Source organism: Nocardia rosealba (assembly GCF_020216065.1).
In the GTDB taxonomy this organism is placed as follows: Bacteria; Actinomycetota; Actinomycetes; order Mycobacteriales; family Mycobacteriaceae; genus Nocardia; species Nocardia rosealba.
In genome coordinates, this window is sequence record NZ_JAIWNA010000001.1 from 1,028,905 (window position 1) to 1,085,397 (window position 56,493).

Here is a 56,493-nt window from a genome sequence, read left to right on the forward strand (position 1 = left end):
CTGGGTGTTCCTCGCCTTCTACGTGGTCTGCGCCGCGGTCACCTGGACGGTGTTCCTGCGCCGCCCCCGCGCCGCCGTCGACTCCGATGTCGTGGCCGAGGCCGAATCCCTGGTCCTCGAGGCCGAATCCAGCACTTCGTCGGCTCGCTGACAACCGACCACAATCCAGGAGGTCACTCTCATGAACAGCACTCGCAAGACAGTGGTCGTGGTCGGCCACGGCATGGTCGGACACCGCTTCGTCGAGGCCCTTCGCTCGCGCGACGACGCCGGACAGTGGCGCGTGGTCGTGCTCTCCGAGGAGAAGCTGCCCGCCTACGACCGCGTCGGCCTGTCCTACTACGTCGGCAACTGGAACCCCGACGACCTGGCGCTGCCGGGCAACATGTACTCCGGCGACGAGCTGGTGGAGCTGCGGCTCGGCCAGCGCGGCGAGTCCATCGACCGCGCGGCCAAGACCGTCACCACCTCCACCGGTGAGGTCATCGCCTACGACGCGCTGGTGATGGCCACCGGTTCCTACGCCTTCGTGCCGCCGGTGCCCGGCCACGACCTGCCCGAGTGCTTCGTCTACCGCACCATCGAGGACCTGGACGGCATCCGCTCCGCGGCTGAGAAGGCCGGTCCCGGCGCGCACGGTGTGGTGATCGGCGGTGGTCTGCTCGGCCTGGAGGCGGCCAACGCGCTGCGCCTGATGGGCATGACCCCGCACGTCATCGAGTACAACGACCGCCTGATGCCCGCCCAGGTCGACGCCGGTGGTGGCGCGATCCTGGAGAAGCTGGTCTCCGACATCGGCCTGAACGTGCACACGGGCGTCGGCACCGCCAAGATCGAGTCGATCGAGGAGGAGACCGGCGGGGTCAAGCTGCACCTGTCCGACGAGTCGGAGATCCACGCCTCGCTCGTGGTGTTCTCCGCCGGTATCCGCCCGCACGACTCCGTCGCCAAGGCGGCCGGGCTCGAAATCGGCCCGCGCGGAGGCATTCTCACCGATCTCGGCCTTCGGTCCTCGGACCCCGACATCTACGCCATCGGTGAATGCGCCGCCGTCGAAGGTGTCTGCTACGGCCTGGTCGCCCCCGGTTACACCACCGCCGAGATCGTCGCCGACCGCCTGCTCGGCGGTGCGGGCGAGTTCCCCGGTGCCGACATGTCGACCAAGCTGAAGCTGATGGGCGTCGACGTGGCCTCCTTCGGTGACGCGCACGCCACCACCGAGGGCGCGCTGTCGGTGGTGCTGCACGACGCCGCCAAGGGCACCTACGCCAAGCTCGTCGTCTCCGACAACGCCGAGATCCTGCTCGGCGGCATCCTCGTCGGCGACGCCTCGGCCTACGCCGCGCTTCGCCCGCTGGTCGGGCGTCCGCTGCCCGCCGACCCGGCCTCGCTGATCTCCCCGGCCGGCGCCGAACTGGGCGCCGACGCGCTGCCCGACGACGCGCAGATCTGCTCCTGCAACAACGTGAGCAAGGGCGCCATCTGCGGCGCCATCGCCGAGGGCGCCTGCGATATCCCGGCCGTGAAGGGCTGCACCAACGCGGGTACCTCCTGCGGTGGCTGTGTGCCGATGATCAAGAAGCTGCTGGAGCAGTCCGGTGTCGCGCTGTCGAAGGCGCTGTGCGAGCACTTCGAGCAGTCGCGTGCCGAACTGTTCGACATCGTGAACGTCACCGGTATCCGTACCTTCTCGGAGCTGATCGCCAAGCACGGCAAGGGTTCGGGCTGCGATATCTGCAAGCCGACCGTCGCCTCGATCCTCGCCTCCACCTCGAGCGACCACATCCTCGAGGGCGAGCAGGCCGCGCTGCAGGACACCAACGACCATTTCCTGGCCAACCTGCAGAAGAACGGCACCTACTCGGTGGTGCCGCGTATGCCCGGTGGTGAGGTGACCGCCGAGCAGCTGATCGTGATCGGCGAGGTCGCCAAGGAATTCGACCTGTACGTGAAGGTCACCGGTGGTCAGCGCATCGACCTGTTCGGCGCGCGCGTCGAACAGCTGCCGCTGATCTGGAAGCGCCTGGTCGACGCGGGTATGGAATCCGGGCACGCCTACGGCAAGTCGCTGCGCACCGTGAAGAGCTGCGTCGGTTCCACCTGGTGCCGCTACGGCCAGCAGGACTCGGTCGGCATGGCCGTGCTGCTCGAGAAGCGGTACCGCGGCCTGCGTTCGCCGCACAAGCTGAAGCTGGCCGTGTCGGGCTGCGCGCGTGAATGCGCCGAAGCCCGTGGCAAGGACGTCGGCGTGATCGCCACCGAGAACGGCTGGAACCTCTACGTCGGCGGCAACGGTGGTCTCACCCCCAAGCACGCCGTGCTGCTCGCCGGCGACCTCGACGACGAGACGCTGATCCGCTACATCGACCGCTACCTGATGTTCTACATCCGCACCGCCGACCGCCTGCAGCGCACCGCGCCCTGGCAGGAGGCCCTCGAAGGTGGCATGGACTACCTGAAGGCCGTCGTGTGCGACGACAGCCTCGGCATCGCCGCCGACCTCGAGGCCGCCATGGCCAAGCACGTCGACGGATACAAGGACGAGTGGGCCGCAGTGCTCGAGGACGAGAACAAGCTGTCGCGCTTCGTCTCCTTCGTCAATGCCCCTGACGAAGCCGATCCCACGATCGCCTTCGACGAGAGTGGCGAACGCAAGGTGCCAGTGCTTCTCGGTCTGCCCGGCATGCCTGCCGGTGTTGGCTCCGACACAGCAGCAGCCGGGAAATAAGCGCTTAACCCTGTGGAAACAGGGCGCCTGTACCAATAGGTAAGGCGTTCGGAGGAGGAACCGATGACCGTTATCGACACACCCACCATCACCACCGAGACCACGACCTGGACCCAGGCGTGCCGACTCGATTTCCTTATTCCGGGACGCGGCGTTGCGGTCCTGCTCGACGGCGGCAAGCAGGCCGCCCTGTTCCTGCTACCCGACGGCACGCTGGCCGCCGTGGGCAATGTCGATCCGTTCGGCCGGGCCGCGGTCATGTCGCGCGGCATCGTCGGCGACCGGGGCGGGGTACCCGTGGTCGCCTCGCCCCTGCTCAAGCAGGCCTTCTCGCTGATCGACGGCCGCTGCCTCGACGACGAGACCCAGTCGCTGCCGGTATATGCCGTGCGGCTCGACGCCGGCATCGTCTCGGTGTCGAACGAACCGGTGACTTCATGAACTCTGTGCCCGAAGCGGGACCCTGTCTCGCCGGTTTCACCATCGGTATCACCGCTGCTCGTCGCGCCGAGGAATTCGGCACCCTGCTCACCCGCCGTGGCGCCACCGTGGTGAGCGCGCCCGCCATCCGCATCATCCCGCTCGCCGACGACACCGAACTCGAGCGGGTCACCGAACAGCTCATCGCCGACCCGCCCGCCATCACCGTGGCCACCACCGGCATCGGTTTCCGTGGCTGGATGGAGGCCGCCGAGGGCTGGGGGTTGGCCGAGACGCTGCGTGACACCCTCGCCGCCACCCGCATGCTCGCCCGTGGGCCCAAGGCCAAGGGCGCCATCCGGGCCGCGGAACTGCGCGAGGAGTGGTCGCCCGCGTCCGAGTCGTCGGCCGAGGTGCTCGACCACCTGCTCGCCGAGGGCGTGGAGGGCGTGCGAATCGCCGTGCAGTTGCACGGCGCGACCACCGAGTGGGAACCGGTACCCGACTTCTGCGAGGTGCTGCGCTGCGCGGGCGCCGATGTGGTCCCGGTGCCGGTGTACCGGTGGGAACCGCCCGCCGATCGCGGGCCGATGGATTCGATGATCGACTCGATCATCTCCGGCAGCCTCGACTGTGTCACCTTCACCAGCGCCCCCGCCGTGGCCTCACTTCTCATGCGCGCCAAGGAAACCGGACTGCTCGAGTCGGTGCTGCACGCCCTGCGCGGGCGCGTGCTCGCCGCCTGTGTCGGCCCGATCACCGCCGCACCGCTGGAAGAACTCGGCGTGCCGACGACCATGCCCGGCCGGGCACGGCTCGGTGCGCTCGCCCGCCACGTGGCCGAGGAACTGCCGCGCCGGGCCAGCCGGATCTACGCGGCCGGGCACCTGATCAGCGTGCGCGGTGGCTGCGTTGTCGTCGACGGTGAGGTGCGTCAGCTCGCGCCCGCGCCGATGGCGTTGATGCGGTCGCTGGCGCGTCAGCCCGGGCGGGTGGTCTCGCGCGAGGATCTGCTGTCGGCGCTGCCCGGCGGTGGCGACGACACCCATGCGGTGGAAACCGCGATCGCCCGCCTGCGCGCGGGACTCGGCACACCGAAAGCCATTCAGACCGTGGTGAAGCGCGGTTATCGACTCGCTCTCGACGCGGCCGACTGCTCCGACGCGCCGTCGCGTCCGCCGGTGCAGTCGCCGCACGCCGCGGGCATCGGCACGCCCGCACGGTCGGCGCGGACCCAGACGATCGGGGTGTGGTGAGCGCGGCGCGGCCGGGTGAGCCGGCCCTCGTGCTCGTCGCGCACGGCACGCGCAGTGCGCGCGGGGTGGAGATGATCGCGGCCCTCGCCGACGCGGTCGGCACCGAACTCGGCTGCGGCATGGACACCACCGGCCCGAACCCGTTGCTGCGCACCGCTTTCGTCGATGTGCTCGGCCCGTCGCCGTCGGAGGTGCTGCGTGATCTCGACGGCCCGGCCGTGGTGGTCCCGGCGTTCCTGGCCTCGGGATACCACGTGTACCAAGACGTTCCGCGTGAGGTCGCCGAGAGCGGCCATACCGCCGTGGCGGTGACTCCGGCCATGGGTCCTGATCCCGCACTGACCAGGATCATGGCGATGCGCCTGCGCGCGGCTGGTTGGCAGCCCGGTGACGCGGTGGTCTTCGCAGCCGCCGGTTCGTCGGATTCCCGTGCGCGCCAGGATGTTCGGCGCGCGGCCGGGATGCTCGCCGAGCAGCTCGCCGCACCGGTTCGGATCGCCTATGTGGCCACCGGCGCCCCGCGCGTCCCGGAAGTTGTTGCTGCCCTGCGCGAATCGGGCTCGCAGCGAGTGTTCATCGCGTCGTACCTGCTGGCCCACGGTCTATTCCATCAGCGCCTGCACGACGCTGGCGCCGATGGCGTCGCCGAACCGATCGGCGTCCACCCTGCGGTAGTCCGTCTCATCGCCGACCGCTACCGCACCGCCGCTCACGAACTCGCCCGCGCGAACGTCCACTAGGAGTTGTGCTTTCGGGCACGCCGCGAAAACACGCGCGATCGTCCGTTACTGTGCTGTGCCCGCCATCGTCCGCCTGCGGTTCCGCACCTGCAGTTGTCCGCTAGGCGTTCCGTACCTGCGGTCGTCCGCTAGGCGTTCCGCACCGGCGGTCGTCCGCTAGGCGTTCCGTACCCGCGGTCGTCCGTTACCGTGCCGCTGTCTGGACCGCAGCTGGTGGCATGGTGCGAACCTCGGCTGCGGCCCGGGCCAGTGCGGCGATGGCCGGTGAGCGGTCGTCGGCAGGCCAGGCGAGCACGGTGGTGATCTCCGGGGCGTCGACGACGGGCACCGCGACATGGTCGGGCCACTGCCAGGCGCGGCTCGAGGCCGGGATGACGAGCAGCGTCTTGCCGAGCGCCACGAGCTGCGCGAGTTGTGATTGGGTGCGCACTTCGGGCCCGGGACCGTCGGGGTAGGAGCCGTCGAGCCGGGGCCATCGCGCGATGGGGAGACCGGGCACGTCGACCACGTCCGCGAGGGTGAGCTGTGGACGCGCGGCGAGCGGATGTCCCGCCGGGAGGAGGGCGACCTGGCCCTCGGTGCAGATGTCTTCGGTGTCGAACCCGGCGAGGTCATCGACCGGTCGGTGCATCAAAGCCACGTCCGCGCGCCCGTTGCGCAGGAATCGTGCCTGCTCACCGACCTCGCACAGGAGAACTTCTACCGGTGCCGTATCGGTGCGGGCCGCCGCCGCGGCGAGAAGCCGTTGCAGCAGCTCGTGCGACGCACCGGCTTTCGTCACCAGCACCAGGGGTCGCTGCCGATCCGCCGCCCGCCGGGTCCGTCGGGCAGCAGCCGCGACGGCGTCCAGGGCCAGGCGGGCTTCGTGCAGCAGCACATCGCCCGCGCCGGTCAGCGCCACGCCCCGCCGGTCCCGGTCGAGAAGCTGGACGCCGAGCCGACGTTCCAGCTGCCGGATCGCCCGCGAGAGCGGCGGCTGCGCGATCCCGAGCCGCTGGGCAGCACGCCCGAAGTGCAACTCCTCGGCCACCGCCACGAAGTACCGCAGCTCACGGGTCTCCAGGTCGTCCACGCGCCCACTGTATCCACCCGGTGATACCCGCCGGGTATCTCGAGGTACCCGATCAATATTGGACGCAACGGATATCGCGCGCCGAGCATGGAGTGCGTGAACAACACCAGGACAGCGCTGGTCACCGGCGCGAACAAGGGCATCGGCTTCGCCATCGCCGAAGGTCTCGGGTCTCTCGGCTTCGCGGTCGCGGTGGGAGCGCGCGACGAGACCCGACGTGGGGAGGCCGTGGCGCGGTTGCGTGCCGAGGGCATAGACGCGTTCGGCGTCGCCCTCGATGTCACCTCCGACGAGAGTGTCACCGCCGCGGCCGCGAGCATCGAGGAACGAGCCGGGCGACTCGACGTGCTCGTCAACAACGCCGGGATCGCGGGCCGGTTCGAGGACGGCGCACAGGACCCCACAACCCTCGACCTGGGTGTCCTGCGCACGGTCCTGGAAACGAACGTGTTCGGGGTGATTCGGGTGACCAACGCGATGCTCCCGCTGCTCAGTCGTGCCGCCGCGCCCCGGATCGTCAACATGTCGAGCAATATGGGCTCGCTGACCCTGCGGACCGGGCCGGTGATGGCCGCCTACGCACCGTCCAAGTCGATGCTCAACAGCGTCACGGCCCAGTACGCTCGCCGGTTCGCCGACACGAACATCATCGTGAACCTGGCCTGCCCCGGCTACGTCGCCACCGACTTCACCGGATTCGCCGGGGAACGCACGCCCGAGCAGGGCGCCGCGATCGCCCTGCGCCTCGCCACCCTCCCCGACGACGGCCCCCGAGGCGGCTTCTTCGACGACCAGGGAACCGTCGCCTGGTAGCTGTGCGCAGGTGCGACGGGGCACCGCTTCGGAGGCGGCAGTGGGGTGCCGGTCGCGATAGGGTGGTGTGGTTTCCATCGAAGGGGGTACCCGGTCATGTCCGGTTCGGACGACAAGCAGTACGCGCAGGAGCCGAACGAACTGACGTCGTACCCCGCCGACGAAGTAGCCGTCCCGCAGCCGCCTGCCCCAGCAACCGCGGCGTTCGCGCCGGGTCAGCACCCGTATGCGCCGGGTCAGCCGCAGACACCTACGCCCTCTTCAGCTCAGCCTGTGCCCGGGCAGCCGATCGGCGGGCAATTCGCGCCTGGCGCTGCTCCGGGGCAGTCCTATGTTCCCGGCCGGCAGCCGGGCGGCCAGACCTATCCGCCCGGGCAGGCGATCGGCGCGCAGTTCCCGCCCGGCGCCGCTACGGGGCAGCCCTATGTGGCTGGGCAGCAGCCGGTCGGGCCGGGGTATTCGCCTGCGCCGTATCCCGCGTATGTGCCCGAACCGGCGGAGACCGAGCCGCGGGTGGTTCCGGAGAACATCCGGATGGCGTTCATCGTGATGCTGGTCGGGGCGGCGGTGTCGTTTCTCGGTGGGGCGTATTCGCTCACCGATATCGACACCGTTCGCACGACCCTTCTCGACTCCTCCGATGGCATGTTCCGCGGCTCGAGTCTCGATGTCCTCGTGTACGCGACGGTCGGTGCGACGGTGGTCGGGGCGCTGATCACCGTGGGGCTGTGGATCTGGATGGCGTTCGCGTGCCGGGCCGGGAAGAACTGGGCGCGGATCACCTCGACGGTGTTCTTCGGGTTGAACGTGCTCTCGACGCTCTACGCGGTACTCGGGGTGGTGGCGGACCTGGGGGTCACCGCGGGTGCGCTGGCATTCAATCTCGCGGGTTTCGCCGTCGGGCTCGGAGCCGTTGTGCTGCTCTGGAACCCGAAGTCGGCGCCCTTCTTCGCACCTGCCCGCCCGGCCTACCCGCAGTACCCGCTCGCGGGACCCCGCTGACCAGCGGCGCTGTTAGGCTCGAACAGTGGCGCGCACCAAGGAATTCGACCCCGATGTGGTACTGGGCCGCGCACTCGATCTGTTCTGGGAGCGCGGGTACGAGTCGACCTCGATGGCCGATCTCACCGAGCATCTCGGCATAGCAAGGGGTTCCATCTACGCCACCTTCGGCAACAAACACGACCTGTTCATGCGGGCACTGCAGCGGCACCTGGAGGTCGTCGACGAACGGGTCACCGCGCAGCTGTCCGTGCCCGGCCCGGCGCTGCCCGCCGTGCGGGCGCTGATCGACGAGTTCGTGCGCGAGTCGTGCGCCGAGGACCGTTTCCTCGGCTGCCTGGTCACCACATCGGCGGTGGAGTTGGCCGCCCGTGATCAGGAGGTCGCCAGGGCGGTCGAATCCAGTTGGGCGCGTACCGAAACCGCGCTGACCGGCGCCCTCACCCGCGCCCGCGCCCAGGCCGAACTCGCTCCCGACAGCGACCCCCGCGCCCTCGCCCGGTTCTTGCTCGTCTTCCTCCAGGGTGTCTGGGTGCTCGAACGCACCCCGAACGCCGCCGCCCGCCTGCGCGACGCCAACCGCATCGTCACCACGCTCCTCAGCTGACGCCGCCTGCGTTCGTGCGACACGGAAGTAGGTTCGTCGACGATTCACCGAACCGTGGCGAAGTTGGCGCGATAGACACTCGGCGGCACACCGAGCTGACGGATCATGTGCTGGCGCAACGACTCCGCCGTCCCCATCCCGCTGTGCCGGGCGACCAGTTCGATCGGCAAAGTCGTGGATTCGAGCAGTTCGCGCGCGCGATGAATGCGCTGATGCAGCAACCACTTCTGTGGACTGAGCCCGGTTTCCTCGTGGAACCGCCGGGTCAGCGTGCGCACACTGGTCCGGGCATGCGCGGCGAGATCGCGCAGCGACAGGGGAGTGTCGAGGCGCTGCATGGCCCAGGCGCGGGTGGCCGAGAGCGAGAGATCCTCGTCGGGCGGTAGTGCGGTGTCGACGAACTGGGCCTGCCCACCCGGCCGCACCGGCGTCACCACGGCGGCCCGGGCGGCCGCGTTGGCGACGGTGGCGCCGTAGTCGGTGCGGATCAGGTGCAGGCACAGGTCGATCCCGGCCGCGGCCCCCGCCGCCGTGGTGACCGGCCCGTCCTCGATGAACAGCGCATCGGCCCGCACCGAGACCAGCGGATATGCCGTGGCCAGTTCCTCGGCCAGCCCCCAATGCGTTGTGGCGGTGCGCCCGTCGAGCAACCCCGCCTGCGCGAGAACGAAGGCGCCGCTGCAGATCGAGGTGACGTGCACGCCACGTGCGACGGCGGCTCGCAGCGCGGCGAGGGTGACCGGGTCGGCGCCGGTGCGACTGCCGGTGCTCGGCACGATCACGGTGTCGGCCTCGTCGAGCACCGCCAGCCCGTGCCGGACGACCACGTCGAATCCGCCTGGCGTGGAGGGCAATACACCTGGTTCCGCCGTACACACCACCACCCGATACCCGGGTTCGCCGTCGACGAGCACCGAACCCATCAGGGTCTCGGGCATGGACAGGTCGAACGCCTTCACCGGCGCGACGGCGACCACCGCGATCGTCTTCATGGCCTGATCCTTGGGATAGCTGGCATTCCGGCCACTAGTGTAGCCCGGCCCAGCCCGGCATCGTTGGACGAAACATCCTGCTGGGAAAGGAAATACCGTGTCCTTGAATGTGATCGTCGGTCGTGGCGGCGTCGCGACAGCCACCGCACTGCTGCTCGCCGAAGCGGGGGAGCGGGTGCGCATGGTGAGCCGAGGCGGGCTCGGCCCCACCCACCCGAACGTGGAGCTGATCGCGCTCGACGCCACCGACACCGCCGCCCTGACCGACCTCGCCCGTGGTGCCCGCACCGTCTTCAACTGCGCCATGCCCGCCTATCACACCTGGCCGGAAACCCTTCCGCCCCTGTTCGATTCGATCAGGGCGGCGACCGAAGCGGCCGGCGCCGACCTGGTGCTGCTCGGCAACCACTACGCCTACGGACCCGTGGAGGGCGTGGTGGACGAAACCGCCCCGCTCGCGGCCACCGGTGCCAAGGGTCGTGTTCGCGCCCAGGTGTGGACCCACGCGCTCGACGCTCATCGGGCGGGCCGGGCCCGCGTCACCGAGGTGCGCGCGGGTCAGTTCGTCGGTGTCGGCGCCGTCTCCCTGTTCTCCCTGCTCGTGCAGCCCGCGGTCCTGGCGGGCGAACCCGCGAGCGTGCCGCAGGGCCTCGATCTCGCACACGCGTTCACCGTCATCGACGACGCCGCACGGGCACTGGTCACCGTGGCCGGTGACGATCGTGCGTGGGGTCGCGCCTGGCACGCCCCGGTCGTCACGACGACCATCCGTACCCTCGCGACCCGTCTCGCGGAGCTCGCGGACGCACCGGCCCCCGTGCTCACCGAGATGACCGACGACGAGATCCTCGAACTCGGCCGCGACGACCCGTTCTGGCCCGAACTGCTGGAGACCGCGCACATGTTGCGCCGCGACTTCCTGGTCGACGACACAGCTGTGCGCACCACCTTCGGCCTCACCGCCACCGGCATCGACGACGTCCTCGCCGGCATCGTCCGCGCCGCCCGGGTACCGGCCGAAACGCCGTAGCCCACCCATATCGGACGACACGGACACAATCGCGGTCAATGCAGGGTATCTATGGATCGATGCGGCACACTCGTGCGCATGCGTCGGCTGTTGTGCTGTCTGCTCGTCTTGCTCGGCTGCGGTGTGGCCTACTCACCTGCGGCATCGGCGAATTCATCGATCCTCGAGGTCCGGCCGCTCGGCGGCAGGCAATTCGAGGTCGTCGTCCATTCGGCGGCGATGAACCGGCCGATCACCCTGTGGATGTCGCATCCCGGTCCGGGCGCGCCCGCGCTGTATCTGCTCAATGCCGTCGACGGCGGGGAGAGCGGCGGGCCGTGGATGCGGCGCACCGATGTGGTCGACTTCTTCGCCGACAAGCCGGTGAATGTGATCGTCCCGATCGGCGGCCGGGCCAGCATGTACACCGACTGGCAACGTGACGACCCGGTTCTCGGCCGCAACAAGTGGACCACCTTCCTCACCAGCGAGCTGCCCCCGCTGCTCGACGACCGCTTCGGCATGACCGGCGCCAACGGTGTCGCGGGACTGTCGATGTCGGCCACGTCGGCGCTGAACCTGGCCATCGCCGCGCCGGGCCGCTACCGCGCAGTCGGCGCCTTCAGCGGGTGCACGCAGACCGCGAATCCGCTGGCCCAGACCCTCGTCCGCTCCCAGCTCGCCACCTTCGGCGCCAATGCCGACAACATGTGGGGCGGACCGGGTGACCCGGCGTGGGTGGCCAACGATCCGGTGCTGCACGCGGATCGGTTGCGTGGCACCTCGGTGTACCTGTCCTCGGGCAACGGTGCCCCCGGCCCGCACGAGGCGCTCAACGATCCGAGCATCGCGGGCAATGTCGGTGTGCTGCTCGACCGGGTCCTGGTCGGCGGCACCATGGAAGCCGTCGTCGGCAGCTGCTCGGGACCGCTGGTCGGTCGCCTCGGTCAGCTCGGTATCCCCGCCGATGTCCGGTTCCGGGCCGCGGGCACGCACGCCTGGCCGTACTGGCAGGACGACGTGCACGACTCCTGGCCGATGTTCGCCGCCGCCCTCGGCATCTGAACCACACGACGACGGCCGCCACGCAGCACGTGGCGGCCGTCGTCGTGTCCGCGGCTAGCTCGCCGAACCGGTGAGCAGTCCGCCCAGGTCGGCGGAGCCGGTGCCGCCACCGTCGGGCGGGGTGGTCGGCTTCTCGGAGACCTGCACGGTGACGGTCTTGGAGCTGATGAGTTCCTGCACCGCCTTGATCTCGTGGGCGCCGGGCGTGGACGGTGTCCAGCTGATGGTCGCCTTGCCGTCCCTGACCGCAACCGGCTCGCCGATCTGCGTGCCGTTGTCGGTGAAGGTCACCTTGAACAGGAACGAGGTGGCGGTGACGTCGGCCGTCACGGTGTAGGGAGTGCCCACGTAGTGGGTGGTGCCGCTCACCGCGATGCTCTGGACGAGCGCCGAGGCCTGCGGTGCCGTCAGCACGGCGGCCGCCGCGATCGCGGTGAAAGCCGTGAGGCCGAAGCCGGTGCGCCGTGCCTGGTAGGTCTGCATGGTGTTCTCCTGTGTCGAGCTGTGGTGAGCGCGAGATTAGCCAGTCGGTTCGGCCGCGGTCCGCAAAACAGAAAAAGAGGTGTTTAAAATTTGGGGAGCCGGGAAAGCCGGGCGCAATCTGTCGGTGTCCCGGCGCATACTCGGCCCATGGCATACGACGAGGAACTCGCCGAGCGGATCCGGGAGATCGTCTACCCTCGGGCCGATCTCGCCGAGAAGAAGATGTTCGGTGGGCTCGCGTTCCTGATCGGCGGCAACATGGCCGTCGCCGCCAGCGGACAGGGCGGGTTGCTGGTGCGTGTGGACCCGGCCGAAGGCGACGCGCTGCTCGACGGATCCGCGGTGTCGCCGATGGTGATGGGTGGCCGCGAGCTCAGCGGCTGGTTACGCGTCAGCGCCGAGGCGGTCGATGACGATGCGTCGCTGCGGGACTGGGTGACCCGCGGCGTCGCCTTCGCCGAAGCGCTGCCCAGCAAATAGTCGGCCACCGCCGATTTCACCCGCCTCGGGTGAGGTGCGAACCGGGCACGAACTGCCAGACTGACACCATGTCCGGGCCGCTGCGCTATCAATTCGTCCTCGAGGGCGAACTGTCCGATCGTGTGCTGGCGGCGTTTCCCGAGCTCATTCCCAGCGATCATGCGGCGGCCGGGACAACGACGCTGTTCGGCACGCTCGCCGACAGCACCGCTGTGCGGGGGATTCTCGCGCGCATCGACACCCTCGGTCTCACGCTGCTCGAGATGTCTCGCCTGCCCGACTGAGGTGGCGGGGCGGGCCACGCAAAGAGCCTGCGTCGATCTGGTAACGAGCACGTCGAGATGTCGTCACCAGCAAACTCGTGGCGCCCGAGTGGCCTACCGTCGAACTCGCACACGATGTCGGGGGCAGGTGAGAACTCGAGTTCAGGAGGCTCGTGATGGCACGCTCCGCGATAGCTGTGGCCGGCCGTGGGACCGAGGACCGAGTTCCCGAACTGTCTTTCGCTCCCGTCCGCTGTGACGCGGCGACCGCGGCCTTCGACTGCGCCCGCACCGCGCCGGGGCACGTCGTACTGGTGTGCGGACCGGCAGGCAGCGGCAAGACCGTGGCCATGGTCGACTGGGTGAACACCGCTCGGCCCGCGCCGCGGCTGGCCTGGTTGACGGTGAGCACCAGCCCCGGCGCCGACCTGCTCGCCGCCGTTGCCCGGGCGCTCGACCCGACGGCCGCGACCGTTCCCGACGGTGTCCTTCGCACGCCTGCCGACCGCGCCGCCGACCTCGTCGCCGCACTCGCCGACACCGAGGAGACGGTCCTCGTCATCGACGATGTCCACCTGCTCACCGACCCGCTGCAACTCGCGGGTCTGGAGTACCTGCTCACCCGGTTGCCGCCGAAGATCACCGCGCTGCTCGGTGGCCGTTTCGAACCGCCGCTGCGCTGGCACGTGCTCGACCTGGCGGGCAGGCTCACCCGCCTCGGCGCGACCGAGCTGGCCATGCCGCCGGATCGCGTCGCCCAGCTGCTGGCCCAGCACGACTGCCACCTCGACGACACCGAACTCGCCGCCCTGCACGAGCTCACCCGCGGCTGGGCCGCACTGGTCCGGATCGCCGCCATCTCGCTGGGCACCGACGACCGGAGCACCGCCCTCACCGCGCTTGCCGCACCGACCCACGCGGTCGCCGACTTCCTCTTCGCCGAACTCATCGAGACGCTGCCCCCACGCACCGTCGAATTCCTGCTCACCACAGCCGTTCCCACCCGGTTCTGTCTGCCGATGGCCGAGGAACTGCTCGGCCTGGACGCGTCGCGCATCCTCGACGAACTACTGCGTGCCAGTTTCCCGTTGCACACGGTCGCCACCGACGGACAGCTCTGGTACACCTATCACCCGCTGCTGCGCGCCTACCTGCTGGCCGAGGCCGCGCACACCAGGGCCGAACGCCTGCCGGGGTTGCACCGTCACCTCGCCGAGTGGTTCACCGGCGCCGCCCTGCCCGGGTGCGCACTGGACCATGTGCTTGCCGAACCGGGTGCGCCGGGGCTGGCGTCGTTCCTGTGGGAGTGGGGCGTACGGATGGTGCTCGACGGCAGGGGGCATCTGCTGTTGCACGCTCTGGATCAGGTACCCGGTCTGTCGGACGACACGTTCGTCGGGTTGTTGCGCGCCGCCGTCGCGGTGGAAGACGGTGAGATCGCCGCGGCGGAAGTGTATTTGGAGGCGGCCCATGTGGGTTCGTGGCCGGGGTCGGCACTGGTTCCGGCCGAGTGGATCGCCGCCCTCGATCATGCGGTGAGCGCGGGTGTGGCTGTGCTGGCGGGTGATTCGGCGTCCATGCGGTGGCCGTTGCCGCCGGTCACCGGGCAAACCGATCTCGACTGCTATGTGGCGCTGCACTGCGGTGCGGCCGAAGTGTTCGGCGGCCGGATCGTCAGCGGCACAGCGGCTTTGCGGCATGCGGTCGTGTACGCCGAGGAGGCAGGACTCGGACGCGTCGCGGTGCGGGCACGCACCGCGGTCGCGGCGGCATCGGGGATCACGGGCCGGGTCGGCGAGCTGCGGGTGCTGGCCGCACAGGCCCTCGAATGCGCTGATCGCTACGGGCTCACCGGGTCGTCGGAGGCCGCGATGGCCCGGGTGACCGCCGCCTACGGCGCGCACCGGCAGGGTTGCGCTTACGGCAAGCCGCTGCCCGACCTGTCGGCCGACGACCTGACCACGCCGGCCCTGCTGCGACAGGCCCGCATCGTCATCGGCGTCCTCACCTTCGACGACACCGTCGACCGTGCCGCCGCGGCCACGATGCTGAGCAGACGCCTGCACCACCTGCTCGACGATGCCCCGGCGCTGCTCGGCGCCGGAAACCTCGTCACCGAGGTGCTGTGGCTGCTGCTGCGGGTGCATGCCAAGGTCGAGGCACGCGCCCTCGTCGACCACGCGACCCGGGTGCTCGGCAAGACCGTGGACACCCAGTTGGCCGAAGCCGCCCTCGCCCTGCACACCCAGCGCCCGGCCGCCGTCCTGCCGCTGCTGACGCCGCTGGTGGGCGAGGTCACCGACGGTCAGGCCGTGGCCGCATGGCTGCTCATCGCGGTCGCCGCCGATCATCTCGATCGCCCGCGCAAGGTCGAGGACGCCTTCGAGCAGGCCCTGGCCCACGCGAGTGGGGAACACCTGATCCGCCCGTTCCTCGACGTGCCCGGTGCCGCCGAACTGCTCGACCGGCTGGGTTCGCACTTCGGTCGCTACGACGCCTTCGTCGACCACGTGCGCGCCCACCGGGGCGCCATGGCCGACGCACCACGGCTCACCGACACCGAACTCGTTGTGCTGCGCCGTCTTCCGTCGGGGCTGACCGCCACCAGCATCGCCGCCGACCTCGGCGTCTCGGTGAACACGGTGAAGACGCACCTGCGCGGCATCTACCAGAAGCTCGGTGTGAACGCGCGCGGTGCGGCCATCGCGCAGGCGCGGTGCGTCGGCCTGCTCTGAGTTTCACGGGGCGCGCAGCGCCGGGAACCAGACGTCGGTGAGGACTTCGGCGGCCTGTTCGGCGGTCACGTCGATGGTGCCCTGCATGGCCCAGCGGGTGAAGAACCGCTCGAGCTGGGCGACGAGCAGTTCGATCCGTAACCGGGCTTCGTCGCGCCGGTCCTCGGGCCAGCGGGCCAGGTAGTCCGGCATGCTGTCGGCCAGCGTCATGATGCCCTCGCGGGCCAGCCTGCGGAATTCCGGTTCCACCGCGGTGGCCTCGTCCCAGGCCGGCAGCATGTCCTTGTTCACGAAGAACCAGTCGATGGCGCGCGCCATCCAGTCCGCGAACGCCGCGCGCGATCCGGTGGTGAGCACGCGGTCGAGGTCGGCGTAGACCATCCGGACGCTGGTGAGCGTGCCCTGGTTGGCGATGGCGCGCAGCACCTCGGGTTTACCGGCGAAATGCAGGTAGAAGGTGGCCCGGCTGCAGCCCGCGGCGGCGGCGATGTCGTCGACCCGGACCGAGGAATAGCCGCGGGTCTCGAACAGTGTGCGCGCGGTGTCGACGATGCGTGCCGTGGTCAGGCGCTTGTGTTCCTCACGCAGCGAGCCCCGCTGGGCGGTGGGTTCCGGCGACATGAGGCCCATCGTAGACGGCATGCTCATTCGCTGGACGCTGTGTCCAGCGAACCGCTATCGTGTGGTGCGGGTCACGTCGGCGAGCGTGAGTCGATGAGGAGTCGTGCATGAATACATCGGAGCTGCCGAGGGTTTGCGTCATCGGGGCGGGCCCGTCGGGTATCACGGCGGCCAAACGCCTTGCCGAGTACGGCATTCCGTTCGTCTGTTACGAGGCGTCCGACGAGGTGGGTGGCAATTGGTACTACCGCAATCCCAACGGCATGTCGGCCTGCTATCAGAGCCTGCACATCGATACGTCCAAGTACCGCTTGCAGTTCGAGGACTTCCCCGCGCCCGCGGACTGGCCGGACTTTCCGCACCATTCGCAACTGCACCAGTACTTCAAGGACTACGTCGACCATTTCGGCCTGCGCGAGCGGATCAGGTTCAACGCGCTGGTCACCGCCGCCGAGCGGGCCGACGACGGCCGCTGGCTGGTGACGGCGGCCGGTGACACCGAGGTCTTCGACGCCCTGATCGTCTGCAACGGCCACCACTGGGACCCCCGGATGCCGGAATATCCCGGTGATTTCGACGGTGTGCTCATGCACAGCCACGCCTACAACGACCCGTTCGATCCCATCGACATGCGTGGCAAGCGCATCGTGGTGGTCGGCATGGGCAATTCCGGGCTCGATATCGCCTCGGAACTGTCCCAGCGTTTCCTGGCCGAACGGCTGTTCGTGTCGGCTCGGCGCGGGGTATGGGTGCTGCCGAAATACGTGCGCGGTCAGGTGGGTGACCGGCGGTCGATGCCCAAGTGGATGCCGCCGAAGGTCGCGCTGAAACTCAAGCAGCGCTTCGTGCGCAAGAATCGCGGTCTGATGCAGAACTACGGTCTGCCCGCACCGGATCACGAACCGTTCGAGGCGCACCCGTCGGCGAGTGAGGAATTCCTGCACCGCGCCGGCTGTGGTGATGTGGAATGCAAACCCGCCATCACCCGGCTCGACGGTGACACCGTCCATTTCGCCGACGGCTCGAGCGAACAGGTCGACGTGGTGCTGTGCGCCACCGGCTATCACATCAGCTTCCCGTTCTTCACCGATCCGTCGCTGGTGCCGGACAGCGACAACCGGTTCCCGCTGTTCCAGATGATGATGCGGCCCGCGGTGGACAATCTGTTCTATCTCGGTCTGGCACAACCGACTCCGACACTGGTCAACTTCGCCGAACAGCAGACCAAGCTGGTCGCCGCCTACCTCACCGGCCGCTATCACCTGCCCTCGCGGGCCGAGATGGACGCCGAGGTCGACGAGCGGCTCGATGCCCGCGCCGGCCGGTACTACGATTCGCCGCGCCACACCATCCAGGTCGAATTCGAGCCGTACGTCCGCGGGCTGACCAAGGAGCTCGAGCGCGGGGCCAAACGTGCCGCGGCCGCGGGCAATACGTTGCCGGTACCCGCCCGCGCCCAGGCCGAGGCCAGCCGATGACGCGCGCAGCGGGCTTCTGCCGGGACGACTTCGCGCAGGTGCGAGCGGTATTCGACGAGCAGCTCGCCGCGGGCGCCGAGCTCGGTGCGTCGCTGTGCGTGACGGTCGACGGCGATCCGGTCCTCGACCTGTGGGGTGGTCACGCCGACCCCGACCGCACCGTGGCATGGCGGGCCGACACCCTGGTGAACGTCTTCTCGGTGACCAAGACGATGACCGCCCTGTGCGCCCTGCTGCTCGTGGATCGCGGCGACCTCGACCTGGACGCACCCGTGGCCAGGTACTGGCCCGAGTTCGCCGCCGAGGGCAAGGACCGTGTCGAGGTGCGCCACGTGCTGTCGCACACCTCGGGAGTCTCCGGCTGGGAACGGCCCATCGCGCTCGCCGACATCTACGACACCGAAGCCGCCGCCGCCCGGCTCGCCGTTCAGCCACCGTGGTGGGAGCCCGGCACGGCCTCGGGCTATCACGCCCTCAACTACGGGCATCTGGTCGGGGAATTGGTGCGGCGCATCACTGGTCGCACGCTCGGTGAGTTCTTCGCCGCCGAGCTGGCCGGGCCGCTCGGTGCGGATTTCTACATCGGCACCGGACCCGAGCACGCCGACCGGATCGCGACACTCGTCGCGCCGCCGCAACGCGAATTCGACATGTCCGCCCTCGACCCCGACAGCATTCTCGTCAAAACGCTGACGAGCCCGCTGCTCGATATCGCCGAGACAGCGACTCCCGCTTGGCGTTCCGCCGAGCTCGGGGCGGTCAACGGGCACGGCAACGCGCGTTCGGTCGCCCGCGTGCAGTCCCTGGTTTCGTGCGGTGGTGAGCTCGCCGGCAGGCGGTTCCTCTCGCCCGCCACGATCGAGTCGATCTTCCGCGAGCAGGCCGACGGCCTCGACCTGGCGCTGCTCGCCCCGCTGCGGTTCGGCATCGGCTACGGGCTGCCGCGTCCCCAGACCTACCCGCACATTCCCGACGGCCGGGTCTGCTGGTGGGCGGGCTACGGCGGCGCCATGGTGGTCAACGACCTGGATCGCCGAATCACCTTCGCCTACACCATGAATCGGATGGCGCCCGGCGTGATCGGATCGGACCGCTGCGACAACTATCTGAAGGCGGTCTTCGACGCGGTCGCCGGAACCGACCGTTCTCGAGGGAGGACCTCATGACCGAAGCCGTTGACCCCCAGGTGTTCGTCGCGCAGGTAGCGGCCGGGCTCACCGCGCCCGGTGCGCCCTTCGAGATGACGGTCGAGGAGGTGCTCGGTGCGCCGATGCCGGTGTTCGCGCGTCGGCGGCGCAGCCTGCGTGAGCTGCTCGAGCACTCCCTGACCTGGGGTGATCGCGACTATCTCGTCACCGAGGACCGCCGGGTCAGCTTCACCGAGCATGCGGCGGCGGTGGGCGCGCTGGCGACCGCACTGGCCGAACGCCACGGCGTGGGCAAGGGTGACCGGGTCGCGATCCTGGCCGCCAACGGTCCCGACTGGGTGGTCACCTTCTGGGCGGCGCAGTGTCTCGGCGCCGTCCCGGTGGGCTACAACGCCTGGTGGGCGCCGCCGGAAATCGCCTACGCACTCGGCCACACCACCCCGAAGGTGGTGGTCGCCGATGCGAAAAGGACTGCGCGGCTTGCCGAGACCGGCAGCGAGGTGCCGGTATCGACCTTCGAGGAGGACCTGCCCGCCCTCATCGCGGAGTACCGGGGTGCCGCGATGCCGGAAACCGAGGTGGCAGAGGACGACCCGGCCGTCATCCTGTACACCAGCGGGACGAGCGGGCGCGCCAAAGGCGTTGTGCATACCCAGCGAAACCTGTTGGCGATCACCGAATACCACCGTTTCACCGATGCGATGCAGGCCGCGTTCACCGGTCAGCCGGTCGGTGACGGCCCGAGCGAGCGCCGCTATCTGGTCACCGCCCCGCTGTTCCACATCGCCAGCCTGCACAATCTGGTGATCCCGCGCCTGGCCACCGGTGCGGCGGCGGTGTTCCCACACGGCGCCTTCGACGTGGACCGGGTGCTGGCCCTGGTCCAGCGTGAACGGGTCACCAACTGGGCGGCGGTGCCGACCATGGCCACCCGCCTGCTCGACCACGACGTGTCGGGGTACGACCTGTCGACGCTCGCGGCACTGTCACTGAACTCCGCGCCCTCGGCGCCCGCCCTGCTCGAGCGGTTGCGCGAACACCTCGCCGGAGTTCCGCTGTCGCTGACCACCAGTTACGGGCTCACCGAGAGCGGCACCGCCGCCACCGTGGCGACACCGCTGGATCTGCTGGCCGACCCGGGGTCGGTCGGCAGGCCGATCATCGGGGTGTCGGTGGAGATCCGTGACCCCGACGGCGCGGTGCTGCCCGACGGTGCCGAAGGCGAGATCTTCATTCGCAGTCAGTACGTGATGCTCGGCTACTGGAACAACGAATCCGCGACAGCGGAGGTCCTCGACCACGGAAGGTGGTTGCGCTCAGGTGATTTCGGGACGATGACCGACGGCAGGCTCACCGTGTCGGGCCGACGGACCGACCTGATCCTGCGCGGTGGGGAGAACGTGTACCCCACCGAGATCGAGAACGTCCTCGTCGAACACCCCTCGGTCACCGACTGCGCGGTCTTCGGCGTGCCGCACCCCGACCTGGGCCAAGAAGTGGCGGCCGTGGTCGTCGCCGAACCGGGCGCGGTCGAGCAGGACGAACTGCGCGAGTACCTCACCGCCCGGCTCGCCTACTTCAAAGTGCCCGCACGCTGGCGGATCACCTCCGACGCGTTGCCGCGCAATGCGACCGGCAAGGTCACCCGGCGCGACCTCGCGGTGTAGGGGTGCGGTGACGGCTGTGTTCGTGTCCGTGGCGGCCCGGCGCGCGATGGCTCGGCGTCGATCTGCGACGCTGAGCTGACAACGGGCGGTCGCTCCGACCTGCCCCGCGCACAGCAGCGAGAGGACCGACATGTCTGACGCGAAACGGATCAGCTGGGGAAAACCGCGCAAGCCGACCGACGCCGACCGCGACGCCCTGCGCGAGGACCTGCTCACCCGCGCCCGCGCGGTCCGCGCCGACGGCTGGGACACCCACCGCCCCGAGTGGACGGCAGGCCAGGTCGCGGCCGTCGCCTACCTCCTCGGCGACCTCGACGTCCTCACCGAACTCGAGGAGTCGGAAGGGACGGTCCTCAGCCGCTACGCCGCCGAACTCTTCGGCTTCCACGGCGGCCGCAAAGACATCGAAGCGGGCCTGGCCGGCACCCAGGCCTGGTTCGACACCGTTCGCAAAGCTCTCGGCGCCGGAGCCTGACATCCTGCCCGACACTGCGGGGACGAAAGCGCGGTGTCGGGGAAAGGCCGATCGCCTCGGCCGGGACCTGCGTCGATTCAGTTCTCGTTGCCGGTGATGCGGTCGCGCAGCGTGGGGAGGCCGGGGCCGGTGAGGTCGTCGCAGTAGACGATTCGGCTCGCCATCGCCATGGTCAGCGCGATCGTCGTTCCGCGGATCAGCGGCCCGGTGCCGTGAGTGAAGGGACCATCGGTCGCCTCGAGGCGGAGGCCTTCGATGAGGGTGCGACTGGGGACGGTGAAGTCGCGCCCGGCGAAGAATTCGGCGACGGCGGTGGTCGCCTCGATCGACGGGGTGGTGGTGAGCCCGAGTGGTCGGCGGATGTCCTGGGCATGGACCACGATTTCACCGAGCCAGGCGGCGGTATCGCCAGAAGGTGCGGTGGTGCTGTCGACGATCGCCCGGAACCGTTCGAGGGTTTCGGCCGGTGTCGTCCCGAGGTGTTCGGCCTTGCGCCGCTCGTTGTGCTTGTCGAAGTCGAAGCGCGCCGCGAGAACGCTCACCAGCCAGCGCATCCGGCCGGTACTCGCACCGGCCGTGAGGTGGGCGACCACGACTTCGACAGTCCACGCACCGCACAGCGACGGCGAACTCCACTGGTCGTCGTCGAGGCGGGCGAGGTCGTCCGCGAGAGCGGCGCGTTCGGCGTGCGTCAGCGCCCACAGCGCGGCACGGGAATCGGGCACGTGAAACCTCCGTGGCACCCTCGATCACCGGGCGCCGTGGTGCCGAGCCGACGTCCCATGATGCAGACGACGTGAACGCCGCGAATTGATCGGTCAGGAGGTTCGCAACACGCAGCGGGTCTTCGAGTAGATGGTCGGCACGCACTCGTTGCAATGCGTGCACAGCGACGGTGTCGCCCGGTCGGACTGCCAGCGGCGGACGAGATCGGGTTCGCGGAGCAGGGCCCGGCCCATCGCGACGAAATCGAAGCCCTCGGTGCGGGCCTGTTCGGCGCCCGCCAGATCGGTGATGCCACCGAGCAGGATCAGCGGCATCGTCAGCTCCGCGCGGAAGCGACGCGCCTTGTCGAGCAGATAGGCAGGGCGATAAGGGTATTCGCGCAGGAATTTGCCGCCGACGAGCTGGAAACCCCAGCGCACGGGAATCGGCAAGGCGCGGGCGAAGTTCCGGCGCGGTGCGTCGCCACGGAAGATGGCCATCGGGTTGAGCAGGGAGCTACCCGCGGTGAGTTCGATGGCGTCGACGGCGCCGTCGTCCTGCAACCAGCGAGCCACCCGCAGCGACTCCTCGATCGAGAATCCGCCGCGCACACCGTCTTCCATGGTGAGTTTGGCGGTGACGGCCATGTCGTCGCCCGCCGCGTCGCGTACGGCGCGCACCAGTTCCCGCGCCACCCGTGCCCGGTTCACCAGTGCACCGCCGTAGTCGTCGCGGCGCCGGTTCAGGAGCGGACTCAGGAAGGCGCTGGCCAGGTAGTTGTGGCCCAGGTGTACCTCGACGGCGTCGAAGCCGGACTCCCGTGCCAAGCGGGCCGCCCGCGCGTGCGCTTCGACCACTTCCGCGATGGCGAGCGCGTCGGGCACCTTGGTGAACCGCATCCCCAACGGATTGAACATCCGGCTCGGCGCCAGCGCGGGCGCCCGGTTCGACCGCGCGTTCGCCACCGGCCCCGCGTGCCCCAGCTGCGCGCTCACCGCCGCGCCCTCGGCATGCACGGCGTCGGTGAGCCGTCGCAGCCCGGGGACCGCCTCCGGACGCATCCAGATCTGTTGCGCATCGGTGCGCCCACCCGGCGCGACCGCGCAATAGGCGACCGTCGTCATGGCCACCCCACCGGCGGCGACCTCGCGATGGAACTCCACCAACTCGTCGGTGACCAGCGCGTCGGGGGTGCGCCCTTCGAAGGTGGCCGCCTTGAGCACGCGGTTGCGCAGGGTGAGGGGACCGAGGCGGGCCGGCGCGAGGACATCGCTCATCCCCGAAGTGAAACACGTTTCAATTACGGGCCGCAACGGTATCGCCCGCTCACCGGGCGAAAGGTGACCTACCAGCGATCGGGAGTCACCGGGGCGTCCCAGGCCTTGGCGAAACGGGTCTTGTCCTTGGTGTCCACTTCCTTGCGCCGGTACACGATGTACGGGCGGGTGAGGTACCCGATGGGCGCGCTGAACATGTGCACCAGCCGGGTGTACGGCCAGGCCGCGACCAGGGCGAGCACCACCAGTCCGTGCAGCTGGAAGGTCCACGGCACACCGACCATCAGCCCCGGCTCCGGGTTGATGGTGAACAGGCTGCGGAACCACGGCGACACGGTGTCGCGGTAGTTGTAGGTGCCCCACAGCAGGTTCGAGCCCCAGGTGTTGAGCAGCCCGGTGACCAGCGCCAACGTGAGCAGCGTGTACATCATGATGTCGTTGCGGCTGGTCGCCTTGCGCACGGCGGGCACGACGATGCGGCGGTAACACAGGATGGCGACTCCGGCCACCACCATCAGGCCCGCGACAGAACCCGCGCCGACCGCGACCAGGTGATAGGTGTGCTCGGAGATCCCGAGCGCCGCCGTCCACGACTGCGGAATCAGCAGGCCCATCACATGCCCGCCGAACACCCCGAGCATGCCGAAGTGGAACAGCGGACTGCCCAGCTGCAGCAGCTTGGACTCGTAGATCTGCGAGGACCTCGTGGTCCACCCGAACTGGTCGAACCGGTAGCGCCAGACATGGCCGAGCACAAAGGAAGTCGCGGCGATGTAGGGCAGGATCAGCCACAGGCCTTCGGGGAGCGGAATGGTGGCGTTCATCGGCGTCCTTCTGTGGCGTCGAAGAGGGCGGGGTCCATGGCGAAGGGTTCCAGGCCGACCTCTTCCTCAGGCGGGCCCTGGGCGGCGAGTTCGGCGATGCGGCGGCGGTCGGCGGTGGTCACTGGTGGCAGGGTCGCCAGGACGGCTGCGAGGACACCCGAGTACGGGGAGTTGTTGTCTCCCAGTGACAACCGGAGCAGCTCCAGTACGGGCACGTGTTCGCCGAGCAGGCGTTCACCGCCGATCGGGTCGACGGTGGCGGCGAACTCGAGCAGCACCGGCAGGTGGTCGGGCAGTTCCTCGTCACCGAGTTCGGCACCGGCCTGGCGGTAGGCGTGCTTGAAACGCAGCAGTGCCATGCCGCGTTTGCGGGTGTCGCCGTAGGCGTAGAACGTCAGGTGCAGGCTGGCGCGGCGACGCATGTCGAAGGTCTCGACATAGCTCTGGGCGACCTCGATGTCCGGGGTGTCGCGCAGGTAGGCGAGTACCGGCTCGAAATGCGCGCGTACTTCGTCGGGCAATTGTGCTGCGGCAGAGCCGAGCTGGTCGAGCAGGGCCAGGGTCTGTTCGCCGGGATAGTCCAGCAGCAGCGCGGCCAGGCGCCAGACCATGCGCCGCTCGTGCTCGGCCAGTGCGAGGACGGGCTCGGGTCGCCGCCGGATCGAGAGCAGACTCATTGCGGCACCCCGCTGACGGCCGGGTCGGTGGTGGCGGCGCCGTTGCCGCCACCACCGGATCCGGCGCCGTTGCCGGTGTGGCCGTTGCCGTTGCCGTTGTCGCTGCCGGGCAGCAGGCCCGCGGTGGAGCGACCGTCCCAGTTGAGCAGGTTGATCCGCCCCGACTTCTCCTCCGGTGCGGCCTGATTCGTGTCGGCGAGGGAGAACTTCTCCACCACCTGGTCGAACGCGGTCATGCCCGGCCCGCCGTCGGTGTCGAGACTGCACCCGGTGGCCAGCGAATCCAGCTCGTGCGCACGGGAAGTCGCGCCGGAGGGGATCACATAGCGGTGCTCGTACTTGGCGATGGCGAGCAGCCGGTACATCGCCTCGATCTCCTCGGGCTCGAGCCCGATCGAGGGCGCGATACCCGTATCGGGTTCCTCACCGAGGTTCACCGACCGCATGAAAGCCCGCATCCCGGCGAGCCTTTGCAGCGAGGCGCGTACCGGGCCGATCTCACCGGCGGTGAACAGTTCCGCCAGGTAGCCGATCGGAATGCGCAGGGCATCGATGGCGCCGAACAGGTTGCGCGCGTCCTCGCCGTCGTGACCGGTCTCGGTGAGCACATCCACCACGGGCGAGAGCGGCGGCACGTACCAGACCATCGGCATGGTGCGGTATTCCGGGTGCAGCGGCAGCGCGAGCTGGTAGTCGACGATCAGCTTGTAGACCGGCGAATCCTGCGCGGCGGCAATCCATTCCGGTGAGATTCCGGCCTTCTCCGCTTCGGCGATCACACGCGGGTCGTGCGGGTTGAGGAAGACTCCGAGCTGGGAGGTGTACAGATCCTGCGGGTCGGTGACCTGCGCCGCCTCGAGCACCGCGTCGGCGTCGTAGAGCATCACGCCGATGTAGCGCAGCCGGCCCACACAGGTTTCCGAGCACACGGTCGGGATGCCGACCTCCACACGCGGGTAGCAGAAGGTGCACTTCTCCGCCTTGCCCGTCTTGTGGTTGAAGTAGATCTTCTTGTACGGGCAGCCGGTGATGCACTGCCGCCAGCCACGGCATTTGTCCTGGTCGACGAGCACGATGCCGTCTTCCTCGCGCTTGTAGATCGCGCCCGACGGGCACGACGCGGCGCACGAGGGATTGAGGCAGTGCTCGCAGATGCGCGGCAGGTAGAACATGAAGGTCTCTTCGAACTCCAGTTTCACCTTGTCCTCGAGCTTGCCGAGCAAGGGGTCCTTGCCGACCTGCTCGGGGCCCGAACCCAGGTCGTCGTCCCAGTTCGCACCCCAGGTGACCTTGGTGTCCTCACCGGTGATCAGCGATTTCGGCCGGGCGACCGGGGTGGTATCGGTGGGCGGCGAGGACAGCAGGTTGTCGTAGTCGTAGCTCCACGGTTCGTAGTAGTCGTCGACCGTCGGCAGATCGGGGTTGGCGAAGATGTTCATCAACCGCTTGAACCGCGACCCCGACTTCAGGGTGAGCTTGCCGCGCTTGTTGAGCGTCCAGCCACCCTTCCACTTCTCCTGGTCCTCGTACTGGCGCGGATAGCCCTGTCCCGGACGGGTTTCCACATTGTTGAACCAGACGTACTCGGTGCCACCGCGATTGGTCCACGCCTGCTTGCAGGTGACCGAGCAGGTGTGGCAGCCGATGCACTTGTCCAGGTTCATGACCATCGCAAGTTGAGCCATTACGCGCATGGTTAGTACTCCACGTTCTGGTTGCGGCGGCGAATGGTGGTGACCTCGTCGCGCTGGTTTCCGGTGGGGCCGTGGTAGTTCAGCGCGAACGACTGCTGGGCGTAGCCGCCGATCAGGTGCGAGGGTTTGATGAGCACCCGGGTGAGTGCGTTGTGGATACCGCCACGCTTGCCCTTGGCTTCTTTGGTGGTGTCCTCGGCGCCTTCGATGCGCGGCACGTCGACCGCGCGGTCCTGGGCGTGGTACATGAACACCGTGCCCTCGGGCATGCGGTGCGAGACGATCGCGCGGGCCACGACGACACCGTTGCGGTTGATCGCCTCGATCCAATCGTTGTCGGCCACGCCGATCTTCTTGGCGTCCACGTCGGACATCCAGATCGTCTGACCACCCCGCGAGAGCGTGAGCATGTGCAGGTTGTCCTGGTAGGCCGAGTGGATCGACCACTTCGAGTGCGGGGTCAGGTAACGCACGGTGAGCCCGTTGCCGCTCACATTGCCGATGCTCGGCTCCGCGAACAGCGCCGACATGTCCAGCGGTGGCCGGAAGATCGGCAGTTGCTCACCGAGTTCGATCATCCAGTCGTGGTCGAGGTAGAAGTGCTGACGCCCGGTCAGGGTGTGCCACGGCTTGAGCCGCTCCACATTGATGGTGAACGGTGAGTACCGGCGCCCACCGCTCTCGCTGCCCGACCACTCCGGTGAGGTGATGACCGGAACGGGTCGCGCCTGGGTGTCGGCGAAGGTGATCTGCTTGCCCTCGGCCTCGGCGGCGAGGTCGGCCAGTTTCGTGCCGGTACGGCGTTCGAGCTGGTGGAAACCCTCGACGGCGAGACGGCCGTTGGTGGTGCCCGACAGTGCGAGAATGGTCTCGGCGGCGAAGGTGTCCTTGGCCAGCGACGGCCGCCCGGCCGCGATCCCCGACACCACGGTGCCGTTCTTGCCCGCGAGGTACTCCACCTCTTTGTCCGGGTAGGTCGTGATGCCCTTGGTGGTCACCCCGAGCGTGTCGACCAGCGGACCGAGCGCGGCGAGCTTCTCGGCGATCTTGGTGTAGTCGCGTTCGATCTCGACGATCTTGGGCATGGTCTTGCCCGGAATCGGTTCGCACTCACCGGCTTTCCAGTCCAGCACCTTGCCACCCGCCTGCGCCAGCGCATCCGGCGAGTCGTGCTGCAACGGCACCGCGACGATGTCTTTCCTTGTGCCCAGGTGCTTTTCGGCCAGCCAGGAGAATCCGCGCGCGATGCGGTGGAACGCCTCGAAGTCGGTCTTGGCCTCCCACGGCGGGGAGATGGCGGGGGAGAAGGCGTGCACGAAGGGGTGCATGTCGGTGGAGGACAGGTCGTGCTTCTCGTACCAGGTGGCGGCGGGCAGCACGATGTCGGCGAACAGGGTGGTGCTGGTCATGCGGAAGTCGAGGGCCAGCAGCAGGTCCAGCTTGCCCTCGGCGCCTTCCTCGCGCCATTCCAGTTCCTGTGGGCGCACGCCGGTGGCGTCGGTGGTCTGCAGGTTGGAGCCGCAGCCGAGCAGGTGCTTCTGGAAGTACTCGTTGCCCTTGCCCGAGGAGCCGAGCAGGTTCGCCCGCCACACGGTGAGTACGCGCGGGAAGTTCTCGGAGGCGTCGGGGTCTTCGCAGGCGAAGCGCAGGTCGCCGGACTTGAGGCCGTCGACCACGTGCTCACCGGGGGTTTTGCCCGCAGCAGCCGCTTCGTCGGCCATGTCCAGCGGGTTGCGGTTGAACGTCGGGTAGCTCGGCATCCAGCCGAGACGACTCGCCAGTGCGATGTTGTCGGCGGCGGTGCGACCGGCGAACTTGCCCTTGCCCAGCGGGGACGCGAACGAGTCCGAGGTGAACGGGTCGTAGCGCCACTGGTCGTTGGTCAGGTACCAGAAGACGGTGCCCTGCATCTGACGGGGCGGGCGCTGCCAGTCGCTGGCCGAAGCCAAGGTGGCCCAACCGGTTACGGGCCGACACTTCTCCTGGCCGACGTAATGGGCCCAGCCGCCACCGTTCTTGCCCTGGCAGCCGGTGAGCAGCGTGAGCGTGAAGAACGCGCGGTAGATCTGATCGGAGTGGAACCAGTGGTTGGTGCCCGCGCCCATCAGGATCATCGAACGGCCGCCGGAACGTTCGGCGTTGTCGGCGAATTCGCGGCCGATGCGCGCGGCCTGCACGGCGGGCACGCCGGTGATGGTTTCCTGCCAGGCCGGGGTGTAGGGCGACTCGGCGTCGTCGTAGCCCTTGGCCCACTCGCCGGGCAGGCCGTCACGACCGAGGCCGTACTGCGCGAGCAGCAGATCGAAGACCGTGGTGACCCGTTTGCCTGCAACGGTTTTCGTCGGCACGCCACGGATGATGGGTGCGGCGGTGTCGGTGTCGAAGCGGGGCAGCGCGATGGTGGTCGGTGCCTCGCCGGAATGGCCGAGCAGGGTGAGCAGCGGGTCGACCCCTTCGAGGTCGAGATTCCACTTGCCCGCGTCCGCCTCGTTGAAGCGGTGGCCAAGAGAACCGTTGGGCACCACCGGGTTTCCGGCCTGATCGAGCAGCACCGGCTTGTGTGCCGCGTTCTCGTCGGTGTGGCCGAGATCGGCCGCCGTCAAGAACTTGCCCGGAAGAGCGCCGCCCTGATCCGCCGCCTCGTCGAGACAGATCAGGTACGGCAAATCGGTGTAGGACTTGATGTAGTCCAGGAACATCGGAGTCTGCTTCTCGAGGAAAAACTCCTTGAGCACCACGTGCCCCATCGCCATCGCCAGCGCCGCGTCGGTACCGGGGCGCGCGGCCACCCACTCGTCGGCGAACTTGGTGTTGTCGGCGTAGTCGGGGGAGACCACCACGACCTTCTGGCCGCGATACCGCGCCTCGGTCATGTAGTGCGCGTCGGGGGTTCGGGTCACCGGGACGTTGGAACCCCACATGATGAGGTAGCCCGCGTCGAACCAGTCGGCCGACTCCGGCACGTCGGTCTGGTCGCCGAACACCTGCGGTGAGGCCACCGGCAGGTCGGCGTACCAGTCGTAGAACGAGAGCATGTAGCCGCCGAGCAGCGACACGAAACGCGCGCCCGTGGCGTGGCTGACCATCGACATCGCCGGAATCGGCGAGAACCCGGCCACACGGTCGGGACCGTACTGCTTGATCGTGTAAACGTGTGCGGCGGCGGCGATTTCGGCCGCCTCCCACCACTCGGCGCGCACGAACCCGCCCTTGCCTCGGGCGTTCTTGTACGCCTTGGCCTTGACCGGATCCTCGACGATCGACTCCCAGGCCAGCACCGGGTCCTTCAGTTCGGCCTTGGCCTTGCGGTACAGGTCGAGCAGGGTGCCGCGCACATACGGGTACCGCACGCGGGCGGGGGAGTAGGTGTACCAGGAGAACGAGGCGCCACGGGGGCAGCCGCGCGGTTCGTACTCGGGCTTGTCCGAGCCCACCGAGGGGTAGTCGGTCTGCTGGGACTCCCAGGTGATCACGCCGTCCTTGACGTAGATCTTCCACGAGCACGAACCGGTGCAGTTCACGCCGTGGGTGGAGCGCACCACCTTGTCGTGCGACCACCGGTCCCGGTAGAACGCATCGGCATCGCGCCCACCGACCTTGAACACCGACCGCTGATCCGCGGAAACCTCACCGCGCTGAAAGTATTTTCCGAGCGTCAGCAGACTGTCACCGAAATCGGTGGGCGACGGACCATGAGTGCGCGAATTAACCACGACGCCCCCTTCGAGCTTGTGAAATCGGGCTGTTGAGGCCAACTGTAAGGAGACGATCCGGCCGGGCAAAACGAACTTCTCACACCCCGGATCGGGCCTTTGTGCGTTGTGAGGTGGGCGAAATGTGCTGGTCACCCCCGTAACCCGCCGCTCACCCGTCGCACCCGCCACGACCAGGGGAAACCCGCACCTGACCGGCCTTTTCCGACGCTCGCGAGGCGCTTCGGCGCCGAGGCGGTGATGCTTCGGAAACGACGGGTTCTCGGACGGTTTACATTTGTTTACACACCCGAAGTGACCTGCGTCGCTCCGATCCGGGCCCGGCGACTGTGCGGGCGCGTGAACAGTATGTACTCAGCTAACGGTCCGTTACTGGACGTGCGATCATGTCTGCCGACCATCGACAGCGATCAGGGAGTACGAACAAGTGGCTGAGTTTCTGACCACGATCAACGGCTATATCTGGAGCGACTCGTTGATCTATCTGTGCTTGGCCGCGGGGGTGTATTTCTCCGTCCGTTCCCGGTTCGTCCAGGTCCGTCAGATCCCCGAGATGGTGCGCCTGCTGCTGAACGGCGAGAAGTCCGCCTCCGGTGTGTCCTCGTTCCAGGCGCTGGCGATGTCGCTGTCGGGGCGAATCGGCACCGGCAATATCGCGGGCGTCGCCACCGCCATCGCTTTCGGCGGACCGGGTGCGCTGTTCTGGATGTGGGCGGTGGCCTTCCTCGGCGCTTCCACCTCCTTCGTCGAGTGCACCCTCGGCCAGATCTACAAGACCCGCGACCCGCTCACCGGTGAGTACCGTGGCGGACCCGCCTACTACTTCCACCGGGCGATGTCGCACACCAAGGCCGCCCCGCTGTTCAAGGTCTACGCGGTGATCTTCGCCGCCGTCACCGTGCTGGCCTGCGGTCTGCTGATGCCGAGCGTGCAGTCCAACTCCATGGCCGCCGCGATGAACCAGGCCTGGGGTGTGTCGGAATGGGTGGTCGCGCTCGGCACGGTGATCGTGCTGGCGTTCGTCATCATCGGCGGTGTGAAGCGGATCGCCGCCTTCGCCGCCGTGGTCGTGCCGTTCATGGCGGTGGGCTACATCCTGATCTCCATGGTCATCGTGTTCGCCAACGCGGGCCAGATCCCCGAGATCCTGTCCCTGGTGGTGCGCAGCGCCCTCGGCGCCGACGCGGCGTTCGGCGCGATCATCGGCTCGGCCGTGATGTGGGGCGTCAAGCGCGGTGTGTACTCCAACGAGGCAGGTCAGGGCACCGGCCCGCACTCGGCGGCCGCCGCCGAGGTGTCCCACCCCGCCAAGCAGGGTCTGGTGCAGGCGTTCGCCGTGTACATCGACACCCTGTTCGTCTGTACCGCCACCGGCCTGCTGATTCTGTCGACCGGCGCCTACCGGGTCTTCGAGGGTGAGTCCGCCGACGGCAAGGTCCTGGCCGACGGCGGAGTGCTGCCGTCGGACGCCGCGGTCGGCCCCGCCTACGCCCAGCACGCGGTCGACACCCTGTGGGGCGGTTTCGGCTCGACCTTCGTCGCGATCTCGCTGGCCTTCTTCTGCCTGACCACGATCATCGCCTACTACTACATGGCCGACACCAACTTGCGCTTCCTGCTCGGTAAGCGCGCCGCCACACCCGTCCCCGTCATCCGGGGCACCCTGGGCAGCAACACCACCCTGATCCTGCAGGCCCTCATCCTGGTCTCGGTCGGCGCGGGCGCACTGTCCACCGCCACCGACGCCTGGACCCTCGGCGACATCGGCGTCGGCCTGATGGCCTGGCTCAACATCATCGGCATCATCATTCTCCAGCAGCCCGCCTACAAGGCGCTGCGTGATTTCGAGAAGCAGCAGAAGGCAGGCAAGGACCCGGTCTTCGACCCGAAGGCACTAGGTATCCGCAACGCCACCTTCTGGGAGACCTACGAACCGGAAAGCGAACGCGAAAAGGTCACTGTCACCAAGTGATTCGGCGCGCCGAGGTCCACACCAGGACCTCGGCGCGTCTTTTCTTGTGCTCGCCGCGGCCTACTGTTCGGTCGGCGCGGCAGGGTCGATCTCCGCGAACGATCCGACCCACTTGTGCGGTGGGCGTGGGGGATTCGGCTCGCCTGGGCGGTGGATGCCGACGACGTGCCAACCGGCGGTGACGGCCGCATCGAGTTCGTCCGGGTGATCGGACAGGAACAGGGTTTCGCGCGGCGCGACCGCGATGCGAGCGGTGATGGTTTCGTAGGAGGTGGGTTCGCGTTTGGGGCCGGCGTTCACCAGGTCGAAATGGTCGGTGACCAGGGATGACAGGTCGCCCTGTTCGGCGTAGGTGAACCAGTCTCGTTGGTTGCGTTCCGAACCCGAGGAGTAGATGTAGAGGGTGTGCCCCGCTGCGTGCCAGGCGCGCAGGGCGGGGACGACGTCGTCGAAGAAGCGGCCGTGCAGATCGCCCGCGCGGAAACCCTCGGCGCAGATGGCGCCCTGGGCGGCTTTCAGCGGCTCGGCCTTCACATCGGAATGCAGCCAGCCGGTGAGGATTTCGGCGATCCGTGCGGTATCGGCGGTCGGCTCGCCGGACAGTTCGCGGGTCGCGGCGATCACGGATCCGGCTGCGCCGGTGGCGTTCTCGGCCAGCCAGGTGGGCAGATGCTGCTCGGTGTAGCCGTACAGGTCGGTGCGCACCGAATCGGTAGGGCTGGTGGTGCCCTCGATATCGAGGACGATCGCGCGGATCACGCGAGCAGCTCGTCCAGGGTGGGGAAGCCGGCGCTGATCTTGTCGCCGGTGAAATCGCCGACCCAGCCGTCGGCCTCCTCGAAGAAGCGGATGGCGACGAAATCGGGGCGGGGGCCCATATCGAACCAGTGCAGGGTGCCCGCGGGCACCGACAGCAGATCGCCCGCCTCGCACACCGTTGCCAGCACCGCGTCGTCGATGTGCAGGTAGAAGCAGCCGCGACCGGCGACGAAGAAACGCACCTCGTCCTCGGCGTGCCGGTGCTCGTCGAGGAACTTGGTGCGCGCACCGGCCGCCGTGGCGGGCCAGTCGGGGTTGTCGTCGTCGGGGTGGATGCGGGCGATATCGATGTGCTCGTAGCGACCCGAGGCGTTCAGTTCGGCGATCCGCGGCGCGTAATGGGCGAGCAGTGTGTCGGAGTCGGTGGTCGCGGCGTCGGGGAACACCTCCCAGCGGGAGAAGGCGATGCCGTGCTTCGACAGCTCGGCACCGATCTCGGCGGTGTCGGTGGTACGCACCCGGACATCGGCGGCATTGTCGGCCGCCATCACTTGTAGCAGGGTCATCTCGGTCCGATCTCGAAAGGAGTGGCGTCGGTACGTCCGGTGCGGGCGATCAACTCGCACAGTGCTTCCAGACATTCGGCGCGATCACGCGCCTGGGCAAGAGTGTCACCCCAGGCGGTGATGCCGTGCCCGGTGATGAACAGAATCGGTGCGGCACCGGGATTTTCGCGCAGGTAGTACTCGATGTCGGCGCCGATGCGCGCGACCTCGGGCCAGTTCGCGAACACCGGAACGTCCACGGTCGACGGATCGTCGAGCCCGAAACCCTTGATGAGTTCGTAGCCGCTGACCCGCACGGTGTCACCCGGCTGGGCGGTGGTCGCCAGTGCCGTGGCGAACGGTGAGTGCACGTGCACGACGGCACCGGCATCGCGCGTGCGGTAGACGGCGGTGTGAATGCTGGTCTCGGCGGAGGGTTTTCGGTCCTGACCCGGGTACGCGGTGGTGTCGGCGACGCGCACGCGCACCGCATCGTGCTCGGTCAGCTCGCCCTTCGACAAACCGCTGGCGGTGATCAGCGCATCGTCGCTCCCGGATCGCACCGAGATGTTGCCTGCCGTACCGGGCATCCAGCCGCGCTCGTAGAGCTGACGAGCGACGGCGGCGAGCGCGCGGCCTTCCACACCTGCATCGACCGCGGGCACAGAAGGGGCCCGACCGGCTACGTCGATCGCGGCGGCCGCGGGAATCGCCGGACTGCCCGCATGCGGCATCGCGACGGGCGTGCGAATTGCCGGACCGCCTGCCTGCGGTGTCGCGGCGGCCGTCGAGCTCGCGACGCGGCCGTTCGCGTCGAAGGTGTCCGCGTTGCGATAGATCGCCCCGTTCTCGGTGACCACCGCGGTGACCAGGTCGGCCGGTGTCACATCGAATGCCGGGTTGAAGACGGCGGTGCCGACCGGTGCGGCATCGACCCCACCGAACCCGGTGACCTCCGCGGCTGCCCGCTGTTCGACGACGATCTGCGCCCCGGTCGCCATCGTGGTGTCGCGGGTGGATTCCGGGGCCACGACGATGAACGGAATGCCGTGGTGTCGCGCGGCCAGCGCCAGGCCGAAGGTGCCGATCTTGTTCGCGACATCGCCGTTGGCCGTGATCCGGTCGGCGCCAACGAGCACGGCGTCCACCTGCCCCGTCGCCATCGCCCACGCGGCGGCGGAATCGATGGTGAGCCGGTGCGGAATGCCCGCCTCGGCCAGTTCCCACGCGGTGAGCCGCGCACCCTGCAGCAGCGGCCGGGTCTCGTCCACGATCACATCGGTGACCACACCCCGTTCGTGCAGCACCCTCAGCGCGCCGATGGCCGTACCGACGGCGCTGGTGGCCAGGCGGCCGGTGTTGCAGTGCGTGAGCAAGCGCAGCGGCCGGTCACCACAGAGCTGTTGCACCAGGTCGGCGGCGTGGGTGGCGGCGGCCAGGTTGACCCGGCCGTCCTCGGCGAGCATGTCGAGGGTTTCGGCCAGCACGGCGTCGGCACCCTCGGCGATCCGCGCCCGCACCCGCTCGACCGCCCACGCCAGGTTGACGGCGGTAGGCCGAGCCGCCGCGATCCGATCCGCCTCGGCTTCCACCGCCGCCACGTCGACCGCTCCGCCGCCCGAAAGGCCGGCCCGCACCGCTTCGCGCGAGACGGCCGCGCTGCGCTTTCCCACCTGCTCAGCGGCGCCGCAGCCATGTTCGTCGTCCGCCCGTATCGCGACGTCGGAAGGCTCATCTGCCAGCGTGCCTGCTGCGGAATGCACAGCGTCCGTCCGCGTCGCGGTTTCGGAATGTTCGGCGACGGCCTGGGTGGCGGCGTCGACGACCTTCGTGTGAGCGCGGGTTGCGATGACCACCCCGAACGCCCCCGCGATCCCGATAGCGGGCGCACCACGGATGGCGAGTGTAGTGATGGCGTCGATCACCTGATCGACGGTCGTCAACCGCAGCTCACGCACCTCGTGCGGCAGCCCGCGCTGGTCGATGGTGACGAGCGCACCGTCGTCCCAGGTCAGGGAACTGTCGTCCATCGGGGTGTCCTCACTGCGAGACTGTCTTTCCGCCGGTAGACGATATCCGACCAGGCCGACCCGCCGGGACCCGATCCCGACCTGGACAGACGCGTGACCAGCTCGGCGGAGCGCATGCCCGGGGCGCTACTCGGCAACGAACTCGGCCTCGCGTTCGACCGCATCGATGGTGGCCTGCGGAACCTGGATCGGGCCGGGTGTGTAGGTGATCGCGCGGAGGGGGCCGGTGTAGCGGAAGGGGCCGCGGCGTTCGCGTAGGTCCCAGGACACCGGGCCGCGGGCGTCGATGCCGACGGAGATGCCGGTCCACGGTGCCATGCCGACGAGCTGGACCTGGTCGGTGAGTTCGGCGAGTGGGGTGCCGTCGGCTTCGACGACGAAGTCCCAGCGCAGGTGGGGACGCACGGCGGCGCGGACGGTGACAGTGCGGGTGCCGACGGGCAGTGGTGTGCCCACCGACGCGTAGCGGCCGTAACTGTTCACGCCGAGCACCACCTCGCCGTGCTCGATGTAGAGCAGGTAGCCGCCGAGCGGGTCACCGTGGGCGACGAGTACGCCTTCGTCGCCGCCCCGGTAACCGGTGGGCACGGATCGGTCACCGGTTCGCGAGGGGGAGGTGGCTGCGCCCAGTTCGGCGGTGATGGTGAAGTCGCGGTAGGCGATCAGCCGTTGTGACCGGTAGCGCTCGAGGGTCGGGGTGCCGGGGAGCAGGCGTACCGGGTCGGCCAGGCGGGCCTCCTCCGGGCGCCTGCGGAACAGGTCGGCGCGGGTGAGGAGCGGGAAAACCGTATTGGCCCAAGCTGATTCGTCCCAGGCGGCGGCGAGTTCGGCGGCCTTGTCCGGATACTGTGCGGAAAGGTCGTGCAGCTCGGTGGGGTCGGCGCGCACATCGAAGAGCTGCCAGTCGGGTGCGTCGAGGTCGGCGCCCGCTTCGTGGAGCGAGAGCAGTTTCCATCCGTCACGATAGAAGCCGCGATGACCGGTCATCTCCGAATACTGCTCGGTGTGCAGGGTCGGTGCGGAGGCGTCACGGAGCAGGGCGGCGGCGGATACGCCGTCGAAGTCCTTGGCCGGTAGGCCGTGACGGACCGACGGCCGGTCCAGCCCGGCGAATTCCAGCAGGGTCGGCGCCAGGTCGGTGACATAGGCGTACTCGTGCCGGATACCGGTGTCGTTGTCCTTGCGCGGCAAGCCTTTCGGCCACGACACGATCAGCGGCACCCGGACCCCGCCGGCGAAGGTCTGCCCCTTGTAGAAGCGGAACGGCGTGTTCGACGCCTGCCCCCAGCCACGCGGGTAGTGCACCCCGAGCTTGGCGGTACCGATCAGTTCCTCGTCGTGGGGCACGTCGCCCACCCAGTCGGGGTCGTCGATGTGGGCGAACTCGGCGAAATAGGAGCGGGTGCCCTCCGGCCCGCCCTCGGCGGTGCCGCCGTTGTCGGAGGTGAACACGATGACCGTGTTGTCGAGCTCGCCCAGTTCCTCGAGCAGGTCGACGATGCGGCCCAGACTCTGGTCGATGCTGTCGACCATGCCCGCGTACACCTCCATGTACCGGGCGTACCGCCGCTGCTCGGCAGCCGTCAGCGAATCCCATTCCGCTGCTTCGTATCCCGGCTCGGTATTGCGTGGCTTCTGCTGGGTGCCCGGCGGGAAGAGGCCCTGTGCCAGCTGCTCGGCGAAGCGTTTCCGGCGCAATTCGTCCCAGCCCTCGTCGTACCGTCCGCGGTACTTGGCCTGGTCCTGCGCCTTCGCCTGCAACGGTCCGTGCATGGCGACGTGCGCGAAATACAGGAAGAACGGTTTCGTCGCGTCGTGCGCGCGCAGGTCCTTGATGTAGGACAGTGCCTTGTCGGTGAGGTCGTCGGTGAGGTAGTAGCCGGGCGGATACTCCTCGACGTCGACGACGGAACTGTCGGAAACCAGTTGGTTCGGGTAGTAGAAGGAATTGAGGCCTTCCAGCGATCCGTAGTACCGGTCGAATCCGCGCTGCGTCGGCCATGAATTCCGGTGCGCCGCCGGATTCATCGTGGCATCACGCACCAGATGCCATTTGCCCACCGCGTAGGTGGCATAACCGTTGTCCCGCAATATCTCTGGCAGGGTGAGCACGTCGTCGGCCAGTTCCAGGCGCAGCCCGGGATACCCGGGATCGGCGTTGGCGACGAATCCGAAGCCCGCGCGGTGTGGATTGATACCGGTGAGCAACGCCGCGCGCGACGGGGAGCACAGCGGGGTGGTGTGGTAATTCGACAGTCGCACACCCGTCGCGGCGAGCCGATCCAGTGTGGGCGTGGCGATCTCGGAACCGTACGGACCGATATCGCTGTAACCCATATCGTCCACGAGGACGACGACGATATTCGGCGCACCGGCGGGCGCCGTGGCAGGCGAGGTCCAATCCGGCGTGGAATCGGCGGAGGTACGTCCGATCGAGCCTGCGAAAGATTCGTAACCGCGTGCGTGGGGTGGAACTGGCATTCCCGCAGTGAACTGGACGAAATGGCTGGTCACCAGGGTTAGATGCAGCCTGCGCGGAATCGGTGACCGGTGTCGCGCACATTGTTAGCGTCGCTGTCGTGTCAACGAACAATGCATCGCGTGGCGGTATCCATCGCCGAAATTTCCTGCGCACCAGCGGTATCGCTGCCGCGGCCATCTTCGGTGGGGCGGCCCTCGCGGCGTGCACCTCCGCGGTCTCGGAGCAGAAGGCAGGCGGCGACGACGCGACGCCGGTGCGCGGTGGCACCTTGAAGGTCGGCATCCGTGAGGACCTGGTGCCCGCCAACCTGCTCACCAATACCGCCGCCACCCCGGTGCTCGTCGGCCTGGTCTACGAATCGCTGATCCGCTACCCGAACGATTCACTCGAACCACAGCCGCTGCTGGCCAAGGCCTGGCAGCTCGCCGCCGACGGCCGATCGGTGAGTCTGGATCTGCGCGACGACGTGAAATTCCACAGCGGGCGCGTATTCACCCCCAAGGATGTGGAGTTCTCGATCCGCACCTACGCCGACCCGAAATGGTCGGCGCAGTTGCGGTCCACCGCCGCCGCGGTGACCGAATTCGATATCGTCTCGCCCACCCGGATCGTCCTGCGTTTCGCCCATCCGGTGAGCAATATCTTCGATCTGCTCGATACGGTGCCCATTCTCGACAGCGAAACCGCCGACAAACTCGGCACCGGTGAAACCTATATCGGCACCGGGCCGTTCACCTTCGTGCAGCGAATTCCGAATTCGCAGCTGATCTTCGCGAAGAACACCGGGTACTGGCTCCCGGATCGTCCCTACCTCGACCGGGTGGAGGTCTCGATCGTCCCCGATCCGCAGGCTCTGCTGAACGCACTCAAGACCGGTCAGGTCGCCGCCGCGCGCGAACTCAGCTTCCGCGACGCCGAAAACCTTTCCAACAGTGGCGGTTTCACCGTGCACAATCTCGAGGGCGCCGAACTGCAGACCTATGTGGGGGTCAATGTCTCCGAGCCCGCGCTGGCGGATGTGCGGGTGCGGCAAGCCATCGCGTACGCGCTGGACCGCGAACGGATCGTCGACGAGGTCTTTCGCGGCGCGGGCTATCCACTGAATGTGCCGTGGCCGAAGAATTCTCCTGCGTTCGACGAGTCGCTCAACACCAGGTACGGCAGAGATGTCGGCAAGGCCAAGGCGCTGCTGGCCCAGGTGACCAAGCCACCGCGCCTGCCGTTGACTTTCGCGCCCGGGTTCGAGGCGACCGCCCAGATCGTGCAGGCCAACCTGGCCGAGGTGGGCATCGAGGTGGATCTCGACCCGATAGACAACGCAGCTTTCGTGAAACAACTGACCGGCCAGCAATTCCGCGGGCTGTGGGTGACCGACCACTCGTGGGCACAGTTCGTGCCGTCGACCCTCACCGTGAGTGCGTACCCGTTCAACGCCCGCCGCAACGCCTCTCGCTACGAGTCGCCCGCCTACACCGCGGCCGCCGATGCCGCATGGCAACTGCCGCAGGGCACAGGGCCCGACGCGGTGCGCGCCTACCGCGCCGTGACGGATCAGCTGCTCGAAGGGCTGTTCCTGATCGAAATCGGTGTGCGTTTCCAGCAGTACTCCACCAGCAACACGGTGCACGGATTCGCCTGGACCAAGCGCCGCGAACCCGTACTCACCGACACGTTCCTGTCATGACGCGCTACCTGCTGCACCGCCTACCCTCGGCGCTGCTCGTCCTGTTCGGCGCGTCGGTGCTGATCTTCCTGCTGCTGCGCCTGGTGCCGGGCGATCCGGCCACCATCCTGGCGGGCAACGACGCGACACCCGAATCCGTCGCGGCCATCCGGCACCAGCTCGGCCTCGACCAGTCGATTCCCGTGCAATACCTGAGCTGGCTTGGTGACCTGGTCACCCTCGACCTCGGCCGGTCCTACCTCATCGGTGGGCAGATCAGCGATCTGGTCGGTCGTGGGCTCACCAACACCCTCGTGCTCACGGTGACCGCGCTGGTGCTCGCCGTGGTGGTGAGCGTGGCGGTATCGCTGGCCTCGGTGCTGTGGCCGAGTCGCTGGCTGAATACCGTGGTCGCGGCGGCGAATACGATCGCCGTCGCGCTGCCGACGTTCGTGGTCGGGCCGCTGCTCGTGCTGCTGTTCGCCGTCGCGATCCCGATCCTGCCCTCGGGTGGGGTGCCGCCGGACGGGTTCATCGCCCGGCCGGATATCGCGGTGCAGTATCTGCTGCTGCCCGCGATCTGCCTCGCACTGCCGGTGGCGGCCGCGCTGACCAGGTTCCTCACCGAGTCCCTGCGGACCGAACTCACCAAACCCTATGTGCTCACGGCACATTCGCTCGGTGTCGACCACCGCGAGATCGTCACGCGCGGAGCGCTGCGCAACGCACTGCCGACCTTGCTCACCGTGCTCGGCCTGCAGACAGGTCAGCTGCTCGGCGGCGCCGTACTGGTGGAGGCGGCGTTCGTGTGGCCGGGGATCGGTCAGCTCATCGAGCAGGGCATCAGCCGCCGCGACTACCCGGTGGTGCAGGTGCTGTTGCTGCTCGCCGTCGCGGTGTTCGTGGTGATTCAGTTGCTCACCGATCTCGCCCATGCGTGGCTGGACCCCCGAGTCCGGATCGGGGGACGATCATGACCGTCGCAACCGCTGAAACCCGCGTCACCACCCGGCGAGCGGCCGCGTTGCGCAGTGGTCAGGGGCTGGCCGGTGTTCTCCTGATCACCGTGATCGCGCTCGCCGGTGTGTTCGCCGGGGTACTGAACCCCTTCGACCCGCTCACGCAGATACCGTCCGCCAACTTGCTCGGTCCGAGCGCGCAGCACTGGCTCGGCACCGACCACCTCAACCGGGACGTGGCCGCGCGCGTGCTGGCCGGAATCCGCATCGACCTGCTCATCGTGGCTCTCGCGGTGCCGCTCGCCGCGGTGATCGGTTCGCTGATCGGGCTCGCCGCCACCGTGCACCCCTTCGCCGATGTCACCGTGCAGCGCCTGTTCGACCTGGTGCTCGCCTTCCCGTCGCTGATCTTCGCGATCGCCCTCGCCGCGATCACCGGGCCGGGCTGGCACGCGGTGGTGATCGTCATCGTGGCCGCCGAGATCCCGATCTTCGGCAGGCAGATCCGCACCGCCGTGCTCGCGGTGCGCGAACAACCCTTCGTCGAGGCCTCCGAGGTGATCGGCGCGGACACCTGGTGGACGCTACGCAAACACGTGCTGCCCAACGCGATCGAACCGCTTGTCGTGCAGTTCGCGCTGTCGCTGTCGGTCGCGGTGTTCCTCGAGGGCGCGATGAGCTTCATCGGGATCGGGGTCCAGCCCCCGAATCCCTCGCTCGGCTCGCTGATCGGCGAATCCATCGGCAACCTCGACGCCAATCCGTGGATGGCGGTCGGGCCGCTGGTCGTCGTCGCCGGGCTGACGCTCGGGTTTCTGTTGATCGCCCAATCACTGGGCAACGCGAGGAGATCGGGATGAGTGCCGAGACGGCCACGCGCGCCGACGGGTCCGGCGGTGTCGTGCTCGACATCACCGATCTGATCGTCGCCTTCGGGGACAAGACCGTGGTGCACGGGGTGAGCTTCCAGGTGCGGCGCGGGGAGGTCGTCGCACTGGTCGGCGAATCCGGGTCGGGGAAGTCGCTCACCGCGCGGGCGGCGCTCGGACTGCTGCCGGTGACCGCGCGGGCGCGAGGGTCGGTCACCCTCGCCTCGACCGAGATCGTCGGAGCCGACGAGGCGACGCTGCGTGGATTACGCGGCACCCGTGCCGCCATGGTGTTCCAGGAGCCCCAGACCGCGCTCAACCCGGTGCAGAAGATCGGCACCCAGCTCGTGCGGGCCCTGCGCGCGCACGGCGTCACCGACAAGGACGCGGCCCGTGCCCGCGCGATCGAACTGCTCACCGCCGTCGACATCCCCGAACCCGCCGAACGCCTCGACTGGTACCCGCATCAGCTCTCCGGCGGGCAGAAGCAGCGGGTGGTGATCGCGCTCGCGCTGTCGGGCGAACCCGACCTGCTCATCGCCGACGAACCGACGACCGCGCTCGACGTCACCGTACAGGCCGAAATCCTCGACCTGCTGCACACGCTGCGCCGCGATCGTGGCACCTCGGTGCTGTTCATCACCCACAACCTCGGCGTGGTCGCCGAGATCGCCGATCGGGTGGTGGTGCTGCGGGCCGGACAGGTGGTCGAACAGCAGCCGGTCTTCGACCTGTTCGCCGCACCGCAGGCCGAGTACACCCGCACGCTGCTCACGTCGGTCCCGCGCTTGCCGGCACGTTCGGCGCGCGGTCGGGCAGCGGTGGCGCCCGAGGTCGGCGACCCCGACGGCGTGCCCGAGGTCCAGCCAGTCGAGACGGTGATCCCGACTCGCGGTGCGAACGAGGCCGACGTCGTCCCGAACGCTTCGAGCACCGAAAGGCCCGACCCGGTGCGGTTCGATGCAGGTGCAGAGGCGGCCGACCTGGTGGGCACTGAGGACGGTACCGCTCCAGCCCATCCTGCGGAGTCCGATGGTGTGGCCAGGGAAGCCGGCCTCGATTCCGATGGTGCGGCGGGTCGCGCGACTCGGGGTCTCGAGCGGGCGCTGCGGAGGGTGGTGGCACGGAAACCGGCGGTCGTCGCCGAGAAGGGCGGGGGCGTACCGGGACCGGAGTACCGCGAGGTGGTGCGGATCGACGAGTTGTCCGTGGTCTATCCCGGTCGGCACGGTGGTGCCGCATTCCCCGCGCTGCACGACATCTCGTTGACGCTGAGTCCGCGCGAGGTACTCGGCATCGTCGGGGAGTCCGGTTCGGGCAAGAGCACGCTGGGCCGGACCGCGCTCGGCCTGGTGCCCGCGACCTCGGGAACGGTGCAGTTGCAGGGTGTCTCCCTAGCCGGGTTGCCGCGTCGGGAACTGCGCGGGTTGCGCCGCCATGTGGCGCTGGTGCATCAGGATGTGAGCGCCTCGCTCGACCCGCGACGCAGCATCGCCGACGCGATCGGTGAACCGCTCCAGGTGCATCGAGTCGCCTCGGGGGCGCTGCTGTACTCGAAAGTGGGCGATCTGCTCGAGTCGGTCCGGTTGCCGAGGGACTACGCCCAGCGCAGGCCCGCGGAGTTGTCCGGTGGGCAGCGTCAGCGCGTGGCATTGGCGCGGGCACTGGCACTGGCGCCTCGGCTGCTGGTGGCCGACGAACCGACCAGTGCGCTCGACGTCTCGGTGCAGGCGCAGGTGCTCGACCTGTTCGCCGATCTGCGCGCCGAATACGGATTCGCGAGCCTGTTCATCAGTCACGACCTGGCCGTGGTGCATCAGGTCGCCGACCGCGTCCTGGTGCTGCGACAGGGCCGGATCGTGGAAACCGGTGCGGCACGCGCGGTGTTCGCGGCACCAGCGCAGGAATACACCCGCCGCCTGCTCGACGCGGTCCCCGCTCCCGATCCGTCGACGGCTCGCAGGGGACGTGACGCGGCCCTGCCGATCGGGGCCTGAACGCGGACGAGCCGCCGGTACCGGTACCGGCGGCTCGTCGACACGCGTGGATCAGTTGCCGGGGCGGCGCGGCTCGCGCCGATCATCCTGGCCTGCTCGCGTCATCCGCTGCGAGTCCTGCTCCTGCCGCTGCTCCTGCTGCTGGCGGGGCATCTGCTTGGGCATCTTTTTCGGCGTTTTCTTCGACTTCTCAGCCATCTCCACACGGTCCTTTCCGAGGGATGAATACTTCGCCTAATTCGGATGTCCGGCGTAATTCCGCCTTTTTCGAGGCGGGGTACGCCTGACTTGCTCAACGATAGGCATCGAGTGGTCGCGGCGGTAGAGTTGAACGATAAATAGCATTCCTACCAGCGGATATTCGGCGTGTCCCGGTATTTTCGGCAGTCACCGACGGTAATTCGGGCGACATTGTTTCAACTCGGGAGCGGGAGGAATTCCACGAGGTCGCCGTCTTCGGCGGATGGTCCCACGATGACCAGTCCGTCGCGGTCGACGAGTCCGCCCAGGTGGGCGGTGCGGATGTTCGGGTCACCGATCCAGCCGCCTTCGGGGGCGTAGCGCGCGGGCGTGATGCGGGTGACGGGGGCGGCGATTTCGGCGGCATTGTGCAGCGGGCCGAGAACGGTGCGTGGCGGCGCCGCCGCGGTGCGGGCCGCGACGATCGCCGGGGTGAGGGCGAGTAGTACGGCGATGGCGGCGAAGGGGTTACCGGGCAGGCCGAGAACCGTTGGGCCGTCGGACAATTCGGCTACGACGGTCGAACCACCGGGGCGCAGTGCGAGTCTCGGGACGACGATGCGGGCACCGGTGCGCGCCAGCGCGGTACGCAACTGGTCGGCGGCGCCGCCACCGGTGGCGCCGACCACGACCAGCAGATCGAGACCGGTTGTGGCGGTGAGCATGTCGTCGAAACTGTGCGCGGTGTCGCGCAGGTGCACCCGGTCGACCACGCGTACACCGCAGCCGGTGAGCAGGTCCGGCAGGACGGGGCCGATCGAGTCGCGGGTCTGCCCGGCCTGCAGCGGGCCGGTGCTGCGGATCTCGTCCCCTGTCATGACTATTCGAGCTCGGACGGGCCCACGGACCGAACCCGTTGTCACCTCCACCGAGGCGGCGGCCGAGCGCAGCGCCGCGGTCACCCGGGTGCCCGCCGGGGCGACCCGATCACCGACCCGCAGGTCCTCGCCGCTGCGCCGCACATCGCCCCGGATCGGTGTGTCGGGCCGCCGTGCCAGATCGTCGCCGGTGACCACGGCGAACTCGTCACGCAGCACGGAGGTGGTTCCGTCGGGCACGTGCGCACCGGTCGCGATCCGCACCGCCTCGCCGGGCAACAGCCCGAGTGGCCTTGCGCCACCGGCGAATCCGATATCGCGGCGCAGCCGCCACGGGCCGTCACCGCATACGGCGTAGCCGTCCATGGCCGAGACGTCGAAGCGCGGCAGCGCGCCCGCCGCGAGCACCGGTTCGGCCAGGGCGGCGCCGGGTACGTCGGCGAAAGCGGCGTCGTAGGCGATCAACGGGGTGAGTGTGCCGGCGATCCGATTCCTGGCTTCGGTGAGGTCGAGGCGGGCGTCGTTGTCGACGGACTCGCGGGCCCGGCGCACCTCCTCCTCGGTGTCGCAGTCGGTGGTGCCCGGCAGTTCGACCAGTGCGGTCTCGGTGGGGATGATCGCCTTCATCGGCTGGTTCACCAGGGCGTCCAGACCTGCCAGCGCCGCCGTGAGCGCGGTGCGCCGCCACACGCCGACCAGGTACTGCGGGCGGCCCGACGCATCGATGGCGAACACCGCTTCGGCGGTGGACTCGGCTGCGCGAAGCAATAATCCACGCACGGTGTCGTGCGTCAGGAACGGCATGTCGGCGGCGAGCACAACGATCCACGGCGCCGACTCCGGCCCCAGCGCGGCCAGCCCGGTGCCGATGGCGGCCACCGGCCCCGACCCCGGCGGGACCTCACGCACCTGCTTGATCCGCGCGTCGAGCTCGGGTCGCGGCGGACCCACCACAACTACCTCACCGCAATCGCGCACCGCCCCGAGCGCTGCCTCGAGCATCGACCGCCCACCGATCACGATCCCGGGCTTGTCGACCCCACCCATCCGGCTGGCCCGCCCGCCCGCCAGCACGATCGCATCGGCATCGGTCATGAGACCAGCGAAGTAGTCGACATGTCGGCCATGCTAATCGCGCCGCCCCGCCGGTTCCGACCCGATCGTCAGAGGCGGGCGGTGCGCAGGTCGATGCGGCCGTCGGTGATGGGGACTCCTTCCTCGGCGAGGAGGCTGAGCTGGCGGGTGGCGAGGTGGGGGGAGGGGCGGCCGGAGGCGGGGACGACGCGGTGCCAGGGGAGATCGGAGGAGTCGGTGCGCATGATCCAGCCGACCGTGCGCGGCGAGGACAGGCCTACGGCGGCGGCGAGGTCACCGTAGGTGGCGACGCGGCCGGGTGGGATGGCGGCGACGAGGGCGCGCACCCGTTCCACCTGGTCGTCGGTCGTCGCGGGCACGGTCTACAGCACCGATGCGATGAGCGCGGCCGTCTCGGCGGGACGGGCCTGCGGGACCATGTGGTCGCAGTCCCAGTCGTGAGCGGTGAAATCGGTGAGCTCGGCGGCCAGCGCACCGCGGAATTCGGGCGTGACATACGGCGGCTGCACCTTCGCGGCCTGGACCAGCACCGTCGGCACGTCGGCGGGCGGCAGCACGAACGGGCGGGCCAGCTGTCCCCAGTACGAGGTGATCGCCGGCTGGAAGGTGCGCCACCGCACCCGGCCGCCCTCGGCGGGCACCAGGTGCTCGGCGAGCTCGCGCTCGAGTTCGGCCGGGTCGACCTCGTCGGGGCCCCACGCGCTCACCTGTTTGTCCGAGCGGGCCTCGTCGACATCGGTGTAATCGGGTGAGGCCAGGTCGGCGGCGGCCACCTGTTCCATCAGCTTCGGGTCGATCCCGATGGCCGGATCCAGCAGCACCAGCGAGCGCACGAGCTCGCGATGGGCGCGCGCCAGATAGATGCCGACCGCGCCACCGAACGAATGCCCGACCACGACGACCGGGCCGTCGGTCTCCGCCCGCACGAGTGCGGCCACATCGGCGGCGAGAGTATCGATATCCCACGGCGGCAGCGAGGTGGAACGACCGTGTCCGCGCAGGTCGGGCGCGATCACCCGGGCCTGCGGCAGATGCCGGGTGGCGAGGGTTTCCCATCGGTTGCCATGGCCGGTGAGGCCGTGCAGGGCGAGGACGACGGGACCGTCGGCAGGGCCGAAACGTTGCACATGAAGCGACGACACGACAGTCATTGTGGCCGGTCGCGCGCTGTCGCGCAGCGTGTCCCCCGATGGGGGTGGGCGGGCGTGTCGGTGGGGTCTGTTGCAATAGCCGATGTGGTGCGATCGGATAGCTCGGTGCGACTCGTGCGCCGGACGACGCGAGCGCCCCGGCCGCGAGCCTGGGGCGCGCCTGTTCGCGCGCTGTTCGCCGAACAAGCCCAACCCGCCCCGCCGCGCCCCGGTTGGCTGCCCTGGCAGGTGCTCGGCGGCCCCGGCACGGGCAAGACCTCGCTGCTGGTCGACCTGGTCGCGGCCCGCATCACCGACGGTGCCGACCCGTCTTCGGTCCTTGTCCTCACCCACACCAAACACGCCGCCGCGGCCCTGCGCGACGCCATCACCCACCGGCTCGGCCCGCACACCGGCATCCCCGGTGCCAGCCGCGAACCCATGGTGCGCACGCTGCACTCCTACGCCTTCTCGGTGCTGCGCCGCCACGCCGAACGGCACGGCAACCCGCCGCCACGTCTGCTCACCGGTGCCGAACAAGACGCGGTCCTGCGCGAGATGCTGCGCGGCGACCTCGAGGACATCGAGCAGGGCGCGCGCGGACTGTGGCCACCGCGCCTACAACCCGCGCTCGCCCTCGGCGGGTTCGCCGAACAACTGCGTGACCTGATGTTGCGCGCCACCGAACGCGGGATCGGCCCCGAGGACCTGATGAAGCTCGGCCGCGAACACGACAACGACGCGTGGGTGGCGGCAGGCCGGTTCCTGCAACGCTACGAAGAGGCGTCGATGCTGCGCTGGTCGGTCGGTGTGGCCGCGCCGGAAGCCACCGCGCCCGCCCTCGACGCCGCCGAACTCGTCGGTGCCGCCCTCGACGCGCTCGCGGGCGACCGCAATCTCCTTGCGGCCGAACGTGATCGGATCCGGTACCTGCTCGTCGACGACGCCCAGCACCTGGATCCGCAAGCCGCGACCCTGGTGCGCGCGATCGGCAGCGGCAGCGCGAGCACTGTTGTCACCGGCGACCCCGACCAGGCCGTGTTCACCTTCCGTGGCGCCGACTCGCGGTTCCTCGTCGACCTCGACACGGTCCCCCAACGCCGAATCATCCTGCGCCACAACCATCGCAGCGGTGCGCCGATCCGCCTGGCCACCGCGCGCATCGCCGCCCGGCTGCCGGGCAGTGCGCGTCATCGGGTGCTGCCGGGGCAGGAGTCGCGCGCTGACCTGAACGAGCCAGAGGCCGAGGTGGAATCGCTCGGCGGGGAGCCGGCAGACGGACCGCCGCCGGACGACGAGACCAGCGTGCGGGTTCGGGTGTTGTCGACGCCCGCCAAGGAAGCCGCGCTGATCGCGGACCATTTGCGACGCGCGCATCTCACCGATGGTGTGCCGTGGTCGGACATGGCCGTGATCGTGCGATCGGTGCCGTTGTCGCTGGCGCCGTTGCGGCGGGCGCTGCTCGCCGCCGGAGTGCCGGTGCGCAGGCCCGCCGTGGCCGAACCGCTGGCGCGCAGGCGTGGCGCGGCGTGGATGGTGCTGGCGCTGCGGGTGCTGCTGGCCGGTGACCGGTCGCGGCCGGGGTCGCGACGGGCCATCGACTCGGTGTTCTCGCCCGAAGACGCCATGGATCTGCTGTCGGGGCCGCTCGGTGGGGCCGATCAGATCGCCCTGCGCAGGTTGCGCCGTGGCATCCGCCGCAGCGTGCTCGACCTCGAACGCACCGGCGCCCTGGCGGGTACACCGCCCGAGGCGGCGGATCAGTTCCTGCTGTGGGACGAACCGCCGCCACCACCGGAACTGCCCGAGCCCGAACCGGATCCGATCGACGACGAGTGGCTGCCCCCGCCGCCGGACCCCGACGACCCGCTGCGCCCGGAGCCCGAACCGGATTGGGATGTCGCCGAACGACTTCCCGACGACATCGACGTCCTCGACGCCGAAACCATGCCACCCGCGCTGGATGTCGTCGCCGCGCCGCCGCGCCCGGAACCGGCCGAGGTGCCGCTGATCGATCAGTCCTCGGCCGAGGTGCTGCGTGACCTCATCGTCGGTATCGGCGAGCCCCGTCTGCTCGACGGTCTCACCGAGGTGGAGGCGGCCCCGCTGCACCGGGTGCTGCGCGCCGTCGACAAGGCCAGGCAGGCCCAAGTACGTGACAAGGGCCTCGAGGACGTGCTCTGGACCCTGTGGACCAGTTCACGACTGGAGCGCCGCTGGTTCCGGCAGTCCCGTCGCGGCGGCGCGGCCGGTATGCAAGCCGACCGCGACCTCGACGCCGCCGTCGAATTGTTCGACGCCGCAGCGGCCTACGTGGACCGGCTGCCCAAGGCGGGCATCGAGGGTTTCGTGGAATATCTGCTGCACCAGCAGATTCCGCAGCAGGGCAGGCCGATGACCGCCGAAACAGAGGCCGTCACGCTGCTCAGCGCACACGCGGCAGCGGGCCGGGAATGGGACGTGGTCGCGGTCGCCGCCGTGCAGGAAGGCATCTGGCCCAACCCGCGTGCGCGCGGCACGTTGCTGCACACCGAGGACCTGGTCGACCTGGTGGCCGGTGTCGACCCGGCGGCGAAGACGAACCGGGCGGCCCCGATTCTCGCCGAAGAACGCAGACTGCTGCTCGTCGCGTGCAGCCGGGCTCGGCGCTCGCTGCTGGTGACAGCTGTCGAATCCGTTGCGGGAGAACAGGATCTGGTGCCGTCTCGGTTCCTCACCGAGCTGCTCGGCGACGACGACACCGGCGAACCGGGCGCCCTGCCCGTCGCCGATCCCGGCCGCGCGCTGGTGATGCACGCGCTGGTCGCCGAATTGCGCGGTGTGGTCTGCGATCCCGGCGCCGACCCGCAGCGCCGCGACCGCGCGGCCCGGCAGCTGGCACGCCTGGCCGATGCCGGTGTGCCGGGTACCGACCCCGACGACTGGTACGGCACCGCGGCGCTGAGCAGCGAACGCGAACTGTGGGACGACGACGATTCACCCATCGGCCTGTCCCCGTCGACCGTCGAACTGCTGCGCACCTGTCCGCTGCGCTGGGCGCTGGAACGTCACGGCGGCACCGACGGCGACAACCCGCACGCCGTGAAGGGCAACCTCGTGCACACCCTGGTGCAGGCACTGGCGGGCAACGTGCCCGAACACCAGGTGCGCGCCGCCCTCGACCAGGCGTGGAAGGCGATCGACCCCGCCACCGGCTGGCACTCCCGCCAGGAACTGCGCCGCACCGAGGCCATGCTCGAGACCTTCCTCGCCTGGGTGCGCACCACCCGTGGCGAACTCACCCAGGCCGGGGTCGAGGTGCCGGTGGACTGCGTGTTGCCGCCGCGCGCCGAAGGCGAACGGCCCGTGCGTATCCGGGGCCGGGTCGACCGGCTCGAACGCGACGCGCAGGGCCGCTTCGTGATCGTCGACGTGAAGACGGGCAAGACCCCGATCAGCGCGAAGACCGTCGCCGACCACGCCCAGCTGGCCACCTACCAGGTCGCCGCCGCCCACGGCGCGCTCGACGAGGAGGACACCGAACCTGGTGAGCCGGGCGGTGCGCGCCTGGTCTACGTCGCCAAACCCCACAACAAGACCGGGGCGACCGAACGCGCCCAGGACCCCCTCGACGCCGAGGGACTCGAGCAGTGGCGAACCACCATTCACGACGCCGCCGCGGCCACCCGCGGCCCCGGCTACCTCGCGGTGCGCAACGACGGGTGCAGGCACTGCCCGGTCGGCGGCAGTTGTCCCGTGCGTGACACCGGACGGCAGGTGACCGACGAGTGAGCGGCGTGCGCGTCACCCCGCAGCGGCTGGCCGACGCGCTCGGCCTGCCGCCACCGACCGACGAACAGGCGGCTGTCATCGCGGCCCCGCCCGGTCCGACGCTGGTGGTCGCGGGCGCGGGTGCGGGTAAGACCGAGACGATGGCCGCGCGTGTGGTGTGGATGGTCGCCAATCAGCTCGTCGCCCCCGACGAGGTGCTCGGTCTCACCTTCACCCGAAAAGCCGCACAGCAGTTGACCTCTCGCATCCGTACCCGGCTCGCCCGCTTGGCTGGCGCACCGCTGGTGCGCGAGATCGATCCCAGCGGTGCGCTGCGCACTGTCATCGCGGGCGCCGAACCGGAGATCAGCACCTACCACTCGTACGCGGGCAGGCTGCTCACCGCGCACGGTCTGCTGCTGCCGGTGGAACCCTCGGCCGCGCTGCTCACCCAGACGCAGCTGTGGCAGCTCGCCCACGAGGTGGTCCGCTCCTGGGACGGCGACCTCGATACCGACCGCACCCCCGTCTCGGTCACCGAGGCGGTGCTCGCGCTGTCCGGGCAGCTCGCCGAGCACCTGGTGGAGCCGGAGGAACTCGCCGAAGCCCACGCCGAGCTGGAAAAACTCGTCTACACCCTGCCCGCCGGACCGCGTCAGCGCGGTGGCCCGAGCCAGAAGCTCCAGGATGTGGTCAACGCCCAGCGCGAGCGTGTCGCGTTGCTTCCGCTGGTCCGTCAGCTCGCCGAGGCACTCGAGCGCCGAGGCGCTCTCGACTTCGGCTCGCAGATGTCCCTGGCTGCCCGCCTGGCCGTCGACCACCCGGAGGTAGCCGCCGCCGAGCGTGCCCGCTTCAAACTGGTCCTGCTCGACGAATACCAGGACACCGGCCACGCCCAACGCGTCCTCCTGTCGGCCCTGTTCGGCAATGCGAAAGCGGTAGAACACAATCGGCGCACCGAGCCGGTACGTGTGCGGGCATCGGCCACGCCCGACCATGCGACGCTGTGGTCGGACGACCCAGCCCACGGTGAAATCGGCCCCGACGGGCGCCGGGCAGCTGGCTCCAGTCGCCACGGTGATGGGGGTGGTGAGCGCCGCGATGGCGTCGCAGGCGAAGGTCGCCCTGGAGAGTCGGATGGTGAGGGTCGCCGTGGTGAGGCGGATGGTGAGGGTTACCGCGGTCAGGCCGATGGTGAGGGTCGCCATGGGGACGGGGGCGGTGGGCGGCGCGGTGGTGCCGGCGGTGGTGAGCGCTACGTTCGTGCAGATGGCGGCGGCGCCGATTCCTCGGACTCCGGCCTGCTGGGTGAAGACGGTACTGGCGGGTCGGGGTGCGGAAGTAGGGGTGGGGAAACAGGTTCCGGCGGGCTTGCGGTGACGGCGGTCGGTGATCCGATGCAATCGATCTACGGGTGGCGTGGTGCCTCGGCGGCGAACCTACCTCGTTTCGCGACGGATTTCCCTGTGCGCGAGGGTGTTCCGGCGCCGATCCTGCCGTTGCTCACCAGTTGGCGGAATCCGCCGGAAGCGCTGGCGCTGGCGAATCTCGTGGCCGACCCGTTGCGGTTGCGGGCGCGCGCGGCCGGGGGTGCGACTGTGGATGCTCTGCGTGCCAAGCCGGATGCGCATGCGGGCACCGTCGAACTGGCGCTCACGGAAACGGTTGCGCAGGAACGTGACTGGATCGCCGAGCGGATCGCCCGCGAGTGGATCCAGGCGCGGGAAGAGGGAGAACCTCCGCCCACATCGGCGGTACTGATCCGGCGCAACGCCGATGCCGCACCGCTGGCCGAAGCCTTGCGCGAACAGGGTCTTCCGGTCGAAATCGTCGGGCTCGGTGGTCTTTTGGCGACCCCCGAGGTGGCCGACATCGTCGCTACCCTGCGGCTGATCGCCGAACCGGGCACCGGAAGCGCGGCGGTGCGCATCCTCACCGGCGCGCGCTGGCGCATCGGTGTCGCCGACCTCGCTGCCCTGGCCAAGCGGGCGCGCATGCTGTCGATCGGCAGCCTGTCCGGCGATGCCTCCACCGCGATCACCGACGCGAGCGGGCTGGCATCGGCCCTGCGCGAGGTCGCCCCCGAACCGACCGAGCGGGCGGGACTTGCCGACGCCATCGCCGACCCCGGTCCGGCGGAGAACTATTCGGAGGCGGGTTACGCGCGCATCATCGCACTCGGCGAGGAATTGGCCGCCCTGCGCGAACGCAGTGGGCAACCACTGGTCGAACTCGTCGCCGATGTCGAGCGGACGATCGGTGTCGGCGTGGAAACCCAGACCCGCCGCGCCATCGCGGGCGGTGGCGCGGGCCGCGAGCACCTGGATGCTTTCGCCGAGGTCGTCGCGGGCTACGCCGCCGATTCGCGTGCCTCGCTCAGCGGCCTGCTCGCCTTCTTCACCGCCGCCGAATCCGTCGAAAACGGTTTGGAGCCGGGCGAAGTGGAGGTCGCCCGCGACCGCGTGCAGGTGCTCACGGTGCACGCGGCCAAGGGCCTCGAATGGGAGGTGGTCGCGGTGCCGCACGTGAGCGCCTCGGTGTTCCCCTCGACCACCGCACTGAGCACCTGGCTCGGCGCCCTCACCGAACTCCCCACCACCCTGCGCGGCGACCGCGCCCAGCCCGACGCCGCCGAAGGCGTCCCGGTCCTCGACCTGAGTGGCGTCGGTGACCGCGCCGAACTCGAACAGGCCATCGCCGAACACCGCGACGCCCTCAAGAGCCGCCGCCTGGACGAAGAGCGCCGCCTGTTCTACGTCGCCCTCACCAGAACCGAACGGGTACTGCTGGTTTCGGCCTACTACTGGCCCGAAACCGGCACTTCGCAGAAGGGGCCGTCGGAGTTCCTGCTCGAACTCAAAGAGGCCAACGACGACCCCGACAACCCCGCCCACGGTGTCGCGACCGTCGCCCGCTGGGACGACAAACCACCGGCCGACGCCGCCAACCCCTTCGCCGACAACCCGCCGACCGCCCAGTGGCCCCGCGACCCCCTCGGCGACCGCCGCGACCCCATCGAACAGGGTGCCACCCTCGTCCGCGAAGCCCTCGACCAGTTACGCAGCACGCCGACCGAATCCGCGCCCGAGGACGACGATCCCGAAGGCTGGGCCAACGACGTCGACGCCCTGCTCGCCGAGTTCACCGCCGCCGAACTCGCCGAACAGCAGGTGGAACTGCCCGGTCAGCTCCCCGCCACCGCACTGGTCGAACTGCGCGCCGACCCCACCCGCCTGGCCGCCCGCCTGCGCCGCCCCCTGCCTTACCCGCCGAATCCGATGGCCCGGCGCGGCACCGCTTTTCACGCCTGGGTGCAGTCCTGGTACAGCACCGACCAGTTGCTCGGCCTCGACGAACTGCCCGGCGCCGCCGACACGGCAGGCCGCGCCGATCAGGAACTCGCCACCATGCAGGCCGCCTTCCGTCGCTCACCCTGGGCGCACCGCAACCCCATCGACGTGGAGGTGCCGTTCGAAACCAGCATCGCGGGCACAGTTATCCGCGGCCGGATGGACGCCGTCTTCGCCGAACCCGGCGGCCGCTGGATCGTCGTCGACTGGAAGACCGGCGCCGAACCCGGCCCCGCCGACGAACCCGCCGTCGCCATGCAGCTCGCCGTGTACCGCCTGGCCTGGGCCCGCCTGATGGCCGCCCGCACCGGCGAATCCGAGGACGCGATCCTCCAACGAGTCGGCGCCGCTTTCCATTACGTGCGCTCCGGCCGCACCATCGCCCCCACCGACCTGGCAGGCCCGGACGAACTGGCCCGCCTCATCCACGACGCCGCCCCGGAAAACAAGGACACCGAACAGCAAGCCCCCCACTGAGCCGATACTCTTCCCGCGAAGCGGAAAACCACGACCGGTGGAGGCGGTGTTCAGCGCCGAACCCGCGGCGCCAGCTAGTCTTCCTCGCGAAGCGAATACGACGGCCGGTGTCGGCGCGTCGCCGCCTCTGGACTGACCGAAGGGTGCGACGAAGGAGTGCCCGTAGGGAGGGAAGAGGCGGCGCTTAGCGCCGACACCCGCGGCGCCAGCCGCCAAAATTACAGGAGCGACGATGTTCGACAAGCGCCGCCCGCTCGGGCTGAGTAGCAGTCCCGACTACGCGCTGGTCGGTTTGTTGCGCATCCCGGTCGAGCAGATCAGTCCCTGGACCTCGCTCACCCGCCGCGTCCTTTTCGCGATCCTGCTGCTGTTCACCGCCGCGGGCGTGGTGTATCTGGGCCGCCACGGCTACCGCGACAACTCCGGTGACGAGTTGTCGTTCCTCGATGCGATGTACTACGCCACGGTGTCGCTGTCGACCACCGGGTACGGCGATATCGCCCCGATCACCCCGTCCGCGCGGCTGGTGAACATCATCGTCATCACACCCCTGCGTGTCCTGTTCCTGATCGTGCTGGTCGGCACCACTCTCAGCGTGCTCACCGAGCGGTCCCGGCAGGCGTTCAAGATTCAGCGATGGAGGCACACCGTGCGCAATCACACCGTTGTCGTCGGTTACGGCACCAAGGGACGCACCGCGATCGATGCCATGCTCGGCGACGGTGTGCAGGCTTCCGACATCGTCGTCGTCGATACCGATCCCATCGCGCTGGAGGCGGCGGCCGGTGCGGGTCTTGTCACCGTGCACGGTTCGGCGACCAAGTCCGATGTGCTGCGCCTGACCGGCGTGCAGCGGGCGTCGTCGGTGATCGTGGCGACCAACCGCGACGACACCGCGGTGCTGGTCACCCTCACCGCCCGCGAACTGAACAAGACCGCAAAGATCTGTGTCGCCATCCGTGAGGCCGAGAACACCCACCTCGTGCGCCAGTCCGGCGCCGACTCGGTGGTGGTGTCGTCGGAGACGGCGGGCCGGTTGCTGGGGATCGCCACGACCACCCCGACGGTCGTGGAGATGATGGAGGATCTGCTCACCCCCGAAGAGGGTTTCGCCGTGGCCGAGCGTGAGGTGGAGCCGAGCGAGGTCGGCGGGTCGCCGCGTCACCTGTCCGACATCGTGCTGGGCGTGGTGCGTGACGGTCAGCTGATCCGCGTCGGTGAGCCCGAGGTCGACGCGCTCGACGCGGGCGACAAGCTGCTCTACATCCGCAACGGCGGCAAATAGCGGCACCGGCTAGGCTCGGCGATGTGTCCTTCCGGCTGAAAGACGTTCCGCTGCTGTCGCGTTCCACCATCGATCGGGCCGAGCACGTGCGGGTCGATCCCGCCGCGCTGCGCGAGGGGTGGGGTAAGGCCCGGGTGCTGCGGGTGGATCCGCGCGGGCGGGTGCGGGTGGACGGCGGCACCGTCGTCCTCGACGCGGCCACCGCGTTCGGTGATTTTCCCGAGGACCGGGCGGTGTTCCTCGGAGTCGCCGAGGGCGCGCACCTGTGGGCGGTGCGGGAGCCGGAACTCGAGGGCACGCTGAAGGATCTGCGCACGCTCGGCGCGGTCGACGACTTCACCGCCGAACTGCTCTCCACGGCCTACGCCCTGCTGAACTGGCACGACCACGCCGGTTTCCACGGCGGTGACGGGACCTCGACCACCCTCGCGCGCGGCGGCTGGTCGCGGTTGACCGGCACCGGCGTCGAGGAGTTCCCTCGCATCGACCCCGCCGTGATCGTCCTGGTCCACGACGGCGCCGACCGTGTACTGCTCGCCCGCCAGCACAGCTGGCCGCCCGCGATGTTCTCGCTGCTCGCCGGCTTCGTCGAAGCGGGTGAGTCGCTGGAACGGTGCGTGGAACGCGAGGTCCGCGAGGAAGTCGGTGTCGATTTGCGCGAGATCCACTACCTGGGCAGCCAGCCATGGCCGTTCCCGCGTTCGCTGATGGTCGGGTTCGCCGCCGTCGGCGATCCCGCGCAGGAACTCGCCTTTTCCGACGGTGAGATCGAAGAAGCGCACTGGTTCACCCGCGACGAGGTCCGTGCCGCCTTGAACCTCGGCGACTGGTCCACCCGCGACACCAACGCGCGCCTCCTCGTCCCCGGTTCCATCTCGATCGCCCGAACGATCATCGAATCCTGGGCGGAGGTCTGAGTTCGAATTGACAGGTCGGGTGCGGTTTTCGACGTGCCCGGCCCTTTTGTCTTGCGCACAGGTAGGTACTGGCTGTGTTTTTGGAGCGCTGGCGCGCTCGAGCGCGGGCCCTGGGGGGGGGGGGGGGGGGGGGGGGGGGGGGGGGGGGGGGGGGGGGGGGGGGGGGGGGGGGGGGGGGGGGGGGGGGGGGGGGGGGGGGGGGGGGGGGGGG

General features: G+C 69.1%; 44 protein-coding genes (1 of these 44 only partly in view). 26 read left to right on the plus strand and 18 right to left on the minus strand.

What is annotated here, in order from left to right:
• The 5 genes from LDL21_RS04690 to LDL21_RS04710 all read left to right on the plus strand — a co-directional run.
• A protein-coding gene (locus tag LDL21_RS04690; RefSeq protein ID WP_181699555.1) for a nitrate/nitrite transporter crosses the window boundary here: on the plus strand, positions 1–151 show its final stretch. The gene continues 1,289 nt to the left of window position 1, outside the view; only the last 151 of its 1,440 coding nucleotides appear in the window; its start codon lies beyond the left edge, outside the window; it ends in the stop codon at positions 149–151.
• Between the two features lie 30 nt (positions 152–181).
• On the plus strand, positions 182–2,728 hold the full coding sequence (gene nirB, locus LDL21_RS04695) for a nitrite reductase large subunit NirB (protein WP_225278917.1): 2,547 nt from the start codon (positions 182–184) through the stop codon (positions 2,726–2,728).
• Between the two features lie 63 nt (positions 2,729–2,791).
• Positions 2,792–3,169, plus strand: a complete 378-nt coding sequence (gene nirD / locus LDL21_RS04700) for a nitrite reductase small subunit NirD (RefSeq protein WP_067491499.1) — start codon at positions 2,792–2,794, stop codon at positions 3,167–3,169.
• Positions 3,166–4,404: a uroporphyrinogen-III synthase gene (locus LDL21_RS04705; protein WP_225278918.1), complete on the plus strand. Its 1,239-nt coding sequence runs from the start codon at positions 3,166–3,168 to the stop codon at positions 4,402–4,404. Before nirD ends, LDL21_RS04705 begins: the two co-directional genes overlap by 4 nt.
• Positions 4,398–5,144, plus strand: coding sequence for a sirohydrochlorin chelatase (locus LDL21_RS04710; protein ID WP_225278919.1), 747 nt, complete (start codon positions 4,398–4,400; stop codon positions 5,142–5,144). The genes LDL21_RS04705 and LDL21_RS04710 overlap by 7 nt, the downstream gene beginning before the upstream one ends.
• A gap of 184 nt (positions 5,145–5,328) precedes the next feature.
• Here LDL21_RS04710 and LDL21_RS04715 read toward each other — a convergent pair whose 3' ends face one another.
• A complete protein-coding gene (locus LDL21_RS04715) occupies positions 5,329–6,216 on the minus strand; it encodes a LysR family transcriptional regulator (RefSeq protein WP_225278920.1) in 888 nt (295 codons plus the stop codon).
• A gap of 87 nt (positions 6,217–6,303) precedes the next feature.
• Here LDL21_RS04715 and LDL21_RS04720 point away from each other — a divergent pair, with 87 nt between their 5' ends.
• The 3 genes from LDL21_RS04720 (at position 6,304) to LDL21_RS04730 (ending at position 8,638) form a co-directional block, all read left to right on the plus strand.
• Positions 6,304–7,029 (plus strand): SDR family oxidoreductase, encoded by a 726-nt coding sequence (locus LDL21_RS04720; protein ID WP_225278921.1) that lies wholly within the window; start codon positions 6,304–6,306, stop codon positions 7,027–7,029.
• 96 nt (positions 7,030–7,125) lie between these two features.
• Positions 7,126–8,031 (plus strand): hypothetical protein, encoded by a 906-nt coding sequence (locus tag LDL21_RS04725; protein ID WP_225278922.1) that lies wholly within the window; start codon positions 7,126–7,128, stop codon positions 8,029–8,031.
• A 25-nt stretch (positions 8,032–8,056) separates the two neighbouring features.
• Positions 8,057–8,638 (plus strand): TetR/AcrR family transcriptional regulator, encoded by a 582-nt coding sequence (locus LDL21_RS04730; RefSeq protein ID WP_181699570.1) that lies wholly within the window; start codon positions 8,057–8,059, stop codon positions 8,636–8,638.
• A 44-nt stretch (positions 8,639–8,682) separates the two neighbouring features.
• Here LDL21_RS04730 and LDL21_RS04735 read toward each other — a convergent pair whose 3' ends face one another.
• Positions 8,683–9,630: a GlxA family transcriptional regulator gene (locus LDL21_RS04735; protein ID WP_225278923.1), complete on the minus strand. Its 948-nt coding sequence runs from the start codon at positions 9,628–9,630 to the stop codon at positions 8,683–8,685.
• A 97-nt stretch (positions 9,631–9,727) separates the two neighbouring features.
• Here LDL21_RS04735 and LDL21_RS04740 point away from each other — a divergent pair, with 97 nt between their 5' ends.
• Both LDL21_RS04740 and LDL21_RS04745 read left to right on the plus strand, forming a co-directional pair.
• The gene (locus LDL21_RS04740) at positions 9,728–10,660 is read left to right on the plus strand and encodes a Rossmann-fold NAD(P)-binding domain-containing protein (RefSeq protein ID WP_225278924.1); all 933 of its coding nucleotides are present in this window, start codon (positions 9,728–9,730) and stop codon (positions 10,658–10,660) included.
• A 78-nt stretch (positions 10,661–10,738) separates the two neighbouring features.
• Positions 10,739–11,704, plus strand: a complete 966-nt coding sequence (locus LDL21_RS04745; protein ID WP_225278925.1) for an alpha/beta hydrolase — start codon at positions 10,739–10,741, stop codon at positions 11,702–11,704.
• A gap of 54 nt (positions 11,705–11,758) precedes the next feature.
• Here LDL21_RS04745 and LDL21_RS04750 read toward each other — a convergent pair whose 3' ends face one another.
• On the minus strand, positions 11,759–12,187 hold the full coding sequence (locus LDL21_RS04750) for an Ig-like domain-containing protein (RefSeq protein WP_225278926.1): 429 nt from the start codon (positions 12,185–12,187) through the stop codon (positions 11,759–11,761).
• Between the two features lie 147 nt (positions 12,188–12,334).
• On the opposite strand from LDL21_RS04750, the gene LDL21_RS04755 reads away from it, so the two are divergent.
• The 3 genes from LDL21_RS04755 to LDL21_RS04765 all read left to right on the plus strand — a co-directional run bounded on the left by LDL21_RS04755 (position 12,335) and on the right by LDL21_RS04765 (position 15,665).
• A complete protein-coding gene (locus LDL21_RS04755) occupies positions 12,335–12,667 on the plus strand; it encodes a TfoX/Sxy family protein (RefSeq protein ID WP_225278927.1) in 333 nt (110 codons plus the stop codon).
• A gap of 68 nt (positions 12,668–12,735) precedes the next feature.
• Complete coding sequence (locus LDL21_RS04760; RefSeq protein ID WP_181699582.1) at positions 12,736–12,951, plus strand: DUF8691 family protein; 216 nt, start codon at positions 12,736–12,738, stop codon at positions 12,949–12,951.
• A 155-nt stretch (positions 12,952–13,106) separates the two neighbouring features.
• Complete coding sequence (locus tag LDL21_RS04765) at positions 13,107–15,665, plus strand: winged helix-turn-helix domain-containing protein (protein ID WP_225278928.1); 2,559 nt, start codon at positions 13,107–13,109, stop codon at positions 15,663–15,665.
• A gap of 3 nt (positions 15,666–15,668) precedes the next feature.
• Here the strand turns inward: LDL21_RS04765 and LDL21_RS04770 are convergent, their stop codons facing one another.
• Positions 15,669–16,295, minus strand: a complete 627-nt coding sequence (locus tag LDL21_RS04770) for a TetR/AcrR family transcriptional regulator (protein WP_372462150.1) — start codon at positions 16,293–16,295, stop codon at positions 15,669–15,671.
• Positions 16,296–16,393: 98 nt separating this feature from the next.
• Between LDL21_RS04770 and LDL21_RS04775 the strand changes: the two genes are divergently transcribed.
• The 4 genes from LDL21_RS04775 (at position 16,394) to LDL21_RS04790 (ending at position 21,054) form a co-directional block, all read left to right on the plus strand.
• Positions 16,394–17,764, plus strand: a complete 1,371-nt coding sequence (locus tag LDL21_RS04775; RefSeq protein WP_225278929.1) for a flavin-containing monooxygenase — start codon at positions 16,394–16,396, stop codon at positions 17,762–17,764.
• Entirely contained in the window at positions 17,761–18,930 is a 1,170-nt protein-coding gene (locus tag LDL21_RS04780; RefSeq protein ID WP_225278930.1) for a serine hydrolase domain-containing protein, read from the plus strand. Before LDL21_RS04775 ends, LDL21_RS04780 begins: the two co-directional genes overlap by 4 nt.
• Positions 18,927–20,579, plus strand: coding sequence for a steroid-24-oyl-CoA synthetase (casG, locus tag LDL21_RS04785; RefSeq protein ID WP_225278931.1), 1,653 nt, complete (start codon positions 18,927–18,929; stop codon positions 20,577–20,579). Before LDL21_RS04780 ends, casG begins: the two co-directional genes overlap by 4 nt.
• Positions 20,580–20,709: 130 nt before the next feature.
• Positions 20,710–21,054, plus strand: coding sequence for a hypothetical protein (locus tag LDL21_RS04790; RefSeq protein WP_225278932.1), 345 nt, complete (start codon positions 20,710–20,712; stop codon positions 21,052–21,054).
• Positions 21,055–21,131: 77 nt separating this feature from the next.
• Here the strand turns inward: LDL21_RS04790 and LDL21_RS04795 are convergent, their stop codons facing one another.
• The 6 genes from LDL21_RS04795 to LDL21_RS04820 all read right to left on the minus strand — a co-directional run bounded on the left by LDL21_RS04795 (position 21,132) and on the right by LDL21_RS04820 (position 29,944).
• The gene (locus tag LDL21_RS04795) at positions 21,132–21,779 is read right to left on the minus strand and encodes a maleylpyruvate isomerase family mycothiol-dependent enzyme (RefSeq protein WP_225278933.1); all 648 of its coding nucleotides are present in this window, start codon (positions 21,777–21,779) and stop codon (positions 21,132–21,134) included.
• Positions 21,780–21,872: 93 nt separating this feature from the next.
• A complete protein-coding gene (locus tag LDL21_RS04800) occupies positions 21,873–23,036 on the minus strand; it encodes an NADH:flavin oxidoreductase (RefSeq protein ID WP_225278934.1) in 1,164 nt (387 codons plus the stop codon).
• Positions 23,037–23,104: 68 nt separating this feature from the next.
• Entirely contained in the window at positions 23,105–23,860 is a 756-nt protein-coding gene (gene narI / locus LDL21_RS04805; RefSeq protein WP_225278935.1) for a respiratory nitrate reductase subunit gamma, read from the minus strand.
• Complete coding sequence (narJ, locus tag LDL21_RS04810; protein WP_225278936.1) at positions 23,857–24,537, minus strand: nitrate reductase molybdenum cofactor assembly chaperone; 681 nt, start codon at positions 24,535–24,537, stop codon at positions 23,857–23,859. The genes narI and narJ overlap by 4 nt, the downstream gene beginning before the upstream one ends.
• Positions 24,534–26,222 carry a nitrate reductase subunit beta gene (narH, locus tag LDL21_RS04815; RefSeq protein ID WP_181699628.1) on the minus strand — a complete coding sequence of 563 codons (1,689 nt, stop codon included), beginning with the start codon at positions 26,220–26,222 and terminating at the stop codon, positions 24,534–24,536. The genes narJ and narH overlap by 4 nt, the downstream gene beginning before the upstream one ends.
• Positions 26,223–26,233: 11 nt before the next feature.
• Positions 26,234–29,944 carry a nitrate reductase subunit alpha gene (locus LDL21_RS04820; RefSeq protein ID WP_225278937.1) on the minus strand — a complete coding sequence of 1,237 codons (3,711 nt, stop codon included), beginning with the start codon at positions 29,942–29,944 and terminating at the stop codon, positions 26,234–26,236.
• A 427-nt stretch (positions 29,945–30,371) separates the two neighbouring features.
• On the opposite strand from LDL21_RS04820, the gene LDL21_RS04825 reads away from it, so the two are divergent.
• A complete protein-coding gene (locus LDL21_RS04825; RefSeq protein WP_225278938.1) occupies positions 30,372–31,916 on the plus strand; it encodes an alanine/glycine:cation symporter family protein in 1,545 nt (514 codons plus the stop codon).
• 60 nt (positions 31,917–31,976) lie between these two features.
• Here the strand turns inward: LDL21_RS04825 and mtnC are convergent, their stop codons facing one another.
• From mtnC to LDL21_RS04845, 4 genes are all read right to left on the minus strand, one after another.
• Positions 31,977–32,675: an acireductone synthase gene (gene mtnC / locus LDL21_RS04830; RefSeq protein ID WP_225278939.1), complete on the minus strand. Its 699-nt coding sequence runs from the start codon at positions 32,673–32,675 to the stop codon at positions 31,977–31,979.
• Entirely contained in the window at positions 32,672–33,241 is a 570-nt protein-coding gene (locus LDL21_RS04835; RefSeq protein WP_225278940.1) for a 1,2-dihydroxy-3-keto-5-methylthiopentene dioxygenase, read from the minus strand. The genes mtnC and LDL21_RS04835 overlap by 4 nt, the downstream gene beginning before the upstream one ends.
• A complete protein-coding gene (gene mtnA, locus LDL21_RS04840) occupies positions 33,238–35,250 on the minus strand; it encodes an S-methyl-5-thioribose-1-phosphate isomerase (protein ID WP_225278941.1) in 2,013 nt (670 codons plus the stop codon). The genes LDL21_RS04835 and mtnA overlap by 4 nt, the downstream gene beginning before the upstream one ends.
• Before the next feature lie 126 nt (positions 35,251–35,376).
• Complete coding sequence (locus LDL21_RS04845) at positions 35,377–37,731, minus strand: arylsulfatase (RefSeq protein WP_225278942.1); 2,355 nt, start codon at positions 37,729–37,731, stop codon at positions 35,377–35,379.
• A gap of 98 nt (positions 37,732–37,829) precedes the next feature.
• Between LDL21_RS04845 and LDL21_RS04850 the strand changes: the two genes are divergently transcribed.
• The 4 genes from LDL21_RS04850 to LDL21_RS04865 are packed head-to-tail and all read left to right on the plus strand — an operon-like array spanning position 37,830 to position 43,220.
• Complete coding sequence (locus LDL21_RS04850) at positions 37,830–39,416, plus strand: ABC transporter substrate-binding protein (protein ID WP_225278943.1); 1,587 nt, start codon at positions 37,830–37,832, stop codon at positions 39,414–39,416.
• Positions 39,413–40,372, plus strand: a complete 960-nt coding sequence (locus LDL21_RS04855; RefSeq protein WP_225278944.1) for an ABC transporter permease — start codon at positions 39,413–39,415, stop codon at positions 40,370–40,372. The genes LDL21_RS04850 and LDL21_RS04855 overlap by 4 nt, the downstream gene beginning before the upstream one ends.
• Positions 40,369–41,214, plus strand: coding sequence for an ABC transporter permease (locus tag LDL21_RS04860; protein ID WP_225278945.1), 846 nt, complete (start codon positions 40,369–40,371; stop codon positions 41,212–41,214). Before LDL21_RS04855 ends, LDL21_RS04860 begins: the two co-directional genes overlap by 4 nt.
• Complete coding sequence (locus LDL21_RS04865) at positions 41,211–43,220, plus strand: dipeptide ABC transporter ATP-binding protein (protein ID WP_225278946.1); 2,010 nt, start codon at positions 41,211–41,213, stop codon at positions 43,218–43,220. Before LDL21_RS04860 ends, LDL21_RS04865 begins: the two co-directional genes overlap by 4 nt.
• 51 nt (positions 43,221–43,271) lie before the next feature.
• Here the strand turns inward: LDL21_RS04865 and LDL21_RS04870 are convergent, their stop codons facing one another.
• From LDL21_RS04870 to LDL21_RS04885, 4 genes are all read right to left on the minus strand, one after another.
• Positions 43,272–43,418, minus strand: coding sequence for a hypothetical protein (locus LDL21_RS04870; RefSeq protein ID WP_181699610.1), 147 nt, complete (start codon positions 43,416–43,418; stop codon positions 43,272–43,274).
• Between the two features lie 218 nt (positions 43,419–43,636).
• On the minus strand, positions 43,637–45,373 hold the full coding sequence (locus LDL21_RS04875) for an NTP transferase domain-containing protein (protein WP_225278947.1): 1,737 nt from the start codon (positions 45,371–45,373) through the stop codon (positions 43,637–43,639).
• Positions 45,374–45,441: 68 nt separating this feature from the next.
• Positions 45,442–45,732 (minus strand): MGMT family protein, encoded by a 291-nt coding sequence (locus LDL21_RS04880; RefSeq protein ID WP_225278948.1) that lies wholly within the window; start codon positions 45,730–45,732, stop codon positions 45,442–45,444.
• Positions 45,733–45,735: 3 nt separating this feature from the next.
• Positions 45,736–46,524, minus strand: coding sequence for an alpha/beta fold hydrolase (locus LDL21_RS04885; RefSeq protein ID WP_225278949.1), 789 nt, complete (start codon positions 46,522–46,524; stop codon positions 45,736–45,738).
• Between the two features lie 114 nt (positions 46,525–46,638).
• Here LDL21_RS04885 and LDL21_RS04890 point away from each other — a divergent pair, with 114 nt between their 5' ends.
• From LDL21_RS04890 to nudC, 4 genes are all read left to right on the plus strand, one after another.
• The gene (locus tag LDL21_RS04890) at positions 46,639–50,274 is read left to right on the plus strand and encodes an ATP-dependent helicase (RefSeq protein WP_225279237.1); all 3,636 of its coding nucleotides are present in this window, start codon (positions 46,639–46,641) and stop codon (positions 50,272–50,274) included.
• The gene (locus LDL21_RS04895) at positions 50,271–54,080 is read left to right on the plus strand and encodes an ATP-dependent helicase (RefSeq protein ID WP_308017113.1); all 3,810 of its coding nucleotides are present in this window, start codon (positions 50,271–50,273) and stop codon (positions 54,078–54,080) included. Before LDL21_RS04890 ends, LDL21_RS04895 begins: the two co-directional genes overlap by 4 nt.
• A gap of 232 nt (positions 54,081–54,312) precedes the next feature.
• Positions 54,313–55,365, plus strand: coding sequence for a potassium channel family protein (locus tag LDL21_RS04900; RefSeq protein ID WP_067491584.1), 1,053 nt, complete (start codon positions 54,313–54,315; stop codon positions 55,363–55,365).
• 23 nt (positions 55,366–55,388) lie between these two features.
• Positions 55,389–56,282, plus strand: coding sequence for an NAD(+) diphosphatase (gene nudC / locus LDL21_RS04905; protein WP_181700403.1), 894 nt, complete (start codon positions 55,389–55,391; stop codon positions 56,280–56,282).
• The last annotated feature ends 211 nt before the right edge of the window (positions 56,283–56,493 follow it).

Coding starts and splice junctions, on each gene's coding strand:
- nirB (WP_225278917.1), top strand. CDS start 182: ATGAACAGCACTCGCAAGACAGTGGTCGTGGTCGGCCACGGCATGGTC.
- nirD (WP_067491499.1), top strand. CDS start 2,792: ATGACCGTTATCGACACACCCACCATCACCACCGAGACCACGACCTGG.
- LDL21_RS04705 (WP_225278918.1), top strand. CDS start 3,166: ATGAACTCTGTGCCCGAAGCGGGACCCTGTCTCGCCGGTTTCACCATC.
- LDL21_RS04720 (WP_225278921.1), top strand. CDS start 6,304: ATGGAGTGCGTGAACAACACCAGGACAGCGCTGGTCACCGGCGCGAAC.
- LDL21_RS04725 (WP_225278922.1), top strand. CDS start 7,126: ATGTCCGGTTCGGACGACAAGCAGTACGCGCAGGAGCCGAACGAACTG.
- LDL21_RS04735 (WP_225278923.1), bottom strand. CDS start 9,630: ATGAAGACGATCGCGGTGGTCGCCGTCGCGCCGGTGAAGGCGTTCGAC.
- LDL21_RS04745 (WP_225278925.1), top strand. CDS start 10,739: ATGCGTCGGCTGTTGTGCTGTCTGCTCGTCTTGCTCGGCTGCGGTGTG.
- LDL21_RS04750 (WP_225278926.1), bottom strand. CDS start 12,187: ATGCAGACCTACCAGGCACGGCGCACCGGCTTCGGCCTCACGGCTTTC.
- LDL21_RS04755 (WP_225278927.1), top strand. CDS start 12,335: ATGGCATACGACGAGGAACTCGCCGAGCGGATCCGGGAGATCGTCTAC.
- LDL21_RS04760 (WP_181699582.1), top strand. CDS start 12,736: ATGTCCGGGCCGCTGCGCTATCAATTCGTCCTCGAGGGCGAACTGTCC.
- LDL21_RS04765 (WP_225278928.1), top strand. CDS start 13,107: ATGGCACGCTCCGCGATAGCTGTGGCCGGCCGTGGGACCGAGGACCGA.
- LDL21_RS04770 (WP_372462150.1), bottom strand. CDS start 16,295: ATGGGCCTCATGTCGCCGGAACCCACCGCCCAGCGGGGCTCGCTGCGT.
- LDL21_RS04775 (WP_225278929.1), top strand. CDS start 16,394: ATGAATACATCGGAGCTGCCGAGGGTTTGCGTCATCGGGGCGGGCCCG.
- LDL21_RS04780 (WP_225278930.1), top strand. CDS start 17,761: ATGACGCGCGCAGCGGGCTTCTGCCGGGACGACTTCGCGCAGGTGCGA.
- casG (WP_225278931.1), top strand. CDS start 18,927: ATGACCGAAGCCGTTGACCCCCAGGTGTTCGTCGCGCAGGTAGCGGCC.
- LDL21_RS04790 (WP_225278932.1), top strand. CDS start 20,710: ATGTCTGACGCGAAACGGATCAGCTGGGGAAAACCGCGCAAGCCGACC.
- LDL21_RS04800 (WP_225278934.1), bottom strand. CDS start 23,036: ATGAGCGATGTCCTCGCGCCGGCCCGCCTCGGTCCCCTCACCCTGCGC.
- narI (WP_225278935.1), bottom strand. CDS start 23,860: ATGAACGCCACCATTCCGCTCCCCGAAGGCCTGTGGCTGATCCTGCCC.
- narJ (WP_225278936.1), bottom strand. CDS start 24,537: ATGAGTCTGCTCTCGATCCGGCGGCGACCCGAGCCCGTCCTCGCACTG.
- narH (WP_181699628.1), bottom strand. CDS start 26,222: ATGGCTCAACTTGCGATGGTCATGAACCTGGACAAGTGCATCGGCTGC.
- LDL21_RS04835 (WP_225278940.1), bottom strand. CDS start 33,241: ATGACCCTGCTACAAGTGATGGCGGCCGACAATGCCGCCGATGTCCGG.
- mtnA (WP_225278941.1), bottom strand. CDS start 35,250: ATGGACGACAGTTCCCTGACCTGGGACGACGGTGCGCTCGTCACCATC.
- LDL21_RS04845 (WP_225278942.1), bottom strand. CDS start 37,731: ATGCCAGTTCCACCCCACGCACGCGGTTACGAATCTTTCGCAGGCTCG.
- LDL21_RS04855 (WP_225278944.1), top strand. CDS start 39,413: ATGACGCGCTACCTGCTGCACCGCCTACCCTCGGCGCTGCTCGTCCTG.
- LDL21_RS04860 (WP_225278945.1), top strand. CDS start 40,369: ATGACCGTCGCAACCGCTGAAACCCGCGTCACCACCCGGCGAGCGGCC.
- LDL21_RS04865 (WP_225278946.1), top strand. CDS start 41,211: ATGAGTGCCGAGACGGCCACGCGCGCCGACGGGTCCGGCGGTGTCGTG.
- LDL21_RS04870 (WP_181699610.1), bottom strand. CDS start 43,418: ATGGCTGAGAAGTCGAAGAAAACGCCGAAAAAGATGCCCAAGCAGATG.
- LDL21_RS04875 (WP_225278947.1), bottom strand. CDS start 45,373: ATGACCGATGCCGATGCGATCGTGCTGGCGGGCGGGCGGGCCAGCCGG.
- LDL21_RS04885 (WP_225278949.1), bottom strand. CDS start 46,524: ATGACTGTCGTGTCGTCGCTTCATGTGCAACGTTTCGGCCCTGCCGAC.
- LDL21_RS04900 (WP_067491584.1), top strand. CDS start 54,313: ATGTTCGACAAGCGCCGCCCGCTCGGGCTGAGTAGCAGTCCCGACTAC.